The sequence below is a fragment of the Alkaliphilus serpentinus genome (assembly GCF_009017255.1).
GTDB lineage: Bacteria > Bacillota > Clostridia > Peptostreptococcales > Natronincolaceae > Alkaliphilus_D > Alkaliphilus_D serpentinus.
The window spans coordinates 1-57,671 of record NZ_WBZB01000024.1; the positions used below are offsets into that span (position 1 = coordinate 1).

40 protein-coding genes and 1 pseudogene (1 of these 41 running past the window's edge) are annotated in these 57,671 nt (G+C 37.6%); 34 read left to right on the forward strand and 7 right to left on the reverse strand.

Going from position 1 to position 57,671, the window contains the following annotated elements:
• Window positions 1–76: 76 nt before the first annotated feature.
• On the reverse strand, window positions 77–1,309 hold the full coding sequence (gene dapG, locus F8153_RS07780) for an aspartate kinase (protein WP_334296300.1): 1,233 nt from the start codon (window positions 1,307–1,309) through the stop codon (window positions 77–79).
• Window positions 1,310–1,525: 216 nt separating this feature from the next.
• On the opposite strand from dapG, the gene F8153_RS07785 reads away from it, so the two are divergent.
• From F8153_RS07785 to F8153_RS07805, 5 genes are all read left to right on the forward strand, one after another.
• Window positions 1,526–1,723 (forward strand): hypothetical protein, encoded by a 198-nt coding sequence (locus F8153_RS07785; protein ID WP_151865798.1) that lies wholly within the window; start codon window positions 1,526–1,528, stop codon window positions 1,721–1,723.
• Window positions 1,724–1,810: 87 nt separating this feature from the next.
• Entirely contained in the window at window positions 1,811–1,990 is a 180-nt protein-coding gene (locus F8153_RS07790) for a hypothetical protein (RefSeq protein ID WP_151865799.1), read from the forward strand.
• 194 nt (window positions 1,991–2,184) lie between these two features.
• Window positions 2,185–2,376: a hypothetical protein gene (locus F8153_RS07795; protein WP_151865800.1), complete on the forward strand. Its 192-nt coding sequence runs from the start codon at window positions 2,185–2,187 to the stop codon at window positions 2,374–2,376.
• A gap of 131 nt (window positions 2,377–2,507) precedes the next feature.
• Entirely contained in the window at window positions 2,508–3,236 is a 729-nt protein-coding gene (locus F8153_RS07800) for a phosphatase (protein WP_151865801.1), read from the forward strand.
• A 91-nt stretch (window positions 3,237–3,327) separates the two neighbouring features.
• A complete protein-coding gene (locus F8153_RS07805; RefSeq protein WP_151865802.1) occupies window positions 3,328–3,792 on the forward strand; it encodes a CBS domain-containing protein in 465 nt (154 codons plus the stop codon).
• A 155-nt stretch (window positions 3,793–3,947) separates the two neighbouring features.
• On the opposite strand, the gene F8153_RS07810 is transcribed toward F8153_RS07805, so the two are convergent.
• Window positions 3,948–4,598, reverse strand: a complete 651-nt coding sequence (locus tag F8153_RS07810; RefSeq protein ID WP_151865803.1) for a TetR/AcrR family transcriptional regulator — start codon at window positions 4,596–4,598, stop codon at window positions 3,948–3,950.
• A gap of 160 nt (window positions 4,599–4,758) precedes the next feature.
• On the reverse strand, window positions 4,759–5,427 hold the full coding sequence (locus F8153_RS07815; protein ID WP_192929718.1) for a TetR/AcrR family transcriptional regulator: 669 nt from the start codon (window positions 5,425–5,427) through the stop codon (window positions 4,759–4,761).
• A 201-nt stretch (window positions 5,428–5,628) separates the two neighbouring features.
• Between F8153_RS07815 and trxA the strand changes: the two genes are divergently transcribed.
• The 22 genes from trxA (at window position 5,629) to F8153_RS07925 (ending at window position 47,797) form a co-directional block, all read left to right on the forward strand.
• Window positions 5,629–5,949, forward strand: coding sequence for a thioredoxin TrxA (trxA, locus tag F8153_RS07820; RefSeq protein ID WP_151865805.1), 321 nt, complete (start codon window positions 5,629–5,631; stop codon window positions 5,947–5,949).
• Window positions 5,950–5,979: 30 nt separating this feature from the next.
• Window positions 5,980–6,942: an NAD(P)/FAD-dependent oxidoreductase gene (locus tag F8153_RS07825; protein WP_151865806.1), complete on the forward strand. Its 963-nt coding sequence runs from the start codon at window positions 5,980–5,982 to the stop codon at window positions 6,940–6,942.
• An 85-nt stretch (window positions 6,943–7,027) separates the two neighbouring features.
• Complete coding sequence (gene grdA, locus F8153_RS07830) at window positions 7,028–7,498, forward strand: glycine/sarcosine/betaine reductase complex selenoprotein A (RefSeq protein WP_151865807.1); 471 nt, start codon at window positions 7,028–7,030, stop codon at window positions 7,496–7,498.
• A 319-nt stretch (window positions 7,499–7,817) separates the two neighbouring features.
• On the forward strand, window positions 7,818–9,143 hold the full coding sequence (locus F8153_RS07835) for a glycine/sarcosine/betaine reductase component B subunit (protein WP_151865808.1): 1,326 nt from the start codon (window positions 7,818–7,820) through the stop codon (window positions 9,141–9,143).
• Between the two features lie 13 nt (window positions 9,144–9,156).
• A complete protein-coding gene (gene grdH / locus F8153_RS07840; RefSeq protein ID WP_151865809.1) occupies window positions 9,157–10,479 on the forward strand; it encodes a betaine reductase selenoprotein B in 1,323 nt (440 codons plus the stop codon).
• 141 nt (window positions 10,480–10,620) lie between these two features.
• Window positions 10,621–12,126 (forward strand): glycine betaine uptake BCCT transporter, encoded by a 1,506-nt coding sequence (locus F8153_RS07845; RefSeq protein WP_151865810.1) that lies wholly within the window; start codon window positions 10,621–10,623, stop codon window positions 12,124–12,126.
• Between the two features lie 130 nt (window positions 12,127–12,256).
• Complete coding sequence (locus F8153_RS07850) at window positions 12,257–13,774, forward strand: DEAD/DEAH box helicase (RefSeq protein WP_151865811.1); 1,518 nt, start codon at window positions 12,257–12,259, stop codon at window positions 13,772–13,774.
• Between the two features lie 195 nt (window positions 13,775–13,969).
• Window positions 13,970–14,206 (forward strand): hypothetical protein, encoded by a 237-nt coding sequence (locus F8153_RS07855; RefSeq protein WP_151865812.1) that lies wholly within the window; start codon window positions 13,970–13,972, stop codon window positions 14,204–14,206.
• A gap of 405 nt (window positions 14,207–14,611) precedes the next feature.
• Window positions 14,612–15,493, forward strand: coding sequence for an S-layer homology domain-containing protein (locus F8153_RS07860; RefSeq protein ID WP_151865813.1), 882 nt, complete (start codon window positions 14,612–14,614; stop codon window positions 15,491–15,493).
• Between the two features lie 90 nt (window positions 15,494–15,583).
• Window positions 15,584–17,158 carry a hypothetical protein gene (locus F8153_RS07865; RefSeq protein WP_151865814.1) on the forward strand — a complete coding sequence of 525 codons (1,575 nt, stop codon included), beginning with the start codon at window positions 15,584–15,586 and terminating at the stop codon, window positions 17,156–17,158.
• Between the two features lie 150 nt (window positions 17,159–17,308).
• Window positions 17,309–21,274 carry a S8 family serine peptidase gene (locus F8153_RS07870; RefSeq protein ID WP_192929719.1) on the forward strand — a complete coding sequence of 1,322 codons (3,966 nt, stop codon included), beginning with the start codon at window positions 17,309–17,311 and terminating at the stop codon, window positions 21,272–21,274.
• Window positions 21,275–21,479: 205 nt separating this feature from the next.
• Window positions 21,480–27,380, forward strand: a complete 5,901-nt coding sequence (locus tag F8153_RS07875) for a S8 family serine peptidase (protein ID WP_151865816.1) — start codon at window positions 21,480–21,482, stop codon at window positions 27,378–27,380.
• 192 nt (window positions 27,381–27,572) lie between these two features.
• A complete protein-coding gene (gene pcrA, locus F8153_RS07880; protein ID WP_151865817.1) occupies window positions 27,573–29,750 on the forward strand; it encodes a DNA helicase PcrA in 2,178 nt (725 codons plus the stop codon).
• Between the two features lie 143 nt (window positions 29,751–29,893).
• On the forward strand, window positions 29,894–31,885 hold the full coding sequence (gene ligA / locus F8153_RS07885) for an NAD-dependent DNA ligase LigA (protein WP_151865818.1): 1,992 nt from the start codon (window positions 29,894–29,896) through the stop codon (window positions 31,883–31,885).
• Between the two features lie 193 nt (window positions 31,886–32,078).
• A complete protein-coding gene (locus F8153_RS07890; RefSeq protein WP_192929720.1) occupies window positions 32,079–32,570 on the forward strand; it encodes a DUF2975 domain-containing protein in 492 nt (163 codons plus the stop codon).
• 12 nt (window positions 32,571–32,582) lie between these two features.
• Window positions 32,583–32,795 carry a helix-turn-helix domain-containing protein gene (locus F8153_RS07895; protein WP_151865820.1) on the forward strand — a complete coding sequence of 71 codons (213 nt, stop codon included), beginning with the start codon at window positions 32,583–32,585 and terminating at the stop codon, window positions 32,793–32,795.
• Window positions 32,796–32,815: 20 nt separating this feature from the next.
• A complete protein-coding gene (locus F8153_RS07900; protein ID WP_151865821.1) occupies window positions 32,816–34,789 on the forward strand; it encodes a DUF4153 domain-containing protein in 1,974 nt (657 codons plus the stop codon).
• A 25-nt stretch (window positions 34,790–34,814) separates the two neighbouring features.
• The gene (locus F8153_RS07905; protein WP_151865822.1) at window positions 34,815–35,228 is read left to right on the forward strand and encodes a hypothetical protein; all 414 of its coding nucleotides are present in this window, start codon (window positions 34,815–34,817) and stop codon (window positions 35,226–35,228) included.
• A gap of 155 nt (window positions 35,229–35,383) precedes the next feature.
• The gene (locus F8153_RS07910; RefSeq protein WP_207707704.1) at window positions 35,384–35,596 is read left to right on the forward strand and encodes a hypothetical protein; all 213 of its coding nucleotides are present in this window, start codon (window positions 35,384–35,386) and stop codon (window positions 35,594–35,596) included.
• Window positions 35,597–35,722: 126 nt separating this feature from the next.
• Window positions 35,723–36,397, forward strand: a complete 675-nt coding sequence (locus F8153_RS07915; protein WP_151865823.1) for a CPBP family intramembrane glutamic endopeptidase — start codon at window positions 35,723–35,725, stop codon at window positions 36,395–36,397.
• Between the two features lie 243 nt (window positions 36,398–36,640).
• Window positions 36,641–39,079 (forward strand): sugar phosphate nucleotidyltransferase, encoded by a 2,439-nt coding sequence (locus tag F8153_RS07920; protein ID WP_243136935.1) that lies wholly within the window; start codon window positions 36,641–36,643, stop codon window positions 39,077–39,079.
• Between the two features lie 192 nt (window positions 39,080–39,271).
• Entirely contained in the window at window positions 39,272–47,797 is an 8,526-nt protein-coding gene (locus tag F8153_RS07925) for a GH36-type glycosyl hydrolase domain-containing protein (protein ID WP_192929721.1), read from the forward strand.
• An 82-nt stretch (window positions 47,798–47,879) separates the two neighbouring features.
• Here the strand turns inward: F8153_RS07925 and ychF are convergent, their stop codons facing one another.
• Both ychF and F8153_RS07935 read right to left on the reverse strand, forming a co-directional pair.
• Window positions 47,880–48,968 (reverse strand): redox-regulated ATPase YchF, encoded by a 1,089-nt coding sequence (gene ychF, locus F8153_RS07930; RefSeq protein ID WP_151865888.1) that lies wholly within the window; start codon window positions 48,966–48,968, stop codon window positions 47,880–47,882.
• A gap of 208 nt (window positions 48,969–49,176) precedes the next feature.
• Window positions 49,177–49,395 (reverse strand): hypothetical protein, encoded by a 219-nt coding sequence (locus tag F8153_RS07935; RefSeq protein WP_151865826.1) that lies wholly within the window; start codon window positions 49,393–49,395, stop codon window positions 49,177–49,179.
• Window positions 49,396–49,542: 147 nt separating this feature from the next.
• Here F8153_RS07935 and F8153_RS07940 point away from each other — a divergent pair, with 147 nt between their 5' ends.
• A complete protein-coding gene (locus tag F8153_RS07940) occupies window positions 49,543–50,214 on the forward strand; it encodes a TIGR01906 family membrane protein (protein WP_151865827.1) in 672 nt (223 codons plus the stop codon).
• A gap of 116 nt (window positions 50,215–50,330) precedes the next feature.
• Here the strand turns inward: F8153_RS07940 and F8153_RS07945 are convergent, their stop codons facing one another.
• Entirely contained in the window at window positions 50,331–50,732 is a 402-nt protein-coding gene (locus tag F8153_RS07945; protein WP_151865828.1) for a rubrerythrin family protein, read from the reverse strand.
• A gap of 124 nt (window positions 50,733–50,856) precedes the next feature.
• Window positions 50,857–51,006, reverse strand: a complete 150-nt coding sequence (locus F8153_RS07950; RefSeq protein WP_151865829.1) for a hydroxymyristoyl-ACP dehydratase — start codon at window positions 51,004–51,006, stop codon at window positions 50,857–50,859.
• Between the two features lie 109 nt (window positions 51,007–51,115).
• Between F8153_RS07950 and F8153_RS07955 the strand changes: the two genes are divergently transcribed.
• The 6 genes and pseudogenes from F8153_RS07955 to rph all read left to right on the forward strand — a co-directional run.
• Window positions 51,116–51,700, forward strand: coding sequence for a hypothetical protein (locus tag F8153_RS07955; RefSeq protein ID WP_151865830.1), 585 nt, complete (start codon window positions 51,116–51,118; stop codon window positions 51,698–51,700).
• 62 nt (window positions 51,701–51,762) lie between these two features.
• A complete protein-coding gene (locus F8153_RS07960; protein WP_151865831.1) occupies window positions 51,763–52,761 on the forward strand; it encodes an AIR synthase family protein in 999 nt (332 codons plus the stop codon).
• Between the two features lie 229 nt (window positions 52,762–52,990).
• Window positions 52,991–55,135 carry an N-acetylmuramoyl-L-alanine amidase family protein gene (locus tag F8153_RS07965; RefSeq protein ID WP_151865832.1) on the forward strand — a complete coding sequence of 715 codons (2,145 nt, stop codon included), beginning with the start codon at window positions 52,991–52,993 and terminating at the stop codon, window positions 55,133–55,135.
• Window positions 55,136–55,440: 305 nt separating this feature from the next.
• Entirely contained in the window at window positions 55,441–55,962 is a 522-nt protein-coding gene (locus F8153_RS07970; protein WP_151865833.1) for a DUF2179 domain-containing protein, read from the forward strand.
• A gap of 77 nt (window positions 55,963–56,039) precedes the next feature.
• Window positions 56,040–57,029 carry a GerMN domain-containing protein gene (locus F8153_RS07975; RefSeq protein ID WP_151865834.1) on the forward strand — a complete coding sequence of 330 codons (990 nt, stop codon included), beginning with the start codon at window positions 56,040–56,042 and terminating at the stop codon, window positions 57,027–57,029.
• A 292-nt stretch (window positions 57,030–57,321) separates the two neighbouring features.
• Window positions 57,322–57,671, forward strand: a pseudogene (gene rph / locus F8153_RS16730) (ribonuclease PH); its annotated part runs 1,079 nt beyond the window's last position; the annotation flags it as partial.

Here is a 57,671-nt window from a genome sequence, read left to right on the forward strand (position 1 = left end):
AAACAAAAGTATTTTAACCATAGAAAATTAACGCATGAAATGCTTTTGTTCTAAGAAGTCAACTTGTGACCTATTGTTACTCTTCATTTAAATGGAAGGCATCGTGAAGGAGATTTACGGCTTTTATTGCATCCTCCTCTGGTACTAAGCAGGATATTGTGGAATGGGAATCGGAACTTTGTAATATCTTGACTCCTCCCCTTGAAAGGGCCTCAACTATTGTGGCCATTACACCAGGAATTCCTGTAATTCTGCTGCCTACTATTGTAACCTTACTACACTTTTCCTTAATATCATAGGGTATTTGAAGCTCTTCTAAAAGCTCCTTAAGTAAGGGTATCTGCCCTTCGTTAATGGTGAAAACCTTTCGATCAAGAAAGAAGTTGATCATATCAATACTAATTTTAGCCTTGGCAAGGGTAGATAGGAATTCGCTTTCTCTTTTGAAATCATTATCAAATATAACAAAAACCTGAGCAATATTGTTTTGATGAGTTATGGCGGTAAGGAGCCTTTTATTAATCCTATTAGAATAGGGGCTTCCTCCATTATTTTTTGAATAATGTATTGAGGTTCCAGGATGCTGGGATAGAGTATTCTTAATCCTTACCAGTAGGTTTTCCCTTTGGGCAATCTCAACTGCCCTAGGATGGATAACCTTAGCACCTTTGTCGGCCATTTGAAAAACTTCTTCGTAATTAATTTCATCGATGATTTTGGCTGAAGGGACAACATTTGGGTCAGCTGTCATAATTCCATCAACATCTGTGAAAATCTCAACATATTCTGCATTGAGGGCTACCCCAAGGGCCGTAGCTGTGGTATCGCTACCTCCTCTCCCAAGGGTAGTGATACTTCCCTCATTGGAAACTCCTTGAAAACCGCAAACGATAACAATAGAACCTCTCTCTAAATGGGTTAATATCTTATTCTCATCTATAGATAGGATTTCGGAACTGCTAAATTGCTCATCTGTTAATATTCCGGCCTGTGCCCCTGTCATAACGATAGGCTTCTCCCCGTACTTTTCTAGAGTAGCTGCCAGAACGGCGGCAGAAATCATCTCGCCACAAGACATCAAAAAATCAAGGGTTCTAAGACCACAGTCAGAATTGTGCTTTAATACTAAACCCCGTAGGGTGTCGGTGGCATAGGGTTCTCCCTTGCGACCCATGGCAGATACTACAACCACTACTGATTTACCTTGGGATTTTGCCTTCAAGATCTTTTCAATTACCATTTCTCTTCGTTCATCAGTTGAAAGGGAGGTTCCGCCAAACTTTTGTACTACAATATTCAATAGTATCACCCCATACATGTGAAATAAATAATATATTAATAAAGTATGCTTTTATATTATAAATGTTCTCTAGGAAAGTCAATATAAATAGTTATACCTAATACTATATTGCAATTTTCTGTGGGATTATATGTGTTTTTCTCCTGTAATAAATCACAACTTTTGATCTATTTCATATCATGTATTGAGACCCAATAGGGCTTAGTAATATGGGAGGTGTTATACATGAGTGAAGCTGTAAAAGGCACAGGTGTTTTAGGAGGATTATTTAGAACAGATACCAGCTTACTGTTCTTCTTCCTACTGCTGGTAATTATCTTCTGCAACTGCAGATTATTCAAAGAATCAGGAGATAGTTTACTTTTCTTCTTCCTACTACTTGTGGTTTTATTTGGTGGTAGAGAATTATTTTGCTGGAGCTAATGCTGAGTAGGGGGACTTTCCCTTCTATTAACACATAAGACTTGGTACACATATACTGTAATATACACTTAATATGGAGGTGAGATTATGGCCAATGCAACTCAAGGTTTATTTGGTGCCTTTAAAAACAATAGCCTATTATTCTTCTTCTTACTGTTGGTGATTATCTTCTGTAATTGCCCATTGATGAGGGAATCAGGCGATAGCTTACTATTCTTCTTCTTATTATTAGTAGTTTTATTTGGCGGAAGATATTTCTTCGTATAGTAGTGCTAATGGGGGGTGTAGAATCACCCCTCATTCACTTAAAGGGATATACAAGAAACCAAAGGCTAGATTCATCAAGCACCATTATTCATCTGTTTCATATGATAAAGTAAGCTGATGATTTAGTTATATACTATTTACATTTAATGAAGATGTGTAGATAGCCAATTTTATCAAATAAAGGTGGTGATAGAATGAGTGAAGTAAAAGCAACCCAAGGTTTTTTAGGCGGTTTATTTGGCGGTGGAAGCAGCGTTTTATTCTTCTTCCTATTACTAGTAATCATCTTTTGCAACTGTGGTATCTTTGCAGCATCAGGTGATAGCTTATTATTCTTCTTATTATTACTAGTGGTACTTTTCGGAGGAAGTAGATTCTTTATCTAAAATTAATACTACATTCGAAGAGGGAGGGAATACCCTCCTTCTTTTATTTTTTCATAGGAAAGTTTGTTTTAAGTCCTCCATCAGAAATCTGATATAATAGTATTGGATAAAATTTGATTGGAGGCTATCTCATGAGATTCATAATGGATGTACATTGTCACACAATAGCCAGTGGTCATGCTTTTAGTACAGTAATGGAGCTAGCCAATTATGCTAAGTCTATAAATTATCAGTTATTGGCAATTACAGATCACGGCCCAGCTATGCCTGGAGCCCCCAAACCTTTATATTTTAAAAATTTAAAGGCTATTCCAGAAGAAATTAATGGAGTAAGGATTCTAAGGGGAGTGGAGGTTAATATCCTTGATTATGATGGGGGTTTAGATTTATCGGAGGATATTTTAAAGGAAATGGATTTTGTTATTGCAAGCTTCCACAGACCTTGTATAGCTCCATCGTCGATTTTGGAGAATACAAAGGTATTAAGAAAACTAATGGAAAAACCTTATATAAGTATGATTGGTCACCCTGGTAATCCTTTATTTGAAGTGGATATCAAAAGTCTAATAAATGGGGCTAAAGAAACCGGGACTCTAATAGAAATCAATAATAGCTCTTTAAAGCCAAACAGCTTCAGGCTAGGAAGCTATGATAGATGTTATAGAATTTTAGAGGAATCATTAAAGGAAAAAATAATGGTAGCCTTTGGTAGTGATGCCCATATAGCTATGGAAATTGGTAACTTTACCTTTGCTGAAGGGATGCTCAAGGAGCTTAAGGCCTATGATGATTTAATTGTCAACACTTCAGTAGAGAAACTATTTGAGGTATTAAGAAGGAAAGGAAATTTTAAAGGCTAAATCTTGTTAATTTTAAAAATTCTTTTTTAAGTAGCATATTAATGGGTATTCTATGAAATAATCATGTAATATTTTGTAGGAGGTGTATATTATGCTAGTTAAGGAAATTATGACCACAAATGTTATATCTGTCAACAAGGATTCTTTAGTAGGAGAAGCAATAGATTTAATGGTGGAGCACAATGTAAGTGGATTGCCTGTTATTGATGATCATCGGGAACTGGTGGGAATACTAACAGAAACGGATCTAGTAATTGGTAGCAAGAAGTTTAGGCACATCTACTACTACCCCAGTTTCTTCCCTTTGGCAGACGTTTATAAGAACAATAAGACTATAGAGGAGAAACTCAAAAAATTAGTGGAAACAAAAGTAGAGAAGGTAATGACAAAAAAGGTACTTGTAGTTAATGAAGAAGACTCTATAGATAATGTGGTCTCAATAATGGCAGAAAATGAAGTTCATAGGGTTCCTGTAGTAAACCAAGGAAAGCTTGTAGGAATCATTAGTCAAAGAGATATTATTAAAGCCTATGGAAAAATGAAGTTAACAAAATAATATCCAAGAGTTTGACAGATTAATTAGTCTAGACATAAAATTTTAACCGATAAAAAACCAGCATTTCTTCTGGTGAAGCTTCCTGAAAATATAGTGTACAACTAAAATTTCAAGGAGTTCATTTTTAGAAAGCTGGTTTTTATTATGAATTATTTTTAAAGTCTGAAGGCATCCAGTGTCTTTTCGATGTAGAGAACAGTCTTATCTATAGCTGATTTAACAGAAAGGCCGTCATTATTGATCACCTGCATCAGCATTCCTTGATAGATAAGCAAGGTCATGTCGTTTATTTCCCCTACACTTTCTTCAGATATAAAGCCTTCATCTTTAACAGATTCAAGCAAAGTGATGTTTCTAGAATAAATATCGCTTCTTAACAGCATTTTTGTTAAAAACTCAGGATGGGCGGCTATCTCTTCAGGAAATATAGAATAATATTGTTCTGCTGCTTCTTTTATTGAGTAGCTGCCATTATTAAAAAAGATCGTTTCATATACCCGAGGATTATGAAAGGAAAAATGACAGAAGCATCTCCAAATCCTTAAATATTTCTCACGGGAGTCTCTACTTCCTTCTAGAAACTTTGGAAGGCTTTCTACATATTCCTTTAAATAGCTCATGGAATAGAAAAATAATAAATGCTGAAGATTGTCAAAATAATTATATAAAGTAGCGCTATTATAACCCGCATAGTCTGCAATTCTTCTAACTGTGACTCCTTCAAAGCCTTCAGTATCTATAATCCTACGAGTAGCGTCAATAAAGTATCTCATCATACGTTGTTTTTGAATCTCTTTTTTCTCCATAGCCTACCACCATTGTCGTTTTTTTCAAATACTTACCTATTATATCATAAAAATAAAAATTAGAAAGATGTTTTAATGAATAAATGCAATAAGTGATAAAGGTCTTGGCCGAAGCATGTCTTTATAAAAAAATCCCAGAAGATATTCTGGGATTTTTTATTTATAGTTTATCATTACCTTCATTGAAGGCCCTAATGGTATGCTTGAAGTAGGAGAGGGTTTTTTCGATTGCTTCATCAATTGTCGAATCCCATTGACTATATAAAACCCTTGATAGCATACCTTGATAAATCAATATAGTCATGTCATTTATATCACCTATATCATCCTGTGAAATCAGACCTTCTTGACTGATAGCCTCAAGGAGAGTGATGTTTCTAGAGGATATATCATTTTTTAAGAGCATTCTTAAAAGATCCTCGGGTTGGTCTCCAAGCTCCTCTGGAAAAATAGAGTAATATTCCTTAACAGCATCCTTAATGAGGTGACTGTACCTATTAAAGAATAATATATTGTAAATTTTTGGATTGTTGTAGGAAAAGTAACAAAAACATCTCCATATTCTAAAATACTTGTCTAAAGGATCTTTACAACCTGTTAAGTATTCAGGTAAGGCTATCACATAATCCTTCAGATAGTTCATAGATGAAAAAAACAATAGATGATCTAAATTGTCGAAATAATTATAAAGGGTAGCACTATTATAACCTGCAATATCCGCTACCTTTCGCACAGTCACTGCTTCATGTCCTTCATTTTCGACTATAGATTTAGTAGCATCTATAAAATACCTCATCATACGCTTTTTTTGAATATCTTTTTTATACATTCTCATCACCTATGTCAAATTTTAAATACATTATATCACAGTATAAGAAAAATAGCCTACTAAAACAAATATTCAAAAATTTCTAATAAAATAAACATAATTAGTATATAAACATGTTTACTTAACATGAGCATTATGATATAATTGGGATAAAGATTGTTAAATATTTAATAAACGCGTATAGGAGGGAGAATCATCACGATGATTGAATTAAGTAAGGATAACTTTAAAGAAGAGGTGTTGGAGGCTAAGGGTTACATATTGGTGGACTTCTGGAGTGAAAGCTGTGAGCCCTGTAAAGCTTTTATGCCTTCTATGATGGAGTTAGAAGATCAGTACAAGGGGAAACTAAAATTTTGCAAATTAGACACCACTAAAGCCAGACGATTGGCAATATCAGAAAAGATTCTAGGACTTCCAACTGTAGCCTTATATAAGGATGGTGTAAAGCTGGAAGTAAGGACAAAAGACGAGGTTTCAAAGGAAAGCATAGAAGAAATTATTAAGGGTGTAATTAGTTAATTAAAAAAAAAAACCACAGGAGGGTGAGAAATGGAAAAAATTTATGATGTGGTTATTATAGGTGGGGGACCAGCTGGATTATCGGCAGGTTTGTATGCGGGCAGAGGAAAAATGGATGCTTTGATAATAGAAAAGTCCAAAAGAGGTGGACAAATTGTTTCCACCGAGGAAGTAGTAAATGTACCCTGCTCAATTCGAGAAACAACGGGACCCGCAATTATTGAAAGACTAGTGGAGCAAGTTGAAAGCTTTGGAGCCACAATAGTTAAGGATAACATACAAGAAGTAGATTTATCTGGAGAGGTAAAACTCTTAAAGGGATCAAATGGTGAATATAAGGCAAAGTCAGTAATTATAGCCAATGGTGCTAAACCAAGATTATTAGGTGTTAAAGGAGAAGGAAAACTAACTGGAAAAGGAGTATCCTATTGCGCTACCTGTGATGGTGATTTCTTTACAGATTTAGAGGTGTTTGTAGTTGGCGGTGGAGACTCTGCAGTTGAAGAGGCAATGTTCTTAACGAAATTTGCCAGAAAGGTTACAATACTTTGTAGAGAAAGTGCGTTAACCTGCGCAAAATCTATAGCAGAAAAGGCCAACTGTCACAAAAATCTTGAGATTATATATAATACTGAAATCACTGAGATCCATGGTGAAGATATCGTAGAAGGCATGACAATCAAAAATAATGATACCAATGAAGTTAAAAGGATTATGGCCGATGAAGAGGATGGAACCTTTGGTATATTCATATTTATTGGCTTTATACCTCAAACCGAATTATACAAAGGTCTTCTGGAGATGGAGTATGGCTACATAGTAACCAATCAAGATATGCACACCAATATTGAAGGTGTTTATGCAGCGGGAGATTGTAGGGTTAAATCTTTGAGACAGGTGGTTACCGCCATTGCTGATGGTGCAATTGCAGCTGTGCAGGCAGAAAAATATTTAGAATCTAAGGCGTGTAATAATATAAGTCAAGCTAGTTAACATTAAATATTAAAGGATTGATACTACTTTAATATATTGCTCAATTTATGGGTTAATATAAAATAATGAAGAAAGGGTGGTTACCATGGGATTATTTGATGGTAAAAAGGTCATCATAATTGGTGACAGAGATGGTATACCAGGTCCTGCTATGGAGGAGTGCCTTAAGACAACTGGAGCAGAGGTTGTATTTTCAGCAACTGAATGCTTTGTCTGAACGGCTGCTGGTGCAATGGATCTGGAGAATCAAAATAGGGTTAAAAATTTAGTTGAGGACCATGGCGCGGAAAACGTCATAGTACTTCTAGGGGCTGCTGAAGCAGAAGCTGCAGGTTTAGCTGCTGAAACAGTAACCAATGGGGACCCTACCTTCGCAGGTTCATTAGCAGGAGTCCAGTTAGGACTTCGAGTTTATCACGCTGTTGAAAGAGAATTTAAAGAAGCAGTTAATGAAGAAGTTTACGATGAGCAAATCGGCATGATGGAAATGGTTTTAGATGTTGATGCAATCACCTCTGAAATGTCATCCATTAGATCAGAATTTACAAAATATTAGTAGACTATAAACTAGGAAAATTGCATGAGCTCATTTACAGAGAGTTATGCTATTAGAAACTATAGATAAGGATCATGCAATTTTCTAAAATCAAATCTCTTATGAGGGTTGACATCATAAGAATTTTTTATGAGTGGCAGATATCGAAAAATTCTAACAAAAACAAACAAGAATAAAAAATAAACACATTTACAATATAATCTTGAATATGGTATACTAGTACTAAATCTGGTTATAAAAATAACATATATTAATGACAACGTTTTCAAACTAACAAAATATTAAATATTTAATGATACGAAGGGAGTGTAATTGTTATATGAAATTAGAGTTAGGAAATTTCTATGTTAAGGATATCCAATTTGGAGAAAAAACTCAATATAACAACGGTATTCTAACAATCAACAAGAATGCTGCATTATCTGTTGTTAAGGAAGATGAGCATATTACAGAAGCAGATATCGTTATAGTAAAGCCTGGAGACAAAGTAAGATTAGTTCCAGTAAAGGAAGCAATCGAACCTAGACATAGAATTGGTGGAGGACCTCTTTTCCCAGGAGTTACCGGTGATTTATTGCAGGCAGGGGATGGAAAGAGCCATGCCTTAAAGGGCTGCAGTGTTTTAGTTGTTGGAAAGCACTGGGGAGGATTTCAAGATGGTTTAATTGATATGAGTGGTGAAGGAGCAAAATACTCCTACTATTCACAGCTTAAGAATATTGTATTGGTTGCAGATACAGATGAAAACTTTGAAAAACGTGAGCAACAAAAGAAAAACCATGCTTTAAGATGGGCAGGAATGAGGCTAGCTGAGTACATAGGGGCAGCCGTTGCTGATTTACAGCCAGAGGAAGTAGAGGTTTATGAGCTTCCGCCTGTTACTAAAAGGAGCACAGAGACAAGTAAACTACCTAGTGTGGTGATGGTTCTTCAACCACAATCACAAATGGAAGAATTAGGATACAATGACCTATGCTATGGATGGGATTGTAACAGAATGGTACCAACCTTTATGCATCCTAACGAGGTGTTGGATGGAGCAATGATTTCTGGATCCTTTATGCCTTGCTCATCTAAATGGTCTACCTATGATTTTCAAAATTTTCCAATGATCAAGAGGTTGTATCAAGAGCATGGTAAGACAGTCAACTTCCTAGGGGTAATCATGTCAAATCTAAACGTTGCATTAGAGCAAAAACAAAGGGCTGCACAATTCGTTGCTCAAATGGCTAAGTCCTTAGGAGCCGATGCAGCAATTGTTGCTGAAGAAGGCTATGGAAATCCAGATGCAGACTTTATTGCTTGTATAGTGGCTTTAGAGGATGCTGGTGTTAAAACCATTGGATTAACCAATGAATGTACTGGAAGAGATGGAGCTTCACAACCTTTAGTAACCTTAGATGCCAAAGCAGATGCAATAGTATCCTGTGGCAATGTATCTGACTTAATTATATTACCTCCAATGGAGACAGTGATTGGGGAGCTTCAAGCCCTAGCGAGAGATGGTTTGTCTGGAGGATGGGATAACGATACTATATTAGGACCATCTGTTAGAGAAGATGGATCAATCATTATGGAAAACAATGCAATGTTCTGTAGTGACCAAGTAGTTGGATGGTCTACTAAGACAATGAAGGAATTTTAGGAGGTGTGAATAGATGAAAAAGGCGATTCTATATTTAAATCAATTCTTCGGACAAATCGGTGGAGAAGAGTTAGCAGACCATGCACCAGAAATAAGAGAAGGTTTAGTAGGACCAGCTATGGAGCTTAATAAGCAGCTGGGAGATGAAGTAGAGGTTACCCACACCATTATCTGTGGAGACAACTTTATGGGATCTAGACAAGAGGAAGCAATTAATACCATTCTTGGATTTTTAGAAGGAAAAGAGTTTGATATATTCTTCGCTGGACCAGCCTTTAGAGCAGGAAGATATGGTAGTGCCTGCGGTAATATCTGTAAAGCTGTTCAAGATAAGTTTAAGGTTCCTACAATAACCTCCATGAATGATGAAAATCCAGGAGTGGAGATGTTTAGAAAAGAGCTTTTCATTTTCAAGGGTGGTGCCAGTGCTGCAGCCATGAGGAATGATGTTAAAGCAATGGCCCAGTTTGGATTAAAGCTTATAAAAAGAGAAGAGCTACTACCTGCAGAGGAGGAGGGCTACTTTGGAAGGGGCATTCGTAAACAAGTATGGTTGAATCCTCCTGTTGTTGCAACAGAAAGGGTTATAGACATGTTATTGAAAAAGGTTCATGGACAACCCTTTGAAACAGAGCTACCTATTCCAAAGCAGGATTTAGTACCAATAGCTAAAGCTTTGACTGCTGAAGAGCTTAGCAAATTAGAGGTGGCTGTAGTTACATCTGGAGGTATCGTACCAGTAGGTAACCCAGATAGAATCCAATCAGCCTCAGCTACTAAGTGGGGTAAGTATGACATTTCTAAGTTAGAGGATCTTGTAAAGGGTGAGTTTATGACCATCCATGCAGGCTTTGATCCAATGGCAGCAAATAATGATCCAGATGTAATCGTACCCCTTGATGCATTAAGGGCCTATGAGAAGGAAGGAAAAATTGGTGGGGTGTATAAGTATTTCTACTCAACGGTAGGTACTGGAACAACCCAAGCAGAAGCTGCTCGTATGGGTAAAGAGATAGCTGCTGAACTTGTTGAAGCTGGGGTGAAGGCAGTAATATTAACCTCCACCTGAGGTACCTGTACACGTTGCGGTGCAACGATGAACAAAGAAATCGAAAAAGCAGGTATAACAATCGTTCAAATGGCTAATCTTATCCCCGTTGCCAAAACCGTTGGTGCAAACAGAATGGTACCAACCATTTCCATACCTTATCCCCTAGGAGATCCTAATACTCCTAAAGAGCAACAGTGGAAGTTAAGATATCACAGGGTGGGAGTAGCCTTAGATGCCTTAACCACTGAAGTGGATGAGCAAACCGTCTTTAAAGTAAAAATTTAATTCTGCTAGATGTAAAAAGATATAGTTCACCTTAGAGTGGTGTGCTGGTTTTTAAAAATCATTTTCCCAGCATACCACTATTGCATCATAGATTTTGTTAATTTTTTATCAAAAAAAATAAGAAAGAAGGGGATGTAGGAGATGGTAAAAAAGGAGAATAACAATGTCTTTATTATTTCATTAATTGTGGTTTTTGCAATCGTTCTATGGGGATTAATTCTTCCAGAAAATTTTGAGTCAACAGCAACTGCACTTTTTAATTATCTTGTAGGAAACTTTGGATGGTTTTATCTTGTATCAATGTTTTCTTTTGTAGGCTTTTCAATTTGGATTGCCTTTAGTAAATATGGTAAGATCAAGCTTGGTCCAGATGACTCAAAACCAGAGTACAGCTTTATTTCATGGTTTGCAATGTTATTTAGTGCTGGTATGGGAATAGGCCTAGTTTTTTGGGGGATTGCTGAGCCCTTAAATCACTTTATTGCTCCTCTAGGCATGGAAGGGGGAACGGCAGCGGCAGCTAGCTTCGCCATGAAAAAATCCTTTTTCCATTGGGGTTTACACCCATGGGCCAACTACTGTGTATTAGCTCTAGCATTGGCCTATATGCAATTTAGAAAGGGTAAGCCAGGTCTTATCAGTAGTATTTTTATTCCTCTAATTGGAGAAGAAAGGGCTGCAGGTCCAATTGGTAAATTCATTGATATCTTAGCAGTATTTGCAACGGTTGCAGGGGTTGCCACCTCCCTGGGCTTAGGAACTCTACAAATAAATAGTGGTTTAAATTATATGTTTGGTATTCCAGAAAGCTCAACAGCTCAAATTATCATTGTGGCTGTCGTAACGGTTCTATTTATAATATCAGCCACAACTGGATTGGATAAGGGAATAAAATTCCTGTCCAATGTAAATGTAAGTCTTGCAGGAGTTCTGCTGGTTTTAACCCTTCTAGTAGGACCTACACTTCTAATTATCAACTCTTTTACAGAAGGAATTGGAATGTATCTAGGGGAGTTTATTAGAGATAGCTTCCACATAGAAGCCTTTGGTAATGGTGAATGGTTTGGTTGGTGGACAATCTTCTACTGGGCTTGGTGGATCGCATGGGCACCATTTGTAGGTACCTTTATATCCCGTATCTCTAAAGGTAGAACTATTAAAGAGTTTGTTGCTGGAGTATTATTAGCACCAACAATAGCATCCTTTATATGGTTTGCGGTATTTGGTTCAGCTGGTATTAATTTAGGAACAGATATTGCTGCAGAAGCAATAAAGTCTACACCAACAGCCTTCTTCGTGGTAATGAGTAACTATCCTTTGGGTGGATTTATCTCTATAGTAGCGGTTATACTCCTTTGCACCTTCTTTGTAACCTCTGCAGATTCAGCTACCTTTGTTTTAGGTATGATGACCAAAAATGGTGACTTAAACCCTGATAATAAGCGGAAGGTAACATGGGGGATCATTCAATCCCTGTTGGCTTTAACATTAATGCTTGCTGGAGGAGCTGGAGGTCTTGGAATGTTACAAACAGCTTCAATAGCTGCAGCCTTCCCCTTCGCCTTTGTAATGATCTTTGGTATGGTATCCCTTGTTATGGCCTTAAGGAAGGATTATAGTAAATTAAGTTCAAAAGATGAAGCATAATTAATGGTTAATTTAAGCCTCTATTCTTTAGGATAGAGGTTTTTTTATGTGCTAAATTCAATATATGTATTATAATGATAGAGAATAACTACTTTAATATAGAGTAGACTAAAGATAAAAAGGAGACATGATGGTGAATTTTATAGATTTGGGAATAAGAGAAGAGCTTAATAATATCCTAGAGAAGGAGGGAATCACTACACCAACACCAATACAAAGAGAGACTATTCCACTGCTTTTGAGGGGTGAAGATGTCATAGGTCAGGCCCAAACTGGTACCGGCAAAACTCTAGCATTTTTGCTGCCCATAATGGAACAAATAGATATAAATCAAAGCCACATACAGGCCCTAATTGTTACTCCTACACGAGAGCTGGCATTGCAAATAACTAAAGAAGCTCAAAAGCTAGCTAAGGTATTGGGAATCAAGACATTGGCTGCCTATGGGGGTCAAGATGTTGCGGCCCAAGTTAGAAGGCTTAAGGGTAGTATCCATTTGGTTATTGGAACTCCCGGTAGATTATTGGATCATATTGGTAGAGGAACTATAGAATTTAGCTATACCAATTTAATTGTGTTGGATGAAGCAGATATCATGTTGGATATGGGCTTCCTAAAGGATGTTGAAGAAATCATTAATGCAACAGCAGATTCTAGACAAATGATGCTGTTTTCCGCCACAATGCCAAAGGAAATTCGAGGCTTAGCAAAAAAACACATGAAGGAACCTAAGGAGATTCATGTTAAAGGTAAGAGTGTTACTTTAGAGGAAATTAAGCAATATGTTGTTGAAATTACTGATAGGCAAAAACAGAGGGCTCTATTAGATACCCTCAAGGAACTACAGCCCTATATGGGGATTATCTTCTGTCGTACCAAAAGAAGGGCCAAGGCCCTCAATGAAGCCCTGCATCTTCATGGCTATTCCAGTGATGAGCTTCATGGTGACCTTACCCAAGCTAAAAGGGAAAAGGTTATGAATAGCTTCCGGAAGGGGCAAATTCAATTGCTGGTTGCTACAGATATTGTTGCAAGGGGAATTGATGTTGAAGGTATTACCCATATTTTTAATTACGATGTACCCCAGGATATTGAAGGTTATATCCATAGAATAGGTCGAACTGGTAGAGCTGGAGAAGTGGGTATGGCCATAACCTTTGCATCCCCTAAAGACTTTGGGTTTATCAAGGATCTAGAGGCTACCGTAGGATTTAAAATTAAGCGTAGGGAATTAAAATTTGAAGTGGATGATTTACCCAAGATTAAAGACAAAAAGCCTCAAAGAAATAAGAAAGCTGATGAAAAAGCAAAGGGTAAGAGTAAAAATGACTACAGAGATGGTAAGAAGGATGATAAGAAAAAAGACTTAATGAATAAAAAAGATTTAGATAAGAAAAAAGATTACAGGAATGAAAACAAAGATAAAAATAAGAAAAAAGATTACAGAAACGAAAAGAAGGATGGAAATAAGAAAAAAGATTATAGGAAGGAAATTAAAGATAGAGATAGAAGCGAAAACAAAGATGGTTATAAGAAACCTCATCATAAAGAGAATCAAGATCAAAAAGGTAGAGGAATTAAAAGTAATGGGAAGGGCAAGAAAAAAGACAACCCAAGAAGACCCGAGGGAAATCAAAAAAGAAAGTAAGGTGATTTGGCTCCGTAGAGAACACTCTATAGGAGCTTTTTTACAATATTAATACTAGACTATATAGAGAATTTTAGAATATTTTTAGAGGATATTGTTGATTCTTCGGGAATTAACTACTTGTATGATTTCTTATTAAGGGGATGATTGGATTGATATATGATGAGAAAAGAAATTTAAGGGGGATAATAGAATTTGGAAAATATAGATAAAAGAAATAAATTTGAAGTAGAGGTTTTTACATTTAGAGTTACTAAGGATAACAAGGTATTTATATATTGGTATGATAAACAGGTGATGATATTAAAGGGTAAAGATAGTGAAAAGTTCCTAGCAAGGGTTTCTAGTGCAGATAACCGTGAAGCACAACTGATTATGGCAAAAATAACAGGAAATTTTAAGCGGGGCAATGAAAAAAACAATAAAAGGTAAGGGATAACATTAACCAAAGGTTGTATAGAAAAGCTGATGCTAAAAAAGATAATAATATTTAATTTTATTTACAGGAATAGCTTACAGGATTAGTTTATTCCTGTTTTTTTATGGCAAGTTTTCTAAATATAACAAATATTTTCTAGAAGTAAAGGAAAGGGATGTAGAATTATGGAAAAACATTCCATTAAACGACACTTAAAATAGACAAGAAAATGTCAGGGTTCTAGATAAAATAGTAAGTAAACAGATTGTACACATAAAAACTTTAATATGTATAAAGAAAATAAAAATATACAGGATCTCTATGCATAATAAATGAAGAAAAAAAACCTTTTGTAGGGATGTATTAACTGGCATTATTAGGCAATAATTATTCACAATATATACGAAGGGGGTAAAGGGATGATTTACAAATTGAAGAGAAGGAAGAAATACCGATTAAGCTTTATGATTATATCTATGCTGATATTTATAATTCCTTTAGTTACTTATGGAATGGCTACTGATATTTCAAGCCATTGGGCAGAAACTGTGATTAGCCAATGGATTGGAAAAGGATTAGCCAAAGGCTATCCAGATGGAACCTTTAGGCCTGAGAATCCTATTACTAGGGCTGAGTTTATGGCGTTAGTGAATAATGCTTTTCAGTTTTCAGAAGAAGTAGATATTGCCTTTATTGATGTTGCTGAAGATGATTGGTACTTTAAAACAATTAAAAAGGCAAAGGCTGCAGGCTATATACAGGGTTTTCCGGATGGAACAATAAAGCCCAACAATAAGATTACTCGACAAGAGGTTGCAGTAATTATTGCTCGATTAAAGGAACTAGATACAAATGAAGGTGGAGCTAGTAGCTTTAAAGATGTAGATGCCATTGATCATTGGAGCAAGGGCTACATTGGAGCAGTTACCATCTCAGGCTATATGTCTGGATACCCTGATGGGACTTTTTCACCACAAAAACATATTACCCGAGGGGAAGCCCTTTATGCCTTAAATAATGTTATTGATAGCGGAGTTGTAGCCTTAAGTGAAGAGCATCTACTCAATGCAGTGGCTAAACAAGATTTTCTTGGAATTACCTATATTCATGTGGAACTGGCGGAAGTAGCAAAAGCCTCGGTCGTAAGGGCAAACGATATGGACTTAACCTATGATGAAGGGGATGGAAAGTGGAAGGGGACAACATTAGGGTTAAATGTAGGCGATGTAGTAGAAATATTTATTACAGCAGAGGGAGCAGAGGTTACAAGACAGGTAATGGTAAAGAATATGACAGATTAATAATGCTTTTCTAGAGGATTTGGCTTTCAGCAGAGCCTATTTTCTAGAAAACATCTATTAATAAATATTAAAAAATAAGGAGGTTTTAGTTTGAAAAGGAATGTTAAGAAAATGCTGTCTCTAGTAATAGCACTATTACTAGTAATCCCATCGATTGGTTTATCATTTGCATCATCTGAAGTAACCATTCAAAATGTTTATTTTCAGGACGATAACGGAAACATGGTGTTTGTAAACTATGCAGAAGCAATTGAACAAAGCATGAATGGCGATAATACCCTTTATAGAGGTATTCAGGAATTAGTAGGTGAAGCTGAATCAGATGGAAGCCCTATATATCTAGAAACAAATACTGGAGTGATGTTGGACTATAGAAGGGCAATAACCAACAATTTATTTAGACTACAAGACATTTTAGGTAATAATGACTATGTAGTAAGTGAAGACATTGAGTATACCCATGAGCTAAGGGTTGTAGATGGAAATGCTTCAATAGAAGAAATAGAAGAGGACTCTCAATATGTGATGACTATACATGGACCTTCGCAATTAGATTTGAATGAAGCAGGAGTCTATACAGTAAGAACCACTGGAGATGGTGCTGGAAATGTTGATTATACTGCAATATATGAGTATAGCGTAACAGGTGGAGAAGGGCTATTAGAGTACCATGATGGAACTGAATGGGTAGGAGTACCTTTAACTGGCACCTTTGGACCAAGTGAAGGCTTTACATTAACACCAGATTGGGACGCCACAACCAATATCAGATTTACACCTAGCGTTGCTGGGGTTTACGAAATTGAAATCTCCCTTATAGATTTAGAAGAAGATGAAGTGTTAGCAGAAGTGGACTATCAAGTTACTACAGTAGCAGAGCCAGCTATTGTTTCAATAGCGCCTGTAGATAGTGTTGTAGTGGAAGAAGGAACTACTGAGGCAGAAGTAATTGACTTATTAGCTTTAACAACAACTATAACCGATAGTGAAGGTCAAGTACATACAGTTAGTCTACAGTGGTCTATAGAAGACTATAATGCCAATGAAGCAGGAGATTACACAGCTATAGGTACTTTTGAACTACCAGCAGGAGTTATGAATCCTTCAAACATTGAGCTACAGGTAGTTGCAACTGTAACTGTTGTTGAAATAGTAGATTGGCCCCAAGAAGTAGAAGATGTTTTTGTAGGAACCAGTGCTATTACAGGTAACACCTATGCAAATATCAATATTAAGGCTGAATATGTTGATTTCGTTGAAGAAGTTTATGTAGATGGAGAGCTTGCTACTCAAATGGAACAAGAACCTTCACAATGGAGGATCGTAGTACCAGAGGGAACTACAGCCGATGATCTAAGGGGTAGAATCGTTGTTGTAGCAGAATATCCAGAGCCAGAATTAAATGTAACCTTTAGGGCAGGAAGTCCGTATCTACCTATACTACATTTAACAGTTGAAAGTGTTGAGAATTTAGATGAAGCTGTACAATATGATGTAACCTATATGCTTGCAGGAGGACTTACAGAAACAACTGCTAAGGCCAATATTGGTGAAGAAACAGAAGGATTCTTCTATAATGGAGTCATCTCCTCAACCGTTACAGTAACTCTATATAATGGGGCCGGAGAAGCCATCCATTCTGAGGTGATTGTTCCAGTGCTTTAGCTAGGAATGTCTTAAGACCTCTAAAGGAATGCCTTTAGGGGTCTCATTCTCCTATATTATTTAGATCAGTTTGAATTATAAGATAAACGTTTTTTATCTATAATGAACTGCCAGCCATTTACAACAACTAATATGAAAGGATGTGTTAATTTGAAGACCCGTAGAGTTTTAACGTTATTGTTGATTGTTGCCTTTGTACTTTCCAATAGTCTAGCCTTTGCCGCCTCGCCAACATCAGACAATCAGCTGGATGAGAGTATTATTTCAAGGGCAATTGAAAAGTTAAAACCAGAAGAAACTGAAGCTTCATTAAGTCGAAAACTTGAGAAATTCTTTAATGAAGATGATGAGGTTAGAATCATTGTTGAGTTGGACTCAGAGCCAACCATCCAATATGCAACAAGAATGAATAAAGGATACTCTGCCTTGTCAGTAAAGGTTGTTAGTGACCTTGAAAGAAACATTGAAAAGGAACAGCAACAGGTAAAACAAAAGATTTTAAGTAGCAAAATCAATATGGATTTTATCCATAGCTTTAAGACAACCTTTAACGGTTTTAGCGGAATGGTTAAGGTTGAAGATATTAAAGCTATTGAAAAACTTCCAAATGTAAAGAAGGTATATCTATCTAATGAATATGAAAGACCAGAAATAGAGCCTTCCATGAATACAAGCAATGATATGATAGGAGCTCTTCCTACTTGGGATTTATCATACAAGGGGGAAGGAACTGTTATAGCTATTATCGATACCGGTATCGATCCTAGACATAGAGATATGGTTCTTAGTGAGGGCACAGAACCAAAGCTTACCCAAGAAGATGTAGAAGGATTAAATTTGCTTGGCAGATACTTCACTGAAAAGGTACCCTATGGATACAACTACTATGACTTAAATAATGAAATATTAGATTTAGGTCCAGATCCATCAATGCATGGTATGCACGTTGCAGGTACTGCAGGAGCCAATGGCGACCCTGATAATGGCGGGATAAAAGGGGTAGCCCCTGAGTCTCAATTGCTGGCCATGAAGGTATTCTCCAATGATCCTATATATGGCACTACCTTTAGTGACATCTACTTAGTAGCTATAGATGAAGCAGTAAGGCTTGGTGCTGATGTACTAAACATGAGCTTAGGATCTACAGCAAGCTTCTATATACCTGATTCAGCAGAGGATATTGCTATAACCAACGCTACAAACAATGGTATAGTATGCTCTGTTTCAGCTGGTAACTCCGCAACCATCACAGATGGCTGGACAGAAACCAACTATGGATATCCATGGAGAGAAAATCCAGATATCGGTGTGGTAGGGGCACCAAGCCTTAATAAAGACACCATCTCAGTAGCCTCCATTGAAAATACCCACCAGCAATCAAAATATTTGGTTTATGAGATCGATGGAGTTGAGCACAATGTTCCAATGGCGGTGGCGGGAAACATAAATCCAGCTGAGGCTTTGCCAGGACTACAGGAGTTTGTAGATGGAGGTTCTGGTCATCCAACTGAGCTTACCAATGTAGCTGGAAAAGTTGCATTAATCGTTCGTGGAGGCTTAACACCACCTTTCGTAGAAAAAATTCAAAATGCTCAAGCTGCTGGAGCAATAGGTGTTATTATACGTAACCATGAGAACGGCGGAGAAGGTTTAGTAAATATGCAAACTCCCGCAGATCAAAGCATTCCTGCAGTATTTATTGGACATCAAGGGGGATTAGCATTAATGGGATTAGAAGAGAAATTGCTAACCTTTAGTAATGATACCATGTTAGCTCCTAATCCTGCTGGAAATACAATGTCTGACTTTACCTCATGGGGGGTTACACCATCCTTAGAGCTAAAACCAGAAATTACAGCTCCAGGAGGACAAATTTATTCAACTTTACAGGACGATGAATATGGCACTATGAGTGGTACCTCTATGGCAGCCCCTCATGTAGCTGGAGGTTCAGCCCTAGTATTAGAATATATTAAAGAAAACCCACTATATGAAAGCTTAAGCTTAGCGGAGCAGACAAGACTTGCTAAGGTCCTATTGATGAATACGGCCAATGTTGTATATGACGGAAGCAATATTGAGGTATCACCAAGAAGACAAGGTGCAGGCCTAATGGATCTTTATGGAGCCGTAACTACCCCAGTAAGACTAGTAGATGCTACAACCAATGAAGCTAAGGTCGAGTTGAAGGACTTTGAAGATACAACCATTACTATGGACTTTAGAGCCATAAATGATTCGGATGAAGAGGCAACCTATGATGTGAATGTAGCTGTTATTACAGATTACATCCATTCTCTAGGGTTAAATCTTCTAGAAGCGGATTACATCTATGATGCCATCGTTGATGCACCAGCATCCATAACCGTTCCCGCCAATGACGAATATGAATTCTCAGTAACCATAGACATTGGTGAAGATGAAACCATCTATAGAAATATGTTTGTTGAGGGCTTTGTTACTCTAGTAGACCCCAACGATGAAAACCCAAGCCTTTCTGTGCCATACGTAGGTTTCTATGGTGACTGGGGCGAGCCTAACATCCTTGATGGAATGAATTACATCGATTCTGAGGGAGAATCCTATTTCGAAGCTTCAGGCATGATTTATTGGGATGCTGAGGGCGGTGGATATTATTATTCAACTCCTCGAATCTTCATGAATCCAGGAACTGAGGCAGGATATCTAGAGGGTACAGGAAACGTTACACCTTACTTATCCTTTATGAGAAATGCAGAGTTTGTGAATTATAAAATTTTAGATGAAGAAGGTAATCATCTTAGAACCATTCTAATGCAACAGTTTGTAAGAAAGAACTTCATTGATGGTGGCGCTGAACAACCTGTTAGAATGATATCGGCAGCTGAATGGGATGGAACTGTTAATGGAGAAGTTCTGCCTGATGGAGATTATTTCTATGAGATAGAAGCGAAGGTTCATTATGAAGGAGCAGAAATTCAGTCAAAGAGAATCCCAATTACGATTGACACTGTTGGACCAGAGGTAACGGACTTAGCCTATGATCCCGTAACTGGTATGCTTAATTGGAACTCAATCGATGCAGCAGCAGGAATCCTTGGATTTATGTTTGAGGTTAATGGTCAAGAAGTAGAGGAAATAGTCAATGGTGAAGAAGGAGTTACATCCTACAGCGTTTCCTTAAGAAATTACATTACAGAAGCCGGAGAGTATGAAATTAAGGTATTTGCTGTAGACAATATACTAAATATCAGTATGACAGTACTAGATTACACCTTTGAAGTATACAATCCGTATATTTTTATCCTTCAACCGGGGCTACTTGATGTATATAATTCAAATGAAATAACTTTTGAAGGGTACGTAGGTAATGATTTATATTTAGTATCTGTTCTTATTGATAGTGTTGAGGCTGACTTAGAGTTTGTTGAAGAGGCAGAGGTAAGGCATCCTGATAATAATTCTGTTCTATACACAGGACCAGCCTTTAGGTTCAGCAAAACCCTAACAATGGAGGATGGATATCAGGAAGTGAGCATTGAGTCTATATCTGCAACTGGCCTAACAGGTAGCCTAACCAGAAGATTCTATGTAGATACCACCTCTCCAGAATTAGACATTACAATAGCTTCAATAGACACTGAAGCTAAAACTGCAGAATTACAAATTAGAATGCAGGATAATTTTGATACCTTAATACTATATCAGGGTGATAGTCAAATTTATACCCAAGAAGGACCATTGGTTACTCCAGCTCCAGCTGATGAGACTATTAGTGTTACTGTAAATTATCAAGATGTAGATACATTTGTATTTACCCTACATGATGTTGCTGGAAATATGACAGTAATGGAAATCACCATTGATGAGTCTTTAGTAGAACCCATACCAATGAGTGAACTACCTACTAATACAGTAATCGTAGGTGAGGAAGCCTTTGACATGGAATATCTAAACAACAATGCCGATGCCCAAATGAAGTTAATAGAGGCTTATAATGGGGAAGATTCTGTTTACATTAAACTGGATGATGACACAATAGTTTCAGCTGACGGTAGTGTTGTTTCAATTGAAGTATTACCAGAAACAATCCTGTACTATGATGCAGATGGTAACATTTCAGTTTACTCAAAATAAGAGGAAACCAACTTAAAAAGAGTTAACAAAGGATAACTAAATATATGAAGGGTCAGACAAAAATAAAAATACGGCTAAAATAATTTTTATAAGTAAAAAGATTAACCTTAGCATAGTATTAATTAGCAGTACAAGTCTGACCCTTTACATATCTATAAGGGGGATACTAATAAAAATCTAATAAATCAAAGGGGTGAATTGTTTGATGTTAAAAGGAAAAAAGATTCGTAAAAGCCTAGCCATCCTAATAACGATGATGATGGTATTAGGAAGCTTTGGATCCTTTGCCTTTGCAGAAGAAATCCGCTATAACTCAGCAAAGGAACAACTTCAAGAAGCAGCATCTATAAAGATTTCATCAGAAGTAATAAAGGATTTAGAGAAGGAAGAATATGCAGAAGTTTTGGTATATATGAAGGATCAGGTTGATACAGAAATGGTTGCTCAGGCTACAAGAAGTGCTGTAGCTACACTGATGACTCCATATAACGTAAAGCTTGAGGTTAGAAAGGGTGTTGTTGAAGCCCTAAGAGATAAAGCAGAAATCACTCAAGCAAATGTAATTAATTACCTAGAGCAGGAAAAAGCCAATGGAAATGTTGAGGAATTTACATCCTATCACATAGTGAATATGCTATATGTAAAGGCCACCAAGGAAGTAATAGAGAACATTTCCTATATGACTGAGATAGAAAAGATCAGTAAGAATAAAACCTATACAATGGATACGCCAGAAACTAGTGGAGCTCAGCCAGAAGCAGTTGAAGGTTTAGAGTGGAATATCGAGAGAGTAAAGGCAGATCAGGTATGGGATTTAGGTTTTGATGGAACTGGAGTAGTAGTTGCTACCCTGGATTCAGGCTCTACATGGAATCACCCAGCCCTAATGCATCAATGGAGGGGCTATGATTCTTCAACAGGAACCACAAATCCAGAAGGAAATTGGTATGACCCATCCCATGGAACGACTTTGCCAACCGACGATCCAGCAGTTCCCCATGGAACCCATGTAATGGGAACTATATTAGGTCAAGAGCCGGATGGTAGTAATAAGATAGGCGTGGCACCAGGAGCTAAATGGATAGCTGTAAGGGTGTTTAACACCTCAGGTTCAACCACCGACGCCATTTTATTAGATGGAGCTGAGTGGATATTGGCCCCAGGTGGAGACCCAACAATGGCCCCAGATGTTGTAAATAACTCTTGGGGTGGCGGACCAGGAATTGATGATTGGTATAGAGATGCAGTAAGAAACTGGAGGGCGGCAGGTATATTCCCAGCCTTTTCAGCAGGAAACCAAAGGCAAGGAGAACCAGCGCCATGGCCGGGATCTATTTCAAACCCAGCCAACTACCCAGAAAGCTATGCGGTAGCAGCATTAGATATCAACAATACTCGTGCAAGCTTTTCTAAACTAGGACCTTCACCTTACGATGAAGATCTAATCAAGCCCAATATTGCAGCCCCAGGAGTCGGTATAAGATCATCTATACCAGGTGGGTACGAAGGTGGCTGGAGTGGAACCTCAATGTCCTGTCCTGCAGTAGCGGGGGTAGTAGCCCTAATGTTATCAGCTAATAGTTCCCTTACTGTAGATGAAATAGAAGCTGTTTTAGCTGAAACTGCGGTACCATTAACAGACTCAACCTACCCAGAGGCACCAAACTTTGGTTACGGCTATGGTTTAGTTGATGCCTTTGAAGCGGTTTCATCAATAGCATCTGGAACAGGCTTTATTGGTGGTAAAGTATTAACACCTGGTGAAGATACATCCCTACCAGTAATCCTACATCAGCAAGAAATAACAGAAGCCTATATGGGCTCAAATATAGATATAACAGCAGAAATTATGGATGATGTTTCAGTAGTTGAAGCAGAGCTATTAGTTAAAGAAGAAGGAAAATCCTACTGGATGCTTGCTCCGATGAAGAGAATATCAGGAGATCATAAGGATGGCATCTACAAAGGTACCATAAGCAATGATATGCTCCTTGGGGATAGCATAGTCTACAAGATTAGAGCCAGAGACTATGGCGGAGAGGTAGTAGTTACAGAGGATTATAGCATAAGTATCGCATTTGGTGTATTGCCAGGTGAATATGTTCAAGGCTTTGAAAGCCACGCTAATGGATGGAGTCTTGATGAAGCATGGCAATGGGGAGCACCATCGGGAGCTGACCCAGAGGCCTTTGAGGGAGAACAATTGGCAGGAACAACCCTTGGTGGCAGTTATCCCAATAGTGCAGATAGCTGGATGATCACCCCACCTATTGATTTAAGGGATTCAACCCTGGCTGCTGCATCCTTAGGCTTCAACCATTGGTATGACTTAGAAACCAATTTCGACTATGGGTATGTTTATGTCACCAATGACTTTGGAGAAAATTGGCATCAAGCGGGGCCAACCTATAACGGAACAAGTGGCCAGTGGAGGGAAGCCTTTGTAAGCTTAAATGACTTTATTGGATCGCAAAATCCAGTATATGTGGCCTATAGATTCACCTCCGACGGATCCGTAGCTAAACAAGGCTGGTACATAGATAATGTGAGAATCATGGGGCCAGACGAAGTTCCACCATCGGCTCCCACCAACTTATCTGCTGCGGGGACAGCTACGGGAGTTAGACTTACTTGGACCCATTCTCCCGATGGCGATTTATCCCACTATAATATCTATCGATCAGTTGTATCAGGAAGTGATTATACAAAAATTACCGAAACCAACAGTAGTAGCTATTTAGATACTGACGTAGAAGAAGGCACTGTATACTACTATGTTTTAGATGCTCAAGACACCTCTGGAAATATTAGTGATTACACTGAAGAGGTTTCTGGTTCTATTGCAGTAGTGGATATATTATTTACAACAGATTTTGAAGAGGATGACGGTGGCTTCGTAACGGATGGAACAAATAATTCATGGGCTTGGGGAGCTCCAATCTCAGGACCTAATGGCGCCGCCTCTGGTGTGAACCTATGGGCTACAAACCTTGAAGATAATTATCCTTTGAGCAGTGACTCTTGGATAGAGACTCCAGCCATAACAATACCAGAAGATAAACTTGGGGTGCTAACCTTTAACCATTGGTATGACTTTGAAGGAACTACAACCCTATGGGATTATGGCCAGGTTGAAATATCCACTGATGATGGAGCTACCTGGACCAATATCACTCCTGGGGGTAGGTTTGGAACCCGACTTCAAACCTGGAGGAATGAAGAGATAGCCCTTGAAGGCTATACCGGAGAAACTGTAAAAATAAGATTCTTCTTCCATTCCGATGGCTCAGTAGCTTATTTGGGCTGGTATATAGATGATGTTACAGTTATCGGCCTAGATTATGTACCGCCTCCAATAGTGGATGAAGAGGAAATAACCTATGACGATGGAAGTGCCGAGGATGCATTAGTCCTCAACCAGGCAGGCAATGGTTTAGCTGTAAGATTTACACCGAATCGTTTGGGAATGCTAGAGGGTGCCAATATCTACCTATGGGGTAATGACTTCCCAGAGCCAGGTGGAAATCGATTAGGCTTTGTGGTTTATACCGAAGATAATGGTACACTAGCTCAGGTGGGAGATCCTATTTATGTAGATAATCTAACTAGAGGTGATTGGAACTATATTGATTTATCCAGCTTAAACTTCTCAACCGATGGAGATTTCTATATTTCCACAATGCAGGATGATATAGGAGTTAATGTTCCTGCAACAGGAATGGATGATAATCCTTCTTCTCCATACTCAAGATCCTTCTTGAATATAGAAGGAGAGATGGTACCAATAGCAGAAACAGGCTTCTATTATTCTACAATGATTAGAGCCATTGTCAACTACAATTTAGATGGAATAGAAGCTGATTATAATGTAAAACCAGTTGAGAATAATAAGCTTCAAAATAACCTAGGCTTAGTAAACAACATTTCCCCTGTAAAGGCAGCCAATGAGGTTGAAGATGAAAAATCAGATTATAAATCTAAGGAACCAAGCTTTAGCTTAAAGAGAAATGTAACAAATAAATATGAGGTGGTAGAGGATACAGTTATTTCCAACACTCCAATTACCTTAAGTGGCGGTATTCCAGTGGCTGATGCTGTTGTAACAGTGTTAGAAACAGGAAGAAGCGTAAAGACGGATGTTGAAACAGGAAAATTCCTAATGAGACATCCTATCACCGAAGAGGGTGAAACCTTTACCCTAAGGGCAGAGGCCTATGGTCATTATCCACAGGAGGTAGAAATTACTCTAGGAGAAGATGAAACCATAAGTCAAATATTCGTATTAGATCCTAAGCCCCAAGGAAGCATAGAAGGTAGAATATTTGATAGATACTATGGAAATCCTGCAGCCAATGCAGTGATTAGAGTGGTGGAGGATCCAAAGATAGCCCCAGTTGTTGCTGACGAAAATGGAAACTTTACATTTCCAGCAGTTTATGAAGGCACCTACACCTTAAAGGTAATAGCTGATGGATTTGAGCCTGGTGAAGTGGTTGTAGAGGTTGATGGTGATGAAATAACCAATGTAGAAATACCCCTTAAGAGGTTTGTTGGTTATGAAGATGAAATCGTTTATGATGACGGTACGGGTGAAAATGCTTTAGTATTAAATGCATCAGGAAATGGATTAGCAGTAAGATTCACACCTAACCAATTTGGTAAGGTTAAGGGAGCAAATGTATACATTTGGGATACTTCATGGCCAACGCCAGGAGGAAATAGAATAGGCTTTGCAATCTATAGCACCGACGAAAATGGTACACCTTCACAGGTGGGTGACCCTATATTTGTGAATGTTGAAAGGGGAGCCTTTAACTATATCGATTTATCAAGCCATGGTTTCTCTACAGATAGAGACTTCTATATATCTACAATTCAAGATGCAGCTGGAACAAGTTGTCCAGGAACAGGAATAGATGAATCATCACCCCATGCTGATAGGTCCTATTTAAATATAGCAGGAGACTTCATTCCCATGTCTGATGAAGATGTAGTAGGGGCTCTAATGATTAGGGCCATTATGGAGTACTCAGTATCCGTTCCCGTAATTACCAACCTTGAAGCATTAACCTATACAAATCAAGACAGTATCACTGTAGAAGGAACCGTTACTGCTGATGGGCAGGTGAATGTATATGTTAATGGAGAGGAAGCTACCAGCGTGACTACTGAAAACAGAAGCTTTACAGCAGTGGTAGATTTACCAGCCGATGAGAATACCATCATAGTAACTGCTGAAATGGATGGAGTAGAAACAGAGCCATCTCAACCAATAACCATAATTAAGGATAAAGAAGCTCCTGTATTGGTGGTTGAAGAACCATTAGACAACGCAAAGATTAATGTAGAAGCCATTCATGTGATTGGAAACGTGTCAGATAATATACATCTTGACGGAGTACTTATCAATGGTGTTGAGGTTGTAGTCGGTGAAGACGGAAGCTTCGATGAAAGAATATTTGTAAATCAAGGTGAAAATCTTGTTACTATTGAAGCCTCAGACTATGCAGGAAATACTACTGTCATTGAAAGAAGAGTATTTGTTGAGCTGAATGCACCAGTAATAACCAACCTTCAACCACAAGAGGATATAGAGCTTAGAGCAGGAGAAACATTGGAAATAAGCTTTGATGCCCCAACGGGTGGCGCAGGATATTATAGAATTCTCCTTCCATTTGAACCAGCTAGTGATAATCTAGGTGTTCCAATGATAGAAGTAGATGGTGTATATTCTGCAACATGGACAGTACCTGGAGGTTTGGTTGCATCTAATTTACAGGTTGAAGTAGTGTATGTAGATGAGCATGGATATCAAGTATCTAAAATCGCCACAGGTAGGGTAACTGTTATAGGGAATATGGAAGACTTAATTGCTAATTCCGTAATTATCGGTAATGAAGCCTTTGATATTGAATATCTAAATAATAATGCAGATGCCCAAATGAAGCTTATAGATGCTTACAATGCTGACGAGGCTGTGTATATTAAGCTTAATGCAACAACAATTGTTACCACCGATGGTAGTCTAGCCGGTATAGAAAATCTACCAGAGAGATTAACCTATTATGCTGCAGATGGTAAAACCGCCATCTATGAAAAGTACTAAATAATAGTGGGGTCCCCAGTTGGGGACCTCATGATTTGTAATAAATGATTTCTCTATATAAGGATTCAAACAACTTCGATTTCTATTTGTTAAGGGGGTAGAGGTTGTTTTTATGAACCATATAAATTGATTATAGCCATAAAATAGGATAAGATAGAGTAAGAAAGATTTACAGAAAAGGAGCTATTAAAGATGAACTTATCCCATTTAAATCCTCAACAGAGGGAGGCTGTTTTACATACAGAGGGGCCATTATTAATTTTAGCAGGAGCAGGCTCAGGAAAAACCAGAGTGCTAACCCATAGAATTGCACATCTGGTTGAAGAAAAAGGCATTAATCCCTATAATATTCTGGCGATAACCTTTACCAATAAGGCTGCCAGAGAAATGAAGGAAAGGGTGGAGGGCCTTTTAGGAGACTCTCATAAAGACCTGTGGGTCAGCACCTTCCACTCCTCCTGCGTTAGAATATTAAGATATGATATAGACAAAATAGGCTATCATAAGAATTTTATAATTTATGACACCTCTGATCAAGAGGTGGTCATTAAGGAATGCTATAAGCGGTTAAATGTAGATGAGAAGTTTCTCCATCCTAAAACCGTTTTGGCAGCTATAGGTAATGCTAAGGATCAATTGATTGGACCCAATCAGTTTATGAAGGAAAATGAACTAGACTTTAGAAAGAAGAAGATTGCCGAAATTTACAGGATGTATCAGGACAAGCTCAGAAGCAACAATGCCCTCGACTTTGATGATTTGATCATGAAGACGGTAGAGCTGTTTAAAGGAAATCCTACTATATTAAGATACTATCAAGAAAAATTTAAATACATTATGGTGGATGAGTTTCAGGATACCAACTTTTCTCAATACTCCCTAGTGAGTATGCTGTCCCAAAGTCATCAAAATCTTTGTGTGGTAGGTGATGATGACCAAAGCATTTATAGTTGGCGTGGAGCAGATATAAGGAATATTCTCGGCTTTGAAAGGGATTTTAAAAATGCAAAGGTTATAAAACTAGAGGAAAATTATCGTTCTACCCAAAGTATTCTCGATGCTGCCAATCATGTGGTTTGTAATAATCAGCAAAGGAAAGCCAAACGGCTTCATACCCAGAACCCCCAGGGAGAGATTATACAGTATTTTAGAGCTCCCAATGAATATGAAGAGGCCCAATATATCAGTCAAAACATTAAAAAGGAAATGAGAACCACTGATAAATGCTATAGGGATTTTGCGGTTCTTTATAGAACCAATGCCCAGTCCCGTGTAATAGAAGAAATTTTCATGAGGGAGAATATTCCCTATAAGCTGTTTGGAGGCTTGCGATTCTACGATAGAAAGGAAATTAAGGACGTACTAAGCTACCTAAGATTAATTGACAATCCTGTGGATGACGTCAGCTTTCAAAGAATTATTAATGTTCCCAAAAGAGGGATTGGTGTAAAATCCATAGATAAAATAAGTGATTATGCAGCCAGCAAGGGGGAAAGCTTTTTTGGGGCCCTTTTGGAGATCGATAAAATAGATGGTCTTCCAGCTAAGGCAAAGACGGAAGCCCAAAAGCTGAAGGGTTTAATAGTAGAATTGATTGAGGCAAAAAACACCATGTCGGTTACAGAAATATTAGATGCCATTTACCTAAAAACCGGGTATATAAAAAGCCTAGAGGCAGAAGATACAGTAGAAGCCCAGGGAAGACTAGAAAACCTACGGGAATTTCGTTCTGTAACCTTGGACTTTGACAAAAACGCAGAGACTAAAACCCTAGAGGAATTTTTAGCGAGAACCTCCTTAGAATCACCCCTAGATCAGATGGAGGAAAGTGAAGATTATGTTGTACTAATGACCCTCCACAGCGCTAAGGGCTTGGAATTTCCCATTGTATTTATCCCAGGTATGGAGGAGGGGATTTTCCCATCCTATATGTCTCTACAGGAAAAAAATGAAGAAGAGGAAAGAAGACTCTGCTATGTTGGAATTACCCGGGCAATGGAAAAGCTATTCTTAACCCATGCCACAATGAGAACCCTTTATGGTAGAACCAGCTATAATATCATATCAAGATTTATTAATGAAATTCCTTCAGGTCTGATTACAAAGGAAGCTGCCTATGATCTGAAAAAGGAGGTTATCAATCTTCAAACCTCACCCCTCTTTAGAGGAGACTTTATGAAGAGCCCTACTCCAACTCCGGTAGCACCAAAACCTGCCAGTGCCTTGAAGGCAGGAACAAAGGTGAAGCACCCCAAGTTTGGAGGAGGTACAATAGTGGCCGTCGATGGAGATATGATTAGTATCGCCTTCCCCAATGGAGGGATAAAAAAGATTGCAGCAACCTTTGTGAATTTGGAGATAATAAGATAATAACACAAGGAACACAAGGGAACACAGGGGGGGAACACAGGGGGACGGTTCCTCTGTGCACTTTGAGATGGAAAGACAGATAACAACACAAGAGAACCGTCCCCCTGTGTTTGTGTTCAATTTTAATTTCAAGGGGTGTTTTCATGGATAAACGACAACGTATGAAGGAGTTAATAGAAGATCTAAACCTGTATAATTACCATTACTACGTTTTAGATGAGCCATTAATCAGTGATAAGGAATATGATAGCCTTTATGATGAGCTTGTTAAGCTGGAGGAGGAAACGGGTATTGTTGAGGCTGATTCCCCAACGCAAAGGGTGGGTGGAGAGCCACTAAAGAACTTCCAATCTCACCGTCATTTAGCTCCTTTATGGAGCCTTGATAAGTCCAAATCAGCAGAGCAACTTATTTCATGGGACTCTAGAATTCAAAAGCTTTTAGGAAATAGCAATTTACCCGTCGAATATGTATTAGAATATAAATTTGATGGATTAACCATAAATCTAACCTATGAAGGGGGTCAGCTTATTCAGGCTGCCACCAGAGGAAATGGAGTGGTTGGTGAGGGAATTCTCCAACAAGTTAAAACCATTAAATCCATTCCTTTAACAATACCCTTTAAGGGTAGAATGGAGGTTCAGGGTGAGGGTCTCATGGCCTTATCTGTTTTAGAGGAATACAATAAAACAGCAGTAGAACCCCTAAAAAACGCAAGAAATGCTGCAGCTGGAGCTCTACGAAACCTTGATCCCAAGGTAACTGCCAAAAGGAAGCTAGATGCCTTCTTTTATAATGTTGGTTACATAGAAGGCAATGGATTTAATACCCATCTAGAAATGATTGATTTCCTTAAGGAAAATAGATTTCCAGTTTATAAATATTTGAAGCACTATAGTTCAATTCATCAGGTTATTGAAGAAATAAAAGAGGCGGAAGAGGATATAAGGAAGCAGGATTACCTAATTGATGGGATGGTAATTAAGGTAAATCATCGAGAAACTAGAGAAGCCTTAGGCTATACCCAAAAATTTCCACGATGGGCAATGGCCTTTAAGTTTGAGGCTCAAGAGGTAACTACTACCCTGAAGGATGTTGTATGGCAGGTGGGAAGAACGGGAAAGCTAACCCCCACTGCAGAGCTGGAGGCCGTTGATATTGGTGGAGTTACAGTAAGTCGGGCCACCCTCAATAATTGGGATGATATTCAAAGAAAGAAGGTAAAAATGGGCTGTCGAGTTTGGCTAAGAAGGTCTAATGACGTTATACCAGAGATTATGGGAGCCATTGAAGAGGGCTGTGATCATGCCAGAGAAATTGAAAAGCCCCACAAGTGCCCAGCCTGTGATAGCGAGGTTGTAGAAAAGGGTGCTCATATATTTTGCCCTAATACATTAACCTGTAAGCCACAATTGGTCTCTAGAATCGTTCATTATGCCAGTAGAGACGCCATGGACATTGAAGGCTTCAGTCAAAAAACTGCTGAACAGCTATTTGAGGAGCTGGACTTAAAGGGCATAGACGATTTATATGAGCTAAAATTCCAAGACCTCATTAATTTAGAAGGCTTCCAGTCAAAAAAGGCCCAGAATCTTATAGAGGCCATTGAAAAAAGTAAAGACTGTCAGTTGGATGCCTTTATATTTGCATTGGGAATACCCAATGTTGGTAAAAAAACCGCCGGAGATTTAGCAAAGGGTTACCAATCCCTTGATGCTTTGATGGAGGCAAAATTTGAAGAATTAATCAATATCCCAGATGTAGGGGATATTGTAGCAAACAGTATAATCGAGTTCTTTAACAATCCTACCATCCTAAAGAGTATCAATAGGATATTAGAGGAGGGGGTAACTCCCCAATACGAAGCCCATGCCATGGTGGAGAATCTATTTATGGACAAAACCGTTGTGGTAACCGGAACTCTCCAACATTTTAGTAGAAAGGAAATTCAAGATGCCCTTGAGAAACTGGGTGCAAAGGTTTCGGGTAGTGTAAGTAAAAAGACCGACTATTTGATTGTTGGTGAGGATGCTGGCTCAAAGCTTCAAAAGGCCCAAGACATTATCAATAGTGGTGTGGAGACTAACCTAAGAATCCTTAATGAAGAAGAGTTTGTTGAATTGATTCATAAATAATCAATAAAAATTAAATAAAAAAGCAATAAACCCTCTATATTTATAGGGGGTTTTTCCATGGATGACCTTCTAAAGTTAAGGTTATATTAATAATCAATATAATTTTATTGATTAACAATAAAAATATATTGAAATACTAAAAAAATGATGGTATGATATAGCTGTAAATAAAATTATTGCGAGGAGGATGGAAATGAAATATTACGGAAAAGGCTCATTATCAAGCCTTCTTAAATTAACCCTTGATATTTTATTGCTATTAGGTGTACTACTGTTTTTTTTCATTACTCAAAGAACCTTATTTGCAAAACAGGAAGAAGTAACAGTAGTCTTAGCCTTTGTTTATTTTCTATTTTTGGTAGGAGGCACATCATTAATATTTATTGTTTATAATTTAAGAAAAATTGTTCAGACCCTCTTAAAGCCCGATCCTTTTACCTATGGAAATGTTAAAAGCTTAAAGAATATATGGATTGGATGTTTTCTGATTGCTGCTTGCTACTTTATAAATTTCTTTATTAATTTTAATAAGGAAACCTTTGAGATTATTTACATTAGTACGAAGGGAATACACACGGATTTTGAGTTTTTTATATTCTTATTTGCTGGATTATTTATTTTAGTGTTAGAAAAGGTTTTTAAGGTTGCTGTTGAGTACAAAGAAGATCATGATTTAACTATATAAAGGGTGATGAATATGGGTATTATCGTAAATTTAGATGTTATGATGGCCAAAAGAAAAATATCTTTACAGGAGTTAGCCGAAAAGGTTGGTATCACCAATGCCAATCTATCAATACTAAAAACCAATAAGGCTAAGGCAATAAGATTTTCTACATTAGAGGCTATTTGTAGAGAACTCCAATGTCAGCCAGGAGATATTCTAGAATATGTTCCAGATGAGGAATAGCTAAAGGGGGCACTACTTATATGGCAAACAAAGCTGTAGTGGTAATTATAAATGATGGCAAGGTGCTGATGGTGGAAGGGGTAAACCAATATGGCAGAAGAGATCATTTTTTTATTAGTGTAGAAATAAAGGATCAAGAAAAGGAAGAGGATGCAATAATTGCACAGCTTCAGAGGCTAAAGCTACAGGCGGATAAAGTATTAAAAGCATCGCAAAAAACCAGCAATGGAGACCTATTATTTCTAGTGAATTTAGAAAATCAGAATATAAGCCTAGAGGATCATATAAAGGATATCCCATGCCTCAGTAAGGATTTTAGGGTTATAGAGGTTAAATGGGTAAGCTTAAAGGATCTCAGGGCTTTTAATCCATTCAACACCCAATGTCTAAAGCTTATCTATAAAGAAGCTATCATGGCCAATTACCAAGGTGAATGGTTAGAAGCTATACAAAAAACATTTTTTATAGGACCAATTGGAGAAGATCATTTGAAAAAAATCCATAGGGAAAAGGAAAGAAGCATAGTTGATAAAGGTGAAAGCATAAGGGGTAAAATGATGGCAATGCTCATGGCGCTAGGGTTAGGTATTGTATTTAACTACTTCTTTATTTGGGAGGCCATAGGAATCTCCAGCTTCATCTTCACCTCAGCTGTTATATTAGTTACCCTTAATAGAATTGGTTGGGGAATGGCTTTGAATAAGAAATTAAGCCTTATCTTTTTAATTCCAATTGTTCTTTTGTCCTTAAGCTTTAGTATATTTAACGATTTTGTACTAAGGGGAATAAACCTGCTGGTAATACCCTTTCTGGTGGTTTGTTATTTGCTATGTGTAAGATATGAAGACATCAATACAATTAATACTTCCCTTATATTTAGTGGATTAGATAGAATACTTCATAAAGGATTTGCTACGGCTACAAGGTATTTTAAATTTGGAAAGGAAGTCATCGAAGATAAGAGAGCCATAAAAACTAATCCTATGAGAAATAATATCCTTAAAGGAGTAATTATTTCAATTCCCCTGTTAATAGTGGTAATCTTACTGCTATCATCTGCAGATGCCATGTTCAAATACCACATTCAAAGTATTGGGGAAGTTTTTAACCAATTTCGAATTGACTATCTTATAAGGGATATGATTGTTATTACAGCTGTAACCTTATATCTTTTCGGATTTATATGGAGCTTCAAGTATCCAAGTAATCAGGTGCAAAGGACTCCTCTATTAAAGCCTTCCTGGGAGCCTATAACCATTATAACCATTGTATTTATCATCAATGTAGCCTATTTACTATTCACCATCGTTCAGTTTTCCTACCTCTATGGAGGAGGTGGACTGCCTGAGGGTTTTACCTATGCTGAATACGCCAGAAGGGGCTTTTTCGAGCTGATTCTAGTAACAATCATCAACTTGATCATTTTAATTTTTAGTACCAACCTTACAAAAACCGGTGGTGAGGGGGTTAACAAGTTTCTTAAAGGTTCCTATTGCCTATTAATAGCCTTTACTTTTAATATGCTGATTTCAGCAAATTATAAGATGCACTTATATGAAAAGGCCTATGGTTTTACTAGATTAAGGATTTATGTTAGAACCTTTATGGTGTTAATTGGGGTTTCATTATTGATTATTCTGTTGGCGGTATGGATCAAGAAGATACCAGTATTTAAAAATGTCTTTATTGCCTCCCTTGCCATTTATATGGCTTTAAATTTTATGAATGTTGATGGAATCATAGCAAGGGAAAACATTCAAAGATATATAGAAACCAATAAACTGGATTTTAACTATTTATCTAGCCTGTCCTACGATGCGATACCAGAAATAACAAAGCTAATAAATGTAGAGGATGAGGACTTGCGAGCTCGAGTAAAAAATCACCTAACCTATGAGAAAAAGAAGCTAATGGAGGATTACGATAGGTGGTTTGAATATAATTATTATAAGAATAAGCTATTGAAACTTAATTTAGAGGATCTAGAAAAGTAGTTTTAATAACTGGAGGTTATTTTGAATGAAGCTTATAAGGAGATATGTATTGGGGATTTACAATATCCTTTTATCACTGGGGGCCCTTTATACAGGGGCGATGATGGTTTGGGGTAATGGGATATTCGCTGAATATCCACAGGAATGGTTTGGGAAGATTCCCTTTAGTAGTTGGCTTAGCCTAGGAATAATAGGAGTCATCCTATTTGGCTTAGGAAATGCTATAGCAGCAATATTTTGCCTTAAGGAAAATAGTAACAAGCCATGGCTAATGTCTATAATTATGGGAAGCATTTTTTTAATTACCCTTCTTTATCAGAGGATGATGCTGGGAGAATGGTACCTGGCAACCCTTCAGTTTTTGATATTGAGTGTTATTCAGTTATTATTGAGCCTTTATGTCTATTTAGGTCACCAAAAGAAACTGGTAAACCTATGATGACTATAGTATAATATTTGAAAGATCAATAATACCAAGCTGATGAGGTCCATTAATCTTAAGGCAATTCATTAGTTAAACCTATAGTACTAAGGAGGATAAAAATGAAGAACATAATTGTATTTGGCAGTAAGCACTGACCAGACTGTGAACCTATGAAAGAGTTTCTTTCAAAAAATGATATTAAGCATACTTATATTGAAATTACCGATAGCATGGCAAATCTTAAAGCATTTTTAAAGTATCGGGATAACCGCAAGGAGTTTGATTCCATAAAAAAATATGGTAGCGTGGGGATTCCGGCAATTGTTGTAAATGAAGGAGAAAAGATTTTCTTTGAGATACCCAATATAGATGAACTTAAATAGCTAAATTGTAGGATATTTAATGTAGGAGCTTAAGCTCTTTCTTTCATATAAAGGGTGGTCTTTAGTGGGAGTAGGCCCTATAATAGTATTAAAAAAGTATTTTTGATTACCTAAGGGGGATAACCAATGGAAAAGAGATTTATCATCATAAGCTCCATACTGGCCTGCCTGTTCTTATACTATGTAGAACAAATAATGGCTACAAGCTACATCATTAAAACCCTTTTAAAAATCATTCTATTTACAGCCATACCCTATATCTACATTCGATATATTGAGAAATCTAGCCTGAAGAAGCATTTAAAGTTTAAGGGTATGATGCTAAAACAATTGAAACTGGGGCTTCTATTAGGCTCTATAGCCTTTGTCGTAATCATCATCACCTATATCACCACCAAAGATATTATAGATTTTAATGGAATTATACAGGAACTAGAGAATAAGTCCAAGATAACCCCGGCAAATTTCATTGCTGTAGGCTTGTATATCACCTTTGGAAACTCCTTTCTTGAAGAATTTTTCTTCAGGGGCTTTGTATTCTTAAATCTATACAATCTAAAAAATAAATGGCTAGCCTATATTTTTTCATCTACACTATTTGCTATATACCATATTGGTATATTTAAAACCTGGTTTAATATTTGGTTAACGGGATTGGCCCTTATAGGTCTTATCGTTACAGCCTTGGTTTTAAACTGGCTTAATACAAAATCTCAAAGCTTTCTAAATTCTTGGATTGTACATATACTAGCCGATAGTGCCATAATACTAATTGGTATGAGACTTTTTAAAATTATATAACCTACAATTTTCAACTGTCAGAGGGAAATAATCCTCTGGCATTTTTTTATTTGATGAATAGTTCTTTCTAGCCTATATTACTTATATCCACTGGACTTCAAAGGCTAAAGGCAATTCTATATGTATATATATTCTGCATTTTTCAAAGAATATATCTAAATCAAATGATGGATATAGGCCTTATATCCATTATTTTAATAGGATTTTTTCAGATAAGGAGTGATTACAATTAAGGGGATCATTATGGCAGGAGGAAAGGGCACAAGATTAAGACCACTTACCTGTAGTTTACCAAAACCAATGGTACCAATTATTAATAAACCCGTAATGGAATATACAGTGAAGCTACTGAAAAATCATAATATTACCGATGTTGCAGTGACAACGGCCTATCTACCAGAGCTTATTACAGAATATTTTAAAGGAGGAGAGGAGTGGGGGGTTCATCTTAGCTATTATATGGAGGATCATCCCCTAGGAACTGGGGGAAGTGTTAGGAATGCTGAGGAGTACATCGATGAAACCTTCATTGTTATAAGTGGAGATGCCTTAACGGACTTAAATATAACCGATGCTATAGAATATCACAGAAGAAAGAGAGCAAAGGTTACTCTGGTATTAAAAAGGGAGCCAGAGCCTATAGAATATGGAGTGGTTATCACAAATCATGAGGGTAGAATAACGAGATTTTTAGAGAAGCCCAGCTGGGGAGAAGTATTTAGCAATACCGTAAATACAGGAATTTATATTATTGAACCAGAGGTAATGAATTATTACAGCAAAGGGGATAACTTTGATTTTAGTAAGGATTTGTTCCCAAAATTATTAAAGGATCATATTCCTATGTATGGATACATAACAGAAGATTATTGGTGCGATATTGGAGATTTAAAATCCTATAAAGAAACTCAATTTGATATCTTAGAGGGAAAGGTGAAGGTTGAAATAGAGGGCAATAAAATCACCGATGGGGTGTGGATTGGCGAAGGTACAAGGGTTCATGAGGATGCAGAGATCATTCCCCCGGCATATATAGGAAGGGATTCCTCAATAGCTCCCTGTAAAATAGGACCCTATGCTGTGATATCGGATAATTGCATTATAGAGAGGGCTGCTTCCTTTAAAAAAGCTATCATGTGGAAGGATTCAAAGATTGCTGAAGAAACTCATTTTAGTGGAGGGGTTGCCTGTAACAAGGTGGATATTAAGAGTAAGGTTAATTTTTTAGAGAACGCTGTTATTGGGGAAGGCAGCATGCTATCGGAGGGGGTCATGGTAAAGCCGGATATTAAAATATGGCCCCATAAAAAGGTAGAAGCTAAAACCGTAATTAATCAAAATCTTATTTGGGGAACAAAGGCTTCTAAAACGGTTTTTGGCTATAGAGATATTTCTGGATATTTGAATTTAGATATAACCCCCGAGTTTGCAGTTGGAATGGGCTCGGCCTTTGCTACTATCCTAAAGGGAGGAACCATCGTTGTAAGTGACGATCAAACCAATGGAAGCTTTATAGTAAGAAGCTCCATTATAACGGGGATACACGCCTCAGGTGGACAAGCAATTTATCTACCCAACTCGATTATTCCAATGAATCGCTTTGCAGTCAAGTACCATCAAGCCGATGGAGGCATCCATATCCGAACTGACTACTTAGATAAAAATAAAATCTATATTGATTTCATTGATAAGAATGGAGCCAATATTTCTAGAAGCAAGGAAAGGGAAATGGAAAATCTATTAAATCGGGGAGATTTTTCAAGATGCAATGCCGACAGAATGAGACAAACTGTAACGATAGAGAACTTTTCATCCCTGTATATTAAAAAGGGAATCGATTTTATAGAAAATCAAGATAAAATTAAGCATAGCCAGATTAAGGTGGCCGTTGCATCCAATTCAGCAACTCAAATCAGACTGACTAAGGAGTATCTACATCAGCTGGGTTGTAGAGTAGAGGACTATAGCTCTAAGGGATTAAATTCAATGGAAGAGCACATAGAGAACTTGAAAAATCAGGTACTGGAGAAGAAGGCTAACTTTGGAGCATTGATTAGTGAAAATGGTGAAGACATTATCATAGTTGATGATCATGGGAATCTAATAGATTTAGATAAGTATTTATTGTTGGCAGCCTTAATAGCCATGAAAAAAGAATCCAAGGATGCTATAGTTCTTCCCTATACAGCCCCCAATATCCTGGAGAGAATGGCTGAAAACTATAAGGTAGAGGTAAAGAGAACCAAGTCTAATCCCTCAAGCATTATGAATGAAATGCTAAGCCTAACCGATGAGAGTTTTCCCATACAATATGTTTTAAACTATAATGCCGTATGGGCAATGGGGATCATTATTGACTTAATCGTTGCAAAAGACTTGAAAATCAGTGATTTAGCTGAAGAGATACCAAATTATTATTATTTGAAGGAAGAGATTCCTTGTGATTGGAAGGATAAAGGAAGGGTTATTAAGGAATTAATTGCTGAGAATAGGGAGGAAGACCTCGAGCTCTTCGAAGGTGTTAAGATAAAAGATGATAAAGGATGGGCATTAATATTGCCTGATCACGAAAAACCCATTTTTAAACTATACACTGAAGGTTTTTCAGAAGAATATGCTCAGGAGCTATCGGGATTCTTCAGTAAGAAGATTAAGGATTTGCTAGGAAATCAGAGACAATAAAGAACATAGACCCTTAAAAACCATGATTTTTTTCTTTGTTGCAGTATTCTTGCGTACATCTGCATACGCGGCAATGGCTGGTTTTCCTTACGTAACCATATTAATGGTTTTTAGGGTCTATATTTAATTGGGAACCCTATGATTTTAGAAATTGCATTTGCTGAGAGGTGATTATTAAATATGCTATATAGGATGAAGGACTATTACAATGTGAAAAGGGATAAGATTGCCTATATGAAGGATATATTATTGAACATTGAAGATTTAGGGGATCATGGAAGAGAAATTGCTAAAGAACACACTGTTGTCAGAGGAAAGAGAACCAAAAAGCTTACATTTAGATTAGATTATAACTTCAAGGAAATTGTTGAAGTTTATTTGAGTTTAAGTGATAAAAGCAAAAATAGAAGGGAAATTTCTCCTCCGGCAGAATGGTTGTTAGACAATTTTTATAAAATAGAGGAGCAGGTTAAAGAAATAAAGCAGGCTTTAATGGCGGAAAGATATTCGCGGTTTGATCTTCTAGATAATGGCTTATTAAAGGGCTACCCCAGGGTATATGTTATTGCCATGGAGATGGTATCCCATACCGATGGTAGAATTGATGAGGACACGATTAAGCACTTTATTAGAGCCTATCAATCTAAGGCTGTACTTGCCACAAAGGAGATATGGTCGATTTCCTTGATGATTAAACTGGCTTTAATAGAAAATATCAGAGTAATTTGCGAAAGAATTAGGGCTACAGAAGGAGAATGGCTTAAGGCTGAAGGGGCTATAAATCACAAGAGTCACCAGCTACTGGAGCTGGTGAAGGAAAACTTTGAAAATCATCAGGGAGTTAATTCATCATACATAGAGCATCTTCTTAAAAGGCTAAGACGAGAAGGAATAGAGTCGGGAGAAATAATAGGATATATTGAGAAGAGGCTTATGGATTATGATATTAGTATATCTCAGCTAATAGAAGAGGAACATCGATCACAGGCTGGAAGAAAAATATCCATAGGCAATGCTATAACAAGCTTAAATGCTATAGCCTCCATAGATTGGAATGATATTTTTGAAAGCCTCAGCATCGTTGAAGAAATATTAAGGAAGGATCCCTTGGAGGTTTATAAGACCATGGACTTTGAGTCCAGGGATTATTATAGAAGACAAATCGATATAATAGCAAAAAAAAATCATTTATCGGAGCGCAGGGTAGCAAAGGCAGCACTGGAACTTGCCGAAGGAAGCCATAAGAAGGGTTTAAAGGATAAAACCAGTCATGTAGGCTATTATATTGTAGATAAGGGAAGAAAACAGCTTATGAGTCAACTAGGCTTATCAAAAGACCAGGTGAGGCCTAAAAGGCTATCCCATTACTTTTTATCAATTGCCATCATAGCTGCTATTGTAATTTTGGTTAGCCTATTACAGCTACCACCTTCAGAAGCCTTAAGCCTTTATATTTTAACAATCATTTTATTAATGATTCCTGCCAGTAGTATTGCCGTTATACTAACTAATTGGAGGTATATGACTACAGTACCACCCGTGTTTATGCCTAGAATTGAATTTAAAGAGGGAATCCCAAGGAAGGCAGCAACAATGGTTGTGGTGCCTACTTTATTGACAAGTCCCCAAAGGGCTAAAGAGCTTACAGAAATGCTGGAGGTTTATTACTTAGCCAATAAAGAGGAAAACTTGTATTTTGCATTAGTGGGAGACTTTAAGGATGGAGATTACGAGGATTCTCCAGAGGATGAGGAGATTCTAAATACTGCCATCGACGGAATTAAGGCTTTAAACCATAAATATAGCAAGGATGTTGAGCTGTTTCATTATTTCCATAGGAAAAGACAACTTTCTAAAACTCAGAAAAAATGGATGGGCTGGGAGCGAAAACGGGGAGCCTTGGTGGAGCTTAATCAACTGCTCAAGGGCTCAAAATCCACCAGCTATCAGACCATTACGGGGAACTTAGGAAATTTCGCCGAATTAAAATACATCATAACCATTGATGCAGATACCATCCTACCAATAGATGCAGCTAAAAGTCTTATCGGTATAATGTCCCATCCCTTAAATCATCCAGTGGTTGACATGGAAAGAGGCATCGTTACAGAGGGATATGGATTAATTCAACCAAGGATTAAGGAGGATTTTGAAAGCGCCAATAAATCAGCCTTCACTAAAATATTTGCTGGAGATGGAGGGATAGATCCCTACACAACTGTATTTTCTGATGTTTATCAGGATCTTTTTGGTGAGGGAATTTTTACTGGAAAGGGAATTTATCATTTAGAGTTGTTTAATAGACTATTGACCGATGCAATACCAGATCATACAGTATTAAGCCATGACTTGTTGGAGGGAAGCTATTTAAGAACAGGTTTAGCAACAGATGTAGAGCTAATAGATGGGTTTCCAGCTAAATATAGCTCCTATATCAAAAGGCTTCATCGATGGGTTAGGGGAGATTGGCAACTGATAAGGTGGCTTCCATCAAGGATTCAAAACAGAAGGGGGAAAACCATCGATAATCCCCTCTCTAGACTGTCTAAATGGAAGATTATCGATAATCTAAGGAGAAGCTTAGTATCTGTTAGTTTAACAGTACTGATTGTTGCTGCAGCCTTGATACTACCAGGAAGCTTTCTATGGTGGTTAGCTATAACCCTTTTCACCTTGAGCCTCCCCTTGCTAACGGGGGGAATCAATCAAATGAGGGGAATGATTCATTCAACAGATGGAGTCGGTAATGGCCTTTTAGCTACTGGTTTAGGAAAAAACTTAAAGTACGTTGTATTAACCTTTGTATTTTTGCCCTTTGAAGCCTATGTCATGATGGATGCCATCATAAAGGCTCTATTCAGGATGTTTATTTCTAAGGAGAAGCTTTTAGAATGGGTTCCAATAGCTGATGTTGAGAGTAAGCAAAAAGGGGATTTTGAAAGCTTTATCTATCAAATGAAGTCGGCTCCTGTGATATCTATAGCCCTTTTGTTGGCTGTGGTTTTATATAGACCCCAACACCTAGCTTATATTATCCCTATATGTGCTTTGTGGCTTGTCTCCCCTTGGATTGCCTATTACATCAGTAGAGAAGAAACAATAAAGCCTGAGGAGCTTTTACCCCATGAGGAGAAGGTGCTAAGGCGGATAGCAAGAAAAACCTGGGGATATTTTGAAGACCTTGCCAATGAAGAGAACAATTATCTGCCTCCCGACAACCTTCAAATTGAGCCTGAAAATGGTGTTGCCCATAGAACCTCTCCAACCAACATAGGCTTTTATCTATTGGCCATTGTAACGGCCCGGGACTTTGGTTACATCACCACCTCCAAAATGGTGGCAGACATAAAAGAATGTATAACTACAATCGAAAGAATGGAGACCTGGAAGGGTCATCTCTTTAATTGGTATGATACTAGGTCCTTAAGGGTTTTAAAGCCCAGTTATGTTTCAACCGTTGATAGTGGAAACTTCATAACCTATTTGATAACCTTAAGCTCTTCTTTGGAGGATATATTAAATAGTCCCTTAATCAATCCTAAGCTATTGGAAGGCTTACTGGATACCATGGAGGAAGAGGAAGAAAACCATCCATATAGAAAGAGGATAGAGGAGGCTTTAAAGGATAAATTAACCCTGAATAAGTGGCTGCAATTAGTGGAGGAACTGTCGGAGTATCAAGAGAAGATCGACAAAAAAAGCCATAAAACCAGAGGTCACATTGAAGGGATTAAAAATGATTTAGAATATTATCTACCTTCGAAAAATTATTTGGATATTATTGAGTTTCAAATTAAAGATAAAGAAGCCCAAAAGCTACTAGATGCCACTGCTTCATTAATGGAGTTGGAGGGAATCTATTTGAGTAGCATAAAGGAAATTGAAGCCTTTGATAAGGTAGATCCGAAGCTGGAGCTGCAAATTAAATTATTGAAGGCTGAGCTGATTAACCTATTAGGTAGAGTTGAGGGCTTTAAGCTAGAGGCTATGGGTCTTAAGGACAAAATAGATAAGCTTGTGGGCCAGGTGGAGTTTACTCACTTATATGATTCAAAACGGAATCTTTTTTCTATTGGCTACAATGGCGAAGAGGAGAGGTTAACCAATTCCTATTACGACCTTTTGGCCTCAGAGGTTAGAGCCACCAGTTATTTAGCAATTGCTAGAAAGGAAGTTCCCAAGAAACATTGGTTTAGAATGGGAAGAAGGCTGGCAAGGATCAATGGCAATAAAAGCTTAATTTCTTGGACAGGAACCATGTTTGAATACTTTATGCCCTATTTAATCATGAAGGAGTATAGAGGCACCCTATGGTCTGAAACCTATAAGGCAGTATTGAAGGCTCAAAAAAAATTTGGAGAAATCAGGCGGGCTCCTTGGGGTGTATCGGAATCCGGCTACTATGCCTTTGATCTTCAGCTGAACTATCAATACCAAGCCTTTGGTATACCTGATTTAGGACTAAAACGGGGGCTGGCGGATTATACAGTAATATCTCCCTATTCAACGCTACTGGCATTACCTTATCAACCGAAGGAGGCCTTTAGAAATGTTACAAGGCTCATTGAGGAAGGTCTAGAGGGACAATATGGCTTCTATGAGGCTGTAGACTACTCTCCCATTATGGTTAAGGGAAAAGGAAGAGAGATTATTAGAAGTTTTATGGCCCATCATCAGGGGATGATCTTTGTATCTTTGAATAACTACTTCCATCATCAGATTATGCAGAGACGGTTTCATAGTCAACCTCTAATAAAGGCAGTAGAACAGTTGTTACAAGAAAAGCTACCTACTAGAGCCATCATAGCTAATGAATATATTAGCAGAACGGCACCCATCAGAGATAACGATTGTAATTTTGAAAGGAGTTACCGTGTATTGGGGGAGCCGGAGGAATATCCACCCAAATGTCATCTTCTATCCAATGGCAGCTACTCTTTGATGATCACTTCAGGAGGGACTGGATATAGTAAAAAAGGAGAAATGCAAATAACAAGATGGAGGGAAGACCCCATCCAAGACCAATATGGAAACTTTATATTTTTCAGAAATACTATAACCAATGATACGTGGTCTGGAACCTATGAACCCTTATATGATAAGCCAGATGGCTATAAAGTAATATTTTCACCTGATAAAGCTGAATTTCTTTGTAGAAATGATGTTATAGACACCCATACAGAGGTGATTGTTTCACCTGAGGACAATGTTGAAATAAGAAAAACTACATTAACCAATCATAGCAATCAGCCTATCATCATTGAGGCCACCAGCTATCAGGAGGTTATTCTAAATGCAGCAGCAGCAGATATGGCCCATCCAGCCTTTAGTAATTTATTTGTCATTACAGAGGCCCTTCCTGAGTATGAAGCCCTATTGGCTTCCCGCAGAAGGAGGGAGGAAAGGGATCGTGAAAGATGGCTATTCCATACAGTGGTGATAAAGGGTGAGACCGTTGGTGGCACTCAATATGAAACCAATAGAGGTAATTTCATTGGAAGAGGTAGAGATATTTCCAATCCAGCAGCCATTACTCAACCCCTTACCAACAGTGTGGGTATTGCCATAGATCCTATTGTAAGCATAAGAAGGACTGTCAAGATAGATGGGGGAAAATCCGTAGAAATCAGTTACATCACTGGAATCGAGGATACAAAAAAAGCAGCGATAGATCTTGTTCGAAAATATAGTGATTCCTCAGCTATAGAAAGGTCATTCCAGCTGGCCCATACCAGAAGCCAGGTGGAGGCTGCCTACCTTAACCTGAAATCTGGAGAAATAACCCTATATGAGGATATGCTTTCCCACATAATTTATATCAGTCCTCTAAAGGAAAAGTATCATGAGGTTATAATGAAAAACAGCAAGGGGCAATCGGCCCTATGGCCCTATGGAATATCTGGGGATTTACCCATTATATTGATGACCATTGGAAAGGCTTCAGAAATTGATTTGGTAGAGGAGGCCCTTAAGGCCCATGAGTATTTTAAGACAAAAGGTTTACGGGTGGACTTGGTTATCCTAAATGAAGACGAATCCAATTATCTTCAATCTCTACAACGGATGCTAACAGATCTGGTTATTTCCAGTCAGGGAAGTCATCTACTGGATCAACCTGGGGGAGTATTTATAAGAAACACCTCCATGATGCCCAAAGAGGATATTTATTTATTCTATTCCGCTGCAAGAATGGTCCTCAAGGGGGATGGGGGTCCAATTAGTCGGCAAATGGTGGCTACAGATGTCAGAGAACTTCCACCTGAAAAGGACTTTAATGAGGCCTTTGTACAATACCCTATACAGGAGGAGCCTCTGGAGGTGGACTTCTTTAATGGTTATGGGGGCTTCAGTAAAGATGGCAAGGAGTATATCATCAAGCTGAAGGAGAATATCAATACTCCAGCACCTTGGACAAATGTTATTGCCAACGAGACCTTTGGATTTTTAGCCACAGAGTCTGGGGCTGGGGCCATATGGGCAGAAAACAGTAGGGAAAACAAGCTGGCACCTTGGTCAAATGATCCAGTATCCAACCCACCATCAGAGGTACTCTACATTAGAGATGATGATACAGGATCTTTTTGGACCATAACACCCCTGCCTATTAGAGAAAAAGAATGTTATATGATTCATCATGGAGGAGGTTATACCACTTATAACCACAATAGTCAGGGTATTAAGCAAAGGTTAACAATGTTTACCCCTGTATCTGAGGCTGTAAAGCTTAATTGGGTAACCTTAAAAAACACCTCCAATAAGCCACGGAATCTAACCCTCATGTATTATATGCGGCCTGTGCTGGGGGTAAACGAGGACTTAACCCAGCAATACATTAAAACTTGGAAAATGGAGGGTGGCGGTATAGGAGCTCAAAACCCCTATAGCACAGATTTTGGTGATCGGGTGGTTTTTGTAAACACTACTGAAGCTATTGCTTCCTATACCTGCGATAGAAGGGAGTTTATAGGTATTGGTGGAGGTTTGTCTCATCCAAGGGCATTGAAGGCAGTGGGCCTTTCCAACACCAGTGGTTCAAGCCTTAACCCTTGTATTGCAATGGAGACTAGGCTACAGCTTAAGGAGGGTGAAGAAAGGGAATTAGCCTTTTTTATTGGACAAGATCAATCTGAAGAGGGCTGTATAAGGCTAATGAATAAGTATAGAAATATAGAAAATATCAAAGAAGAATTTAATAATGTTAAGGAATTTTGGCATAAGACCTTATCAAAAATAGAAGTAAAAACCCCTGATTTATCAATGGATTTAATGCTGAATCAATGGCTATTATATCAAACCATAAGTTGTAGGCTTTGGGCCAGAACAGCCTTCTATCAATCGGGAGGAGCCTATGGCTTTAGAGATCAGCTACAGGATGTAATGAGCATTATACATCTCCTTCCTGAGGTGGTGAAGAAGCAGATTATCCTCCACAGTGAGCATCAGTTCCTAGAGGGAGACGTACAGCATTGGTGGCATCCAGGGGGTGGAGAAAAGGGAATCAGAACCCGTTTTTCAGATGACCTGCTATGGCTACCCTATGTAACAGCAGAGTATATTGAAAAAACCCAAGACTTTGAAATTCTTCAGGAGGAAAGTCATTTCCTTGAGGATGTTCCCCTTAGTGAGGATGAGGATGAACGTTATGGTGTCCCTAAGATTTCCAATGAAAGGGCCAATATCTATCAGCATTGTATCCGGGCAATCGAACGAGGATTGAAGTTTGGAGAGCATGATATTCCCTTAATGGGCTCTGGAGATTGGAATGATGGAATGAGCACTGTAGGCAACAAGGGTAGAGGAGAAAGCGTTTGGCTTGGATGGTTTTTATATGCGATCTTAAAGCGATTTACAGCTATAACAGAGGCTATGGGAGATACTGAAAGAACCCAAAGATACGATAAAATTGCCGATGACATCGCTAAAGCTATTGAAAAAAATGCTTGGGATGGTAACTGGTACATTAGGGCCTTTTATGATGATGGTAGCCCTCTTGGATCTTCAAAAAATACAGAGTGCATCATCGATTCCCTAGGTCAATCTTGGTCCATTATCTCTGGGGGAGGAAGCAATGAGAGAATTATGCAGGCCATGAAATCTGTAGAAGATTACCTAATTCGAAGGGAAGAGGGCCTAATTCTACTATTCACACCTCCCTTTGATAAAAGTGATCAGAATCCGGGATATATTAAAGGCTACGTTCCGGGAGTTAGGGAAAATGGTGGGCAATATAGCCATGCAGCAGCTTGGGTAATAAAGGCCTTTGCTTTAATGGGTGAGGGGGATAAAGCATGGCAGCTTTATAATATGATTAACCCGATAAATCATTGCAGAACCCAATTGGAAGCCTCAACCTATAAGGTAGAGCCCTATGTAATGGCAGCAGATGTATATGCGGTGGCGCCCCATGTTGGTAGAGGTGGCTGGACTTGGTATACTGGAGTTGCAGGCTGGATGTACACCATTGGTATCCAACATATTTTAGGACTCAAAATAGAAGGTGATAACCTAACCCTTGACCCATGTATTCCAAAGGATTGGAGTAGCTATAGCATAAAATATAGCTACATGGATGCTACCTATAATATCACCATAAAAAATCCTAAAGGTGTTCACAAAGGTGTAGAGAGGATTATCTTAGATGGTAAAGCCATGAATTCAAACTTTATTAAACTAGAAAATAAAGATAAAGAGCATATTGTTGAGGTTTTTTTAGGATGATGGCAATGTAGAGGTAGGTACAGGTAAAAAAAAGAGCCTAGCAATCCTAACGCTAAAAATGTTGGGGTGCTAGGTATCTTATTTACACATTAAATCTAAAATTAATAATATCTCCATTCTGAACAATATATTCTTTTCCCTCAAGGGTTGCCAACCCCTTTTCCTTCACCTTTACCATTGTACCCAGCTCTTTAAGATCGTTGAATCTTACAACCTCAGCTCTGATAAAGCCCTTTTCAATGTCAGAGTGGATTTTACCAGCTGCTTTTTTTGCAGGGGTATTCTTCTTGATGGTCCAGGCCCTAACCTCATCCTGACCAGCTGTTAAAAAGGACATTAAGCCCAGATAGTCATAGGCGGATTTTGCTAATTTATCGATCCCTGATTCAGTAATGCCTAACTCTGTCATAAAGATTTCCTTATCCTCAGCCTCCAACTGGTTGATTTCCAATTCAGTTTTTGCACAAATCTCTACTAAAGGAATATTTCTTTCCTTCACAAAGGCAAGGAGTTCCTCTCTTTGGGGGTAATCCTTCCCCATTAGCTGATTTTCATCAATATTGGCTACATAAATCATCGGCTTTTCCGATAAGAATCCAAAGGTCTTTAAATGCTCCCTTTCATCATCGGAAAGGTCCATGTTATGAATCAATAAGCCAGCCTCTAGGGCTTCTTTACATTTCTTTAAAACCTCCAGCTCTGCTAAATTTTCCTTTGTTACCTTCTTACCCTTTTCAATACGCTCAATACGGTTCTCAATTATGGACAGGTCTGAGAATAGCAATTCCATGTTAATGGTTTCAATATCCCTCATTGGGTTAATACTACCCTCAGCATGGGGGACATTGGAGCTCTCAAATACTCTAATAATGTGGACCAAAGCATCAACCTTACGGATGGCCTCTAGAAATTGGTTGCCAACCCCCTTGCCAGCACTGGATCCACTTACAAGCCCCGGAACATCGGTCACCTCTATGGTGGCATGGGTGATTTTTTTAGGTTTAAACATATCCGTTAAAAAGTCGATTCTCTCATCGGGTATTTTGGCTATTCCCATATTAGCCTCAACCTTTCCTACAGAAAATTCCGAAACCTCAATATTGTTTCCCGTTAATAAGTTAAATAAAGTTGTTTTGCCTACAAGGGGTAGGCCTACTAATCCTATCTTCATTGATGGCAGGATAAAATACTCCTGCACTTCAGCTCCTTTCTCTTTGGTTTTCTATATGATTTATATTTATATAAGCTTCAATTGAGCTTTTACTTTAATGGGTACATAAAGATTATACCAATTATTGCCTTACTATGTACAGATTTTTCAAAAAAATAAAGGGACATCCTTAAAGGATTATCCCTTCGATTGCTGAAAAACTCCATTATTAAAACTTACAACCCTTACCGCCCTTACCACATTTGCCTCCAGAAGAGAACAAAATAAGTACGAGGATGATTAATAATATTGAGTTATCTTTACCTTTGCAATCAGACTTAAATCCTGGCTTAAAGCCTGACGGCTGACCTAATAAGAGAATAATAACTATAAATATCAACCAAAAGCTATTTCCTCCAAATAGAGATTCTATATTTATTTCTGACATTTATAAGCACCTCCTAAATTTTAATGTTTTCAATTCATCATATGTAGTTTTAAACTCCTAGGTGAAGGTTTTTATAACTTATAGATTTAAAGATTATGAGAGAAACTGTATACTAGAGATAAAATGATAAGGGAGGAAAAAACTGAAATGTTTAATAGGTTTTTTAACATCTTCATTCCAATAATGATTTCATTAATAATTTTACTAACTGCAGTAGAAATAATAGCCTTTAATATCAGTCATTACAAAAACTCCTTTAAAAAACAGAACATTACTGAGATAACAGGAATGGATATGGAGAACCTCAAAGCTACGATGGAGGATTTATTGCATTATCTTAAGGATGATACAGAATTATTAGATACCAAGGCAGTGGTAAAGGGAGAATTGAGGGAGGTTTATAGTCAAAGGGAAAAGCTTCATATGCTGGATGTTAAAAACCTTTTTTTAAAGGGTAGAGGATTAAGAAGAGCCTTTATCCTATTGCTGATTTTATCAATGATATATATCATTAGAAATAACCCAAATTGGATAAGAAGTATTGCTAAGGGATTGAAAGTAAATGCTTATGTCAATTGGATGATATTATTTTTATTTATATTAATGGTTGCCATCGATTTTCATCGCTACTTTACCTATTTTCATTACCTATTTTTCACCAATGATCTTTGGTTATTGGACCCGTCACGGGATATCCTTATACAAATGTTGCCAGAGGCATTTTTCTTAGAGACAGCAGTTAAAATCATGGTCCTTTATATCGGAATCATTACTCTTTTAGGAGTAGGAGGCTATTACTTAAATAAAAAAACAGCTTAAAATATATCATCAATTAAAGGCCATGGAAAAATTCCATAGCCTTTTCTTACACTGCTTCAAACATGGAAGCTTCAATAATTCAACATTCAACATTGAACATTATTTTTCATTCTTCCTTAACTTTTCTTCGCTACTAACTTCCGAATCATTTCCTTGTAGCGTCTTTCATGGTCTGCCTCGATAGTCTGCAGCTCCTTGAAAAAGTCTGCAATTTCCTCGAAGCCCTCTTCTCTGGCAACCCTGTCATATTCCTGATAAAGGGTAGTGGCCTCATAAAACTCACCCTGACTGGCATCCCTTAGGTTGGAAATAGAATCCTTAACCCCAGTAAGATAATTAAAAATTAACTTTGCATGGGTTTCCTCCTGCAGAGCTGTATCATTAAACAATTTTGCTATTTCAACTTCTCCATCGGCTTCTGCCTTTTGTCCATAAAATATGTATTTATTCCTTGCCTGGCTTTCTCCAGCAAAGGCATTCCAAAGATTTTGCTCTGTACGTGTACCTTTAATATTCATAACACTCCCTCCTTATGTAATTTTAATTTTAGCATATTTAATCATAATAAAACAGTTCACCTTATGAACTGTTTATTAAAAGTACTATGAATACATAAAAGAGGGAATTGTAGGAAATATTAACCTATGATTTTTCTTTTTTTAACGGGGATTCTTTGTTTTTAAAGTAGGCACAGCTTTTATTGCTGGCTTCACTAATAGAGGTAACATGTGTTAATGTGCATTGACCTTCCTGTTGATATAGGCAATTACTAGTACAATGGATAGTCATCATAAACAACACCTCCTATTAATAGGATGCAACAATATTACAAGTCAATTCAATGTAATTATTACTACTTAAATAAGATGTTGACACCATTTGAAAATGCAGGTGATATTAAATGTTTTTTTGCGATTTTTTAGAAACAGGAGTAGTTTATCATATAGCCCCAATAAACGATTTTAAAAAAATATTGGAAAGGGGAATAGGCTATAAGGATAAGGTTAGCTACAAAAGCAAGTACATCGAGTTCCATAATTTTTTAGATTCCTTTAGAACCTCTGATATTCCAGACTGGGTAGAAAGACAAAAGGCTATTTTTGCCTCCATGAACTTTAAAAAACATCCCTGCTTTCACGCCCACTCAGTGATACTAGCTGTTAAAGTTTATCCAGAAAGGTGTTGGATAGCTAATGAAAACCGAGGCAACCAACTATACGAACCCTTTATATTAAAGGATATTAAAGAGTTTCGATCAGCCAATCATTACTTAAATACTAAGGGAGCTGCCATGGCCCTTCAATATTGGAAAACCTCCTTAAGCTTTCAGGATAATATAAAAAAAAGAATGGATCTGGTGAGGGGTTATGATGCGGAGGTGATGATTTTTCATCCCATTCCTCCAGAGGATATTAAACCCCTCTTTATTGTTTCAGATCATCGCATCCTGACCATAGACCAGTGGCGACGAATATTTTGTATATAAATGCAAAATAGCCTATGGTATAATACCATTGAGGTTAGAGGAATTATAGGGGGGAATAATAAATGAAGGTTGGAAAAATTCCATCAGAAGAGCTAAAGGAAATCGTATTCTCCAGTATAACCCATAGGCGGGAAGAGGTATTGGTAAGGCCGGGAATTGGAGAGGATTGCGCTGTTGTAGATTTTGGACAATATGCATGTGTCCTTAGTACTGATCCCATAACAGCTGCAATTAAAGATATAGGAAAGCTAGCAATACATATATCCTGTAATGATGTGGCTTCCAATGGAGTAGAGCCTCTGGGAATCATGATGACTATTTTAGCTCCAATAGGTACTACAAAGGAAGATTTAAAGCTGGTGATGGAGGATGCCAATAGGGCTGCCTCCGAAATTAATGTTGAGATAATCGGTGGACACACTGAGATTACAGATGCTGTTAATAGAATGGTGATTAGTACAACGGCAATAGGAAAACAGCCTAAAGAGAAGATGATATCAACTAAAGGAGCCCAAGAGGGTGATATAGTGGTTATGACCAAACATGCTGGACTTGAGGGAGCATCCATCATAGCCTCCGATTACTATGATTATCTTAAGAATAAAATGGATATTGATGCCTTACATAAAGCAAAAGATTTTAGTAAAGAGCTAAGCGTAGTTAAAGAAGGAAAAGTTGCTGGAGAACTTAGGGCCAATAGTATCCACGATGTTACGGAGGGTGGGATTCTAGGTGCCCTATGGGAGCTGGCAGAGGCCTCTTCCTTAGGAATAGAGGTGGATATAGAAGCCATACCCATCAGGCAAGAAACCTTGGAAATATGCCAAATAATGGGTATAGATCCCTATAGATTAATTTCCAGTGGGGTAATGGTTATGACTATTCCATTGGATCGCTTAGATTCATTAATAGAAGGCCTTAAGTTTATTGGTGTTGATGGAACCCCGGTAGCCAGAATCATAAGAGGTAACCGATTGATTAAGAAAAATGGAAACTTAATTCCATTACAGCCACCGGATACCGATGAAATATATAGGGTTTTTGACAAATCTTACAAATAATATTAAATCTTTGAAAAATAGGCCTTAGGGCCTTATTTTTGTTGTGTTTTGTTACAATTACAAGTCTTTTTTACATGTTGATTACAAATGCCTGTATTTATTGACATATATTTTATAAAGATGATATAAATAGTATATGAGAAGTCTTAAATTGTAGATATTTTAGAGTTTATGGCGATTTTTAAATGACAATATTGGTACGGTGGATACGAAATAGGGGGACAAGTTTATGAAGAGAAAAATTTTACCAATAATTATAATAACAGCTTTATTAATTACATCCTTTGCTTACGCGAATACTGCAACAAAAACAATGATTACCATGCTTATGGATGGAAAAAATGTAAACTTCAATGTAGTAAAATTAATGCTTAACAATAAATTAATAGATACTGATGTGCCACCTGTTATACATAATAACCGTACTTTAGTACCCCTTAGGGCTATCATGGAAAACCTACAAGCAGATGTTACCTGGAACGGTGAGAAGAAAGAGGTATTGGTTAAAACAGAGGATAAGAGTATTACCCTTAATATTGACAAATCCTTTGCTATCGTTAATGGAGTAAAAAAATCCCTTCCAGATAATGTGCCAGCTAAGCTTATTAATAACCGAACAATGGTACCAATAAGGTTTTTAGCAGAAGAGATAGGCTTGGAGGTTTTATGGGATGATAAAACCAGAACCGTTAATTTAAATAATGAACCTAATAACACAGATGACAATAAAGTAATTGCAACAAAGCCAGTTACATCGAAACCTGTAATCAATCCCCCCAAGGAGGAAGAAAAGGGAGGTGGGGTACTACAGGCTGTTACAGTAAATGAGAATGTATTACCTGAAATAAGAATTAAGCTTACCGAAGAAGTAAACTATCAGGAAATTATACTTATTAACCCCACTAGATTGGTATTAGATTTAGAGAATACAACGCTTCAGTTGGATGATCCTACTCAGTTGCTGGACAATAGTACAATGAAGCTGCCAATAAACAAAGCTGGAATTAAAGAGGCGAGAGTCTCTCAATTCTCTAAAGAGCCCCTTATTACTAGAGTGGTAATAGAAATGGAAAACAATCTTCAGCATAGCATAACCTTTGATGAAGAAACCAATGAAATGGTTATTGGCTTCACCAATTATGTTCATAATGTTAAGGCACAAATGTTTAACACAAAAGAAATCGTCATTATTGAGGGAAATAATGTATCCAACTACAATGTTATAGAGTTGGACAATCCTAAAAGGCTTGTTGTGGATGTTCTAGATGCTTATTTGGACTCTCCAGATAGTAAATATACAGTAAACGTTGACGGAAAGGTTGTAAAAAAATTAAGGGTTTCACAATTTCAACCAGACCATCATTATAAGGCTGAGGATAAAATCGTAAGAACAGTGATTGATATTCAAGATAACCAATCATATGATGGCTACTTTATTGAGGTTAAGGGTAATCAGTTATGGGTTCACATAGAAGGAAAGCCATATGAAGCCATGGCCTATATTGAAACAGGTTGGACATCCTCTCAACTGATTTTCAAAGGCACTACTGTAACAAGATATCAGGTTAATAGAGGAGTAAATAGCAATATACTAGAGGTGGTTGTTCCAAAGGAAAATTTACCATTGGAGTTTACCAGTGTTGAAATAAATGACCATATGGTGGACAACATTTCTGTAGAAGAGGCTGATGACGAAAACTATAATATTACAATAGAATTAAAGGAAAATGTAGTTTTTGAAGTTGTTGAGGGAATGAATGCAAAGGATTTAATCCTTGAATTAAAGAACACCAATAAATATAGAGAATTGTTAATTGTAATAGATCCAGGTCATGGAGGTAAAGATGGTGGAGCAACATCGCCTAATCTAAAGATTAAAGAAAAGGATTTAGTACTGGATGTTTCTAAGAGACTTAATGAGCTATTACTAGAGGCTGGATTTAGAACCTATATGACAAGAACCGATGATACCTTTGTAGAGCTAAAGGATAGACCAGGAGTTGCAAATCAATTGGGGGCAGACTTATTTGTAAGTGTTCATGCCAATGCCACTGGAAAGTCCTCTATAAATGGCATAGAAAATTACTATTATCCTTCTGAAAAAAATCCTGAGGACAATAGGGACAATAAAACATTGGCCACCATATTCCAAAATACTATGACTACTATCCTTGGAGCAAATAGCCGTAGGTTAGAAGGGGTAGAAGCCTTTGTGGTAACCAGAGAGACAAAGATGCCTGCTGTATTGACGGAGATGGGATTCCTAACTAATCCAGAAGAAGAGGCCAAACTTGCTACAGATGCATACAGACAAAAGGTAGCAGAGGCCCTATTCACATCTATCGTTAAGTATTATGATGAAATAAATAAATAATAATTAATAAAGGCTTACCCAAATCGGTAAGTCTTTAATTATTATCAGACTGTTGAAAAACTATCATGTTCTTTGTTGCTGCAGAAACCTTGCACTTTCATTAACCCCTGAGAGACAGACCCTACCATATTACAGCCTTGCGTATTGCTGTATACGCTGCAACCGCTGGATTTCCTAGCGCCTCGACTCTGACAGCTTTTGAACAGTCTGGATTTTGTGGACTTCATCCTCAATTATTATGATTAATTTGAAGTATATTGTATAATAAATTATATATAAGCCTTAAAGGAAAGGGATGATTTAAATTGGAATTATTTTTAGGATATCTTTTTATTTTTGTTGCTAGAGTCACAGATGTAAGCATGGCCACAATAAGAATGATTATGGTAGTTCGGGGTAGGCGAGCTCAAGCGGCTATGATTGGTTTTTTTGAGATAATGATTTATGTAATGGCCATAGGAAAGGTTTTAGATGGTTTAAACAATCCAATCAATCTCTTAGTATATGCATCTGGCTTTGCTACCGGTAATTTTGTAGGAATTTTTCTGGAAGAGAAGATGGCACTGGGAAGTATTATAGTACAGGTAATCTCTGATCACGATGTTTTAAAGTTGGTGGAAATCCTGAGGGAGAATGGCTTTGGAGTAACAGTAGTAGAAGGCTATGGTAGGAATGGAATAAGACATCTATTAAACATTACACTACAAAGAAAAAACTTAGCAAAGCTCCATAACATAGTTGAAGAACATGATGCCAGCGCCTTTATGACAGTAATGGATGCCAGATCAATAAGAGGTGGATATTTCACTGGAAACAAAAAGAAATAATGAATAGTTGCCCCCTACTTCTAATATAAATGTACTAAGTCTTATTAGTATTAATGAATTGAGGGGGACGTGTCTATATGAAGCTTTACAAATGGAAGTTGTTACTACCAATTTTATGCCTGCTTGTTTTAATAACTGCATGCGGAAATCCCCTAAGTAAGCTTCTAGGGGAAAAAGATACAGATGTTAGTATAATAGTTAACCATAACGCTGTTGAAGAAATTGATGGAATGCGTCAAACTGTTATGTATTATCAAGATGAAAATGGATTGGTTATACCAGTAATGAAGAATATCCCTTGGGAAGAAGGAATCGCTAAATCAGCTTTGCGACATCTTATTGATGATCCAGAGAAAGTAGGTAATGATGAAGAGGGACTATTGCCTACCCTTCCCTATGGAACCGAGGTTTTGGGAATGTCCATAAATGATGGACTATGTAAGGTTGACTTCAATAGCAATGTATTATCCTACAATACAGAAGCAGAGGAAAAAGCAATGATTACCTCTATCGTATATACCCTAACGGAGTTCCCTGCCATTGATCGAGTTCAAATTATGGTGGAGGGTGAAATCTATGACACCTTTAGGTTTGGAACAGAGGTAGCCTTACCCCTTGAGAGGGAAAACATCAACTTGGTAGGAAGCCTTCAGGAGGATACCCTTCCAGTGGTGGTATACTATAAGGCCACCACCAATGGTGAAAACTCCTATTATATTCCTGTAACCAAGGGAATTAGCGCCCTAAAGGCAGACATTAAATCAGCCCTTGTTGCCCTTCTTGAGGGAGCACCATCAGAAACAGGACTATTTAGTGAAATTCCTGTAGGAACCGCAGTAAATGATGTTTATGTGAGGGATGGAATTGCCTACATTGACTTGACGGAAGAAATACTAAAAATGCCAGAAAACGAAGCACTACAGCAATCAATGGTATATGAAATCGGCCTAACCTTAAGGGAAATTGAGCCAACCATAACTCAAGTAAGAATTTTAAATAACGGTAAAGAAATAGAATTAGGCTCCAATGTAGAACTCAACCTTCCAGTATTCTCAAATGTGAAATAAATCCGGTATATCCGGATTTTTTCATTTATACTACTATTAACCATAGTAGCTTTCTACAGTAAAGTATTAATAACTCAAAAAATGCCAATGATACAATTAGATTTATTTTAATTTTCGCACCATTCATAGGAAAGTATGATAAAATAGTGAATGATTAATCATGTTATTCAAATTAAGAATTAAGAATTATGAGTTGAGGATCACTCTACATTCTTCATTAACCTAAGTTATTAGTTTTATATAGAAAGGATTGATTTTTTTGGCTAGAATAGACGGACGAGCCTTCGATGAAATGAGAAGGGTGAAGATCACTAGAAGCTTTACTAAGCATGCCCAGGGATCAGTATTAATTGAAATGGGTGAAACAAAGGTAATATGCACTGCCACCATTGAGGATAAGGTGCCACCCTTCTTGAAGAACACAGGTAAGGGTTGGATTACAGCAGAATATTCTATGCTGCCATCATCAACTCAAACTAGGAAAATTAGAGAATCCAGCAGGGGGAAGGTAGAGGGTAGAACCCAAGAAATACAACGTTTAATTGGTAGAGCCCTACGATCAGTTGTAGATTTAGATGCCATTGGTGAACGGACCATATGGATTGACTGTGATGTTATACAAGCAGATGGGGGTACTAGAAC

What these genes read in the sequence shown, in the direction of transcription:
- F8153_RS07785 (WP_151865798.1), top strand. Translation starts at nt 1,526, where the DNA reads ATGAGTGAAGCTGTAAAAGGCACAGGTGTTTTAGGAGGATTATTTAGA.
- F8153_RS07790 (WP_151865799.1), top strand. Translation starts at nt 1,811, where the DNA reads ATGGCCAATGCAACTCAAGGTTTATTTGGTGCCTTTAAAAACAATAGC.
- F8153_RS07795 (WP_151865800.1), top strand. Translation starts at nt 2,185, where the DNA reads ATGAGTGAAGTAAAAGCAACCCAAGGTTTTTTAGGCGGTTTATTTGGC.
- F8153_RS07800 (WP_151865801.1), top strand. Translation starts at nt 2,508, where the DNA reads ATGAGATTCATAATGGATGTACATTGTCACACAATAGCCAGTGGTCAT.
- F8153_RS07805 (WP_151865802.1), top strand. Translation starts at nt 3,328, where the DNA reads ATGCTAGTTAAGGAAATTATGACCACAAATGTTATATCTGTCAACAAG.
- F8153_RS07810 (WP_151865803.1), bottom strand. Translation starts at nt 4,598, where the DNA reads ATGGAGAAAAAAGAGATTCAAAAACAACGTATGATGAGATACTTTATT.
- F8153_RS07815 (WP_192929718.1), bottom strand. Translation starts at nt 5,427, where the DNA reads ATGTATAAAAAAGATATTCAAAAAAAGCGTATGATGAGGTATTTTATA.
- trxA (WP_151865805.1), top strand. Translation starts at nt 5,629, where the DNA reads ATGATTGAATTAAGTAAGGATAACTTTAAAGAAGAGGTGTTGGAGGCT.
- F8153_RS07825 (WP_151865806.1), top strand. Translation starts at nt 5,980, where the DNA reads ATGGAAAAAATTTATGATGTGGTTATTATAGGTGGGGGACCAGCTGGA.
- F8153_RS07835 (WP_151865808.1), top strand. Translation starts at nt 7,818, where the DNA reads ATGAAATTAGAGTTAGGAAATTTCTATGTTAAGGATATCCAATTTGGA.
- F8153_RS07845 (WP_151865810.1), top strand. Translation starts at nt 10,621, where the DNA reads ATGGTAAAAAAGGAGAATAACAATGTCTTTATTATTTCATTAATTGTG.
- F8153_RS07850 (WP_151865811.1), top strand. Translation starts at nt 12,257, where the DNA reads ATGGTGAATTTTATAGATTTGGGAATAAGAGAAGAGCTTAATAATATC.
- F8153_RS07860 (WP_151865813.1), top strand. Translation starts at nt 14,612, where the DNA reads ATGATTTACAAATTGAAGAGAAGGAAGAAATACCGATTAAGCTTTATG.
- F8153_RS07875 (WP_151865816.1), top strand. Translation starts at nt 21,480, where the DNA reads ATGTTAAAAGGAAAAAAGATTCGTAAAAGCCTAGCCATCCTAATAACG.
- pcrA (WP_151865817.1), top strand. Translation starts at nt 27,573, where the DNA reads ATGAACTTATCCCATTTAAATCCTCAACAGAGGGAGGCTGTTTTACAT.
- ligA (WP_151865818.1), top strand. Translation starts at nt 29,894, where the DNA reads ATGGATAAACGACAACGTATGAAGGAGTTAATAGAAGATCTAAACCTG.
- F8153_RS07890 (WP_192929720.1), top strand. Translation starts at nt 32,079, where the DNA reads ATGAAATATTACGGAAAAGGCTCATTATCAAGCCTTCTTAAATTAACC.
- F8153_RS07895 (WP_151865820.1), top strand. Translation starts at nt 32,583, where the DNA reads ATGGGTATTATCGTAAATTTAGATGTTATGATGGCCAAAAGAAAAATA.
- F8153_RS07900 (WP_151865821.1), top strand. Translation starts at nt 32,816, where the DNA reads ATGGCAAACAAAGCTGTAGTGGTAATTATAAATGATGGCAAGGTGCTG.
- F8153_RS07905 (WP_151865822.1), top strand. Translation starts at nt 34,815, where the DNA reads ATGAAGCTTATAAGGAGATATGTATTGGGGATTTACAATATCCTTTTA.
- F8153_RS07910 (WP_207707704.1), top strand. Translation starts at nt 35,384, where the DNA reads ATGAAAGAGTTTCTTTCAAAAAATGATATTAAGCATACTTATATTGAA.
- F8153_RS07915 (WP_151865823.1), top strand. Translation starts at nt 35,723, where the DNA reads ATGGAAAAGAGATTTATCATCATAAGCTCCATACTGGCCTGCCTGTTC.
- F8153_RS07920 (WP_243136935.1), top strand. Translation starts at nt 36,641, where the DNA reads ATGGCAGGAGGAAAGGGCACAAGATTAAGACCACTTACCTGTAGTTTA.
- F8153_RS07925 (WP_192929721.1), top strand. Translation starts at nt 39,272, where the DNA reads ATGAAGGACTATTACAATGTGAAAAGGGATAAGATTGCCTATATGAAG.
- ychF (WP_151865888.1), bottom strand. Translation starts at nt 48,968, where the DNA reads ATGAAGATAGGATTAGTAGGCCTACCCCTTGTAGGCAAAACAACTTTA.
- F8153_RS07935 (WP_151865826.1), bottom strand. Translation starts at nt 49,395, where the DNA reads ATGTCAGAAATAAATATAGAATCTCTATTTGGAGGAAATAGCTTTTGG.
- F8153_RS07940 (WP_151865827.1), top strand. Translation starts at nt 49,543, where the DNA reads ATGTTTAATAGGTTTTTTAACATCTTCATTCCAATAATGATTTCATTA.
- F8153_RS07945 (WP_151865828.1), bottom strand. Translation starts at nt 50,732, where the DNA reads ATGAATATTAAAGGTACACGTACAGAGCAAAATCTTTGGAATGCCTTT.
- F8153_RS07950 (WP_151865829.1), bottom strand. Translation starts at nt 51,006, where the DNA reads ATGATGACTATCCATTGTACTAGTAATTGCCTATATCAACAGGAAGGT.
- F8153_RS07955 (WP_151865830.1), top strand. Translation starts at nt 51,116, where the DNA reads ATGTTTTTTTGCGATTTTTTAGAAACAGGAGTAGTTTATCATATAGCC.
- F8153_RS07960 (WP_151865831.1), top strand. Translation starts at nt 51,763, where the DNA reads ATGAAGGTTGGAAAAATTCCATCAGAAGAGCTAAAGGAAATCGTATTC.
- F8153_RS07965 (WP_151865832.1), top strand. Translation starts at nt 52,991, where the DNA reads ATGAAGAGAAAAATTTTACCAATAATTATAATAACAGCTTTATTAATT.
- F8153_RS07975 (WP_151865834.1), top strand. Translation starts at nt 56,040, where the DNA reads ATGAAGCTTTACAAATGGAAGTTGTTACTACCAATTTTATGCCTGCTT.